The organism is Planotetraspora silvatica (assembly GCF_016863315.1).
GTDB classification, from domain to species: Bacteria; Actinomycetota; Actinomycetes; order Streptosporangiales; family Streptosporangiaceae; genus Planotetraspora; species Planotetraspora silvatica.
Window position 1 is genome coordinate 57,434 of the sequence record NZ_BOOQ01000021.1, and the last position, 57,496, is coordinate 114,929.

At 70.4% G+C, this 57,496-nt stretch carries 49 protein-coding genes and 1 tRNA gene (2 of these 50 cut by a window edge); 28 read left to right on the forward strand and 22 right to left on the reverse strand.

Annotation, left to right across the window (positions count from 1 at the left end; translation table 11 throughout):
* Together Psi02_RS16100 and Psi02_RS16105 are read right to left on the reverse strand one after the other, a co-directional pair.
* On the reverse strand, positions 1-1,141 hold the 5' portion of the coding sequence (locus tag Psi02_RS16100; protein WP_203974901.1) for an SDR family oxidoreductase. Its footprint begins 320 nt before the window's first position; only the first 1,141 of its 1,461 coding nucleotides appear in the window; it begins with the start codon at positions 1,139-1,141; its stop codon lies off the left edge, out of view.
* 23 nt (positions 1,142-1,164) lie between these two features.
* Positions 1,165-1,235 (reverse strand) — tRNA-Ser (locus Psi02_RS16105).
* Between the two features lie 229 nt (positions 1,236-1,464).
* On the opposite strand from Psi02_RS16105, the gene Psi02_RS16110 reads away from it, so the two are divergent.
* Positions 1,465-2,424, forward strand: coding sequence for a 1-phosphofructokinase family hexose kinase (locus Psi02_RS16110; RefSeq protein ID WP_203974902.1), 960 nt, complete (start codon positions 1,465-1,467; stop codon positions 2,422-2,424).
* A 37-nt stretch (positions 2,425-2,461) separates the two neighbouring features.
* A complete protein-coding gene (locus Psi02_RS16115; protein ID WP_203974903.1) occupies positions 2,462-3,283 on the forward strand; it encodes a class II fructose-bisphosphate aldolase in 822 nt (273 codons plus the stop codon).
* A gap of 600 nt (positions 3,284-3,883) precedes the next feature.
* Here Psi02_RS16115 and Psi02_RS16120 read toward each other — a convergent pair.
* The 6 genes from Psi02_RS16120 to Psi02_RS16145 are packed head-to-tail and all read right to left on the reverse strand — an operon-like array spanning position 3,884 to position 10,341.
* A complete protein-coding gene (locus tag Psi02_RS16120; protein ID WP_203974904.1) occupies positions 3,884-5,134 on the reverse strand; it encodes a Gfo/Idh/MocA family protein in 1,251 nt (416 codons plus the stop codon).
* A 19-nt stretch (positions 5,135-5,153) separates the two neighbouring features.
* Positions 5,154-5,966 (reverse strand): carbohydrate ABC transporter permease, encoded by an 813-nt coding sequence (locus Psi02_RS16125; RefSeq protein WP_203974905.1) that lies wholly within the window; start codon positions 5,964-5,966, stop codon positions 5,154-5,156.
* Entirely contained in the window at positions 5,963-6,880 is a 918-nt protein-coding gene (locus Psi02_RS16130; RefSeq protein ID WP_203974906.1) for a carbohydrate ABC transporter permease, read from the reverse strand. Before Psi02_RS16130 ends, Psi02_RS16125 begins: the two co-directional genes overlap by 4 nt.
* Position 6,881: 1 nt before the next feature.
* Complete coding sequence (locus Psi02_RS16135; protein WP_203974907.1) at positions 6,882-8,162, reverse strand: ABC transporter substrate-binding protein; 1,281 nt, start codon at positions 8,160-8,162, stop codon at positions 6,882-6,884.
* On the reverse strand, positions 8,159-9,442 hold the full coding sequence (locus Psi02_RS16140; RefSeq protein ID WP_203974909.1) for an alpha-glucosidase/alpha-galactosidase: 1,284 nt from the start codon (positions 9,440-9,442) through the stop codon (positions 8,159-8,161). Before Psi02_RS16140 ends, Psi02_RS16135 begins: the two co-directional genes overlap by 4 nt.
* Positions 9,443-9,492: 50 nt before the next feature.
* Positions 9,493-10,341 (reverse strand): endo alpha-1,4 polygalactosaminidase, encoded by an 849-nt coding sequence (locus Psi02_RS16145; protein WP_203974911.1) that lies wholly within the window; start codon positions 10,339-10,341, stop codon positions 9,493-9,495.
* Positions 10,342-10,578: 237 nt separating this feature from the next.
* Between Psi02_RS16145 and Psi02_RS16150 the strand changes: the two genes are divergently transcribed.
* Positions 10,579-11,679: a carbohydrate kinase family protein gene (locus tag Psi02_RS16150; protein ID WP_203974913.1), complete on the forward strand. Its 1,101-nt coding sequence runs from the start codon at positions 10,579-10,581 to the stop codon at positions 11,677-11,679.
* Between the two features lie 509 nt (positions 11,680-12,188).
* Here the strand turns inward: Psi02_RS16150 and Psi02_RS16155 are convergent.
* From Psi02_RS16155 to Psi02_RS16165, 3 genes are all read right to left on the reverse strand, one after another.
* A complete protein-coding gene (locus Psi02_RS16155; RefSeq protein ID WP_203974914.1) occupies positions 12,189-12,770 on the reverse strand; it encodes a dihydrofolate reductase family protein in 582 nt (193 codons plus the stop codon).
* Positions 12,771-12,836: 66 nt separating this feature from the next.
* Positions 12,837-13,676 carry a helix-turn-helix domain-containing protein gene (locus Psi02_RS16160; protein ID WP_203974916.1) on the reverse strand — a complete coding sequence of 280 codons (840 nt, stop codon included), beginning with the start codon at positions 13,674-13,676 and terminating at the stop codon, positions 12,837-12,839.
* A gap of 272 nt (positions 13,677-13,948) precedes the next feature.
* A complete protein-coding gene (locus Psi02_RS16165) occupies positions 13,949-14,299 on the reverse strand; it encodes a hypothetical protein (RefSeq protein WP_203974919.1) in 351 nt (116 codons plus the stop codon).
* 497 nt (positions 14,300-14,796) lie between these two features.
* Here Psi02_RS16165 and Psi02_RS16170 point away from each other — a divergent pair, with 497 nt between their 5' ends.
* Together Psi02_RS16170 and Psi02_RS16175 are read left to right on the forward strand one after the other, a co-directional pair.
* Positions 14,797-15,126, forward strand: a complete 330-nt coding sequence (locus Psi02_RS16170) for a PadR family transcriptional regulator (protein WP_203974921.1) — start codon at positions 14,797-14,799, stop codon at positions 15,124-15,126.
* Positions 15,127-15,174: 48 nt separating this feature from the next.
* A complete protein-coding gene (locus tag Psi02_RS16175) occupies positions 15,175-16,431 on the forward strand; it encodes a hypothetical protein (protein ID WP_203974923.1) in 1,257 nt (418 codons plus the stop codon).
* 171 nt (positions 16,432-16,602) lie between these two features.
* Here the strand turns inward: Psi02_RS16175 and Psi02_RS16180 are convergent, their stop codons facing one another.
* Entirely contained in the window at positions 16,603-17,292 is a 690-nt protein-coding gene (locus tag Psi02_RS16180; RefSeq protein WP_203974925.1) for an SDR family oxidoreductase, read from the reverse strand.
* Between the two features lie 173 nt (positions 17,293-17,465).
* Here Psi02_RS16180 and Psi02_RS16185 point away from each other — a divergent pair, with 173 nt between their 5' ends.
* Positions 17,466-17,930, forward strand: coding sequence for a winged helix-turn-helix transcriptional regulator (locus Psi02_RS16185; RefSeq protein ID WP_203974927.1), 465 nt, complete (start codon positions 17,466-17,468; stop codon positions 17,928-17,930).
* A gap of 13 nt (positions 17,931-17,943) precedes the next feature.
* Here the strand turns inward: Psi02_RS16185 and Psi02_RS16190 are convergent, their stop codons facing one another.
* The 3 genes from Psi02_RS16190 to Psi02_RS16200 form a co-directional block, all read right to left on the reverse strand.
* Positions 17,944-18,492, reverse strand: a complete 549-nt coding sequence (locus tag Psi02_RS16190; protein ID WP_203974928.1) for a YceI family protein — start codon at positions 18,490-18,492, stop codon at positions 17,944-17,946.
* A gap of 156 nt (positions 18,493-18,648) precedes the next feature.
* A complete protein-coding gene (gene hypF / locus Psi02_RS16195; RefSeq protein WP_203974929.1) occupies positions 18,649-20,952 on the reverse strand; it encodes a carbamoyltransferase HypF in 2,304 nt (767 codons plus the stop codon).
* Positions 20,942-21,883: an NmrA family NAD(P)-binding protein gene (locus Psi02_RS16200; protein WP_203974930.1), complete on the reverse strand. Its 942-nt coding sequence runs from the start codon at positions 21,881-21,883 to the stop codon at positions 20,942-20,944. The genes hypF and Psi02_RS16200 overlap by 11 nt, the downstream gene beginning before the upstream one ends.
* Positions 21,884-22,258: 375 nt before the next feature.
* Between Psi02_RS16200 and Psi02_RS16205 the strand changes: the two genes are divergently transcribed.
* From Psi02_RS16205 to Psi02_RS16235, 7 genes are all read left to right on the forward strand, one after another.
* Positions 22,259-22,762, forward strand: coding sequence for a DUF5709 domain-containing protein (locus tag Psi02_RS16205; RefSeq protein WP_203974931.1), 504 nt, complete (start codon positions 22,259-22,261; stop codon positions 22,760-22,762).
* Between the two features lie 165 nt (positions 22,763-22,927).
* Complete coding sequence (locus Psi02_RS16210) at positions 22,928-24,358, forward strand: alkaline phosphatase PhoX (protein WP_239094931.1); 1,431 nt, start codon at positions 22,928-22,930, stop codon at positions 24,356-24,358.
* Positions 24,359-24,617: 259 nt separating this feature from the next.
* On the forward strand, positions 24,618-25,211 hold the full coding sequence (sigK, locus tag Psi02_RS16215; protein ID WP_203974932.1) for an ECF RNA polymerase sigma factor SigK: 594 nt from the start codon (positions 24,618-24,620) through the stop codon (positions 25,209-25,211).
* Positions 25,208-25,999: an anti-sigma factor gene (locus tag Psi02_RS16220; RefSeq protein WP_203974933.1), complete on the forward strand. Its 792-nt coding sequence runs from the start codon at positions 25,208-25,210 to the stop codon at positions 25,997-25,999. Before sigK ends, Psi02_RS16220 begins: the two co-directional genes overlap by 4 nt.
* Before the next feature lie 53 nt (positions 26,000-26,052).
* Positions 26,053-27,678: a molybdopterin-dependent oxidoreductase gene (locus tag Psi02_RS16225; protein WP_239094932.1), complete on the forward strand. Its 1,626-nt coding sequence runs from the start codon at positions 26,053-26,055 to the stop codon at positions 27,676-27,678.
* Positions 27,679-27,722: 44 nt separating this feature from the next.
* Entirely contained in the window at positions 27,723-28,340 is a 618-nt protein-coding gene (locus Psi02_RS16230; protein ID WP_203974934.1) for a fasciclin domain-containing protein, read from the forward strand.
* A 336-nt stretch (positions 28,341-28,676) separates the two neighbouring features.
* Positions 28,677-28,934, forward strand: coding sequence for a hypothetical protein (locus Psi02_RS16235; protein WP_203974935.1), 258 nt, complete (start codon positions 28,677-28,679; stop codon positions 28,932-28,934).
* 4 nt (positions 28,935-28,938) lie between these two features.
* Here the strand turns inward: Psi02_RS16235 and Psi02_RS16240 are convergent, their stop codons facing one another.
* Positions 28,939-30,102, reverse strand: coding sequence for a lactate 2-monooxygenase (locus tag Psi02_RS16240; RefSeq protein ID WP_203974936.1), 1,164 nt, complete (start codon positions 30,100-30,102; stop codon positions 28,939-28,941).
* 364 nt (positions 30,103-30,466) lie between these two features.
* Here Psi02_RS16240 and Psi02_RS16245 point away from each other — a divergent pair, with 364 nt between their 5' ends.
* The 4 genes from Psi02_RS16245 (at position 30,467) to Psi02_RS16260 (ending at position 36,973) form a co-directional block, all read left to right on the forward strand.
* Positions 30,467-30,874 (forward strand): hypothetical protein, encoded by a 408-nt coding sequence (locus Psi02_RS16245; protein WP_203974938.1) that lies wholly within the window; start codon positions 30,467-30,469, stop codon positions 30,872-30,874.
* Between the two features lie 117 nt (positions 30,875-30,991).
* Complete coding sequence (locus Psi02_RS16250) at positions 30,992-33,697, forward strand: ATP-binding protein (protein ID WP_203974940.1); 2,706 nt, start codon at positions 30,992-30,994, stop codon at positions 33,695-33,697.
* Positions 33,698-33,994: 297 nt separating this feature from the next.
* Positions 33,995-34,399, forward strand: coding sequence for a spore-associated protein A (locus Psi02_RS16255; RefSeq protein ID WP_203974941.1), 405 nt, complete (start codon positions 33,995-33,997; stop codon positions 34,397-34,399).
* Positions 34,400-34,561: 162 nt separating this feature from the next.
* Positions 34,562-36,973, forward strand: coding sequence for an RICIN domain-containing protein (locus tag Psi02_RS16260; RefSeq protein ID WP_203974942.1), 2,412 nt, complete (start codon positions 34,562-34,564; stop codon positions 36,971-36,973).
* Between the two features lie 156 nt (positions 36,974-37,129).
* Here the strand turns inward: Psi02_RS16260 and Psi02_RS16265 are convergent, their stop codons facing one another.
* The 4 genes from Psi02_RS16265 to Psi02_RS16280 form a co-directional block, all read right to left on the reverse strand.
* Positions 37,130-38,137 carry a zinc-dependent alcohol dehydrogenase family protein gene (locus Psi02_RS16265; RefSeq protein WP_203974943.1) on the reverse strand — a complete coding sequence of 336 codons (1,008 nt, stop codon included), beginning with the start codon at positions 38,135-38,137 and terminating at the stop codon, positions 37,130-37,132.
* Between the two features lie 149 nt (positions 38,138-38,286).
* Positions 38,287-38,637, reverse strand: coding sequence for an ArsR/SmtB family transcription factor (locus Psi02_RS16270; RefSeq protein WP_239094933.1), 351 nt, complete (start codon positions 38,635-38,637; stop codon positions 38,287-38,289).
* A gap of 148 nt (positions 38,638-38,785) precedes the next feature.
* Positions 38,786-39,661: a COG4705 family protein gene (locus tag Psi02_RS16275; protein WP_203974945.1), complete on the reverse strand. Its 876-nt coding sequence runs from the start codon at positions 39,659-39,661 to the stop codon at positions 38,786-38,788.
* A gap of 529 nt (positions 39,662-40,190) precedes the next feature.
* Positions 40,191-42,548 carry an RICIN domain-containing protein gene (locus tag Psi02_RS16280; protein ID WP_203974946.1) on the reverse strand — a complete coding sequence of 786 codons (2,358 nt, stop codon included), beginning with the start codon at positions 42,546-42,548 and terminating at the stop codon, positions 40,191-40,193.
* Between the two features lie 534 nt (positions 42,549-43,082).
* Between Psi02_RS16280 and Psi02_RS16285 the strand changes: the two genes are divergently transcribed.
* Together Psi02_RS16285 and Psi02_RS16290 are read left to right on the forward strand one after the other, a co-directional pair.
* Positions 43,083-43,244 (forward strand): hypothetical protein, encoded by a 162-nt coding sequence (locus Psi02_RS16285; protein ID WP_203974947.1) that lies wholly within the window; start codon positions 43,083-43,085, stop codon positions 43,242-43,244.
* 18 nt (positions 43,245-43,262) lie between these two features.
* Positions 43,263-43,616 carry a ricin-type beta-trefoil lectin domain protein gene (locus Psi02_RS16290; protein WP_203974949.1) on the forward strand — a complete coding sequence of 118 codons (354 nt, stop codon included), beginning with the start codon at positions 43,263-43,265 and terminating at the stop codon, positions 43,614-43,616.
* A gap of 122 nt (positions 43,617-43,738) precedes the next feature.
* Here the strand turns inward: Psi02_RS16290 and Psi02_RS16295 are convergent, their stop codons facing one another.
* On the reverse strand, positions 43,739-44,974 hold the full coding sequence (locus tag Psi02_RS16295) for an RCC1-like domain-containing protein (protein ID WP_203974951.1): 1,236 nt from the start codon (positions 44,972-44,974) through the stop codon (positions 43,739-43,741).
* A gap of 336 nt (positions 44,975-45,310) precedes the next feature.
* Between Psi02_RS16295 and Psi02_RS16300 the strand changes: the two genes are divergently transcribed.
* Positions 45,311-46,735 carry an MFS transporter gene (locus Psi02_RS16300; RefSeq protein ID WP_203974953.1) on the forward strand — a complete coding sequence of 475 codons (1,425 nt, stop codon included), beginning with the start codon at positions 45,311-45,313 and terminating at the stop codon, positions 46,733-46,735.
* 16 nt (positions 46,736-46,751) lie between these two features.
* On the opposite strand, the gene Psi02_RS16305 is transcribed toward Psi02_RS16300, so the two are convergent.
* Positions 46,752-47,066 carry a hypothetical protein gene (locus Psi02_RS16305; protein WP_203974955.1) on the reverse strand — a complete coding sequence of 105 codons (315 nt, stop codon included), beginning with the start codon at positions 47,064-47,066 and terminating at the stop codon, positions 46,752-46,754.
* 253 nt (positions 47,067-47,319) lie between these two features.
* Between Psi02_RS16305 and Psi02_RS16310 the strand changes: the two genes are divergently transcribed.
* The 8 genes from Psi02_RS16310 to Psi02_RS16345 all read left to right on the forward strand — a co-directional run.
* Positions 47,320-48,576, forward strand: coding sequence for an epoxide hydrolase family protein (locus Psi02_RS16310; protein ID WP_203974957.1), 1,257 nt, complete (start codon positions 47,320-47,322; stop codon positions 48,574-48,576).
* A 166-nt stretch (positions 48,577-48,742) separates the two neighbouring features.
* The gene (locus Psi02_RS16315; protein WP_203974959.1) at positions 48,743-49,879 is read left to right on the forward strand and encodes an alpha/beta hydrolase; all 1,137 of its coding nucleotides are present in this window, start codon (positions 48,743-48,745) and stop codon (positions 49,877-49,879) included.
* Between the two features lie 95 nt (positions 49,880-49,974).
* Positions 49,975-50,589, forward strand: coding sequence for a helix-turn-helix transcriptional regulator (locus Psi02_RS16320; protein ID WP_203974960.1), 615 nt, complete (start codon positions 49,975-49,977; stop codon positions 50,587-50,589).
* Entirely contained in the window at positions 50,586-51,203 is a 618-nt protein-coding gene (locus Psi02_RS16325) for a Pvc16 family protein (RefSeq protein WP_203974961.1), read from the forward strand. The genes Psi02_RS16320 and Psi02_RS16325 overlap by 4 nt, the downstream gene beginning before the upstream one ends.
* Entirely contained in the window at positions 51,200-53,275 is a 2,076-nt protein-coding gene (locus tag Psi02_RS16330; protein ID WP_203974962.1) for an ATP-binding protein, read from the forward strand. Before Psi02_RS16325 ends, Psi02_RS16330 begins: the two co-directional genes overlap by 4 nt.
* A complete protein-coding gene (locus Psi02_RS16335) occupies positions 53,272-55,146 on the forward strand; it encodes a zinc ribbon domain-containing protein (protein ID WP_203974963.1) in 1,875 nt (624 codons plus the stop codon). The genes Psi02_RS16330 and Psi02_RS16335 overlap by 4 nt, the downstream gene beginning before the upstream one ends.
* Complete coding sequence (locus Psi02_RS16340; RefSeq protein WP_203974964.1) at positions 55,143-56,165, forward strand: zinc ribbon domain-containing protein; 1,023 nt, start codon at positions 55,143-55,145, stop codon at positions 56,163-56,165. Before Psi02_RS16335 ends, Psi02_RS16340 begins: the two co-directional genes overlap by 4 nt.
* Positions 56,162-57,496 carry the 5' portion of a hypothetical protein gene (locus tag Psi02_RS16345; protein WP_203974965.1) on the forward strand. It continues 138 nt past the right edge of the window, so only the first 1,335 of its 1,473 coding nucleotides appear in the window; its start codon is at positions 56,162-56,164; its stop codon lies beyond the right edge, outside the window. Before Psi02_RS16340 ends, Psi02_RS16345 begins: the two co-directional genes overlap by 4 nt.

Sequence of the window (57,496 nt, forward strand, 5' to 3'; positions counted from 1 at the left end):
TGGCCGAGACCTGCACCACGTAGCGATCGGGGAACGGCGACGCCTCCATGAGCCCGCGCAGCCGGGAGGTGAGGAGGAAGGGCCCGAAGGCGTTCACCGTCTGCACCTCCAGCCACTCCACGGGATCGACCTCGTGCAGGCGCAGATTCCAGCTGTTGCGCGCGCGCAGGTCCAGCGGCTGGCCCGTCTCGTCCGTACGGCCGGCCGGGAAGAGCGACTCCATCCCGTCCTCCCCCGCCGCGAGCGTACGGCCGGCGGAGCCGAGGGCGGCGACCTCCACCGCCTCGCGGAAGGCGACCGCGGCCGGCCTCGCCGGAGTCGTGATCCGGACCCGTGCCGCCGTCCCTGTCAGAGGCTCGTTCTCCGCCGAGCGCACCTGATGGTGATACGCCTGGGGCCGTCTGATCGTCTGTGCCGCGTTGTTGACCAGGATGTCGAGGTGCTCGAAACGGTCGTGCACGGATTCGAGCAGCCCGGCCAAGCCCGCGAAGTCGAGCAGGTCGACGCCGTGAACATGTAAGCGGTCCAGCCACTCCGCGGAGTCGGGCACCGCCGCGAAACGACGGGCGGCGTCGCGGGGGAAGCGAGAGGTGACCAGGACCTCGGCGCCGTCACGCAACATCTTCAGCACCAGATGGAAGCCGATCTTGATGCGGCCGCCGGTGACGAGCGCCCGCCGCCCGTGCAGATCGCATCGCGCGTGACGGCGGCTCAGGCTCTCGGCCGCACAGTCCGGGCACATGAGGTGGTAGACGGGATGCACGTGGCCGTACATCGTCTTGCACACGTAGCACCGGTGGGCGCCGACCAGCGGCCGCAGGACCGTCGGCACCGGGCCGGCGGTCCCGGCGCCGGCCAGGTGTCCTGCGGCCGGCCGCGTCGGCTCGGGACCGGGGTCCTGCTCCTGGTAACGCTCCGAGGCCGCCATGGCCTCACGGTCGCGGCGCCTGCGGTCCGCGCGTCTGGCCGCCTTCCGCGCCTTCCTGCCCGCCCGGTAGACCTGCGCCACGGCCTCGTGCACGGCCGCCCACCGCGGGTCCGCGGGGTCCGTCGCGCGCGCCCGGTCGAGCACCCGCAGGCAGGTCTCGATGTCCGGCTGGGCGAGGGCGTCCGCGACCACGTCCGGGGGGTTCGACGCCATCGGCTCTCCTCACGAATGAGCGGCAAGGCCGGCCGGATTCGAACCGGCGTCCTCCCTTGAGCAAAGGGCACGACGACCTCTGCGCTACAGCCTTGCCTTCGGTCACCTTAGCGATATTTCCGACACTTGATCACGGGCCCGCACGGAGCGGCCGGCACGAAACGATCACCGAAGGGGCGGCGCTGTGACGCACATCACGCACGGCTCCTCACTGCACAAATATGCTCATTAATGCTATGAAAGATGCATAAACGAACCATCCTCCGTCGGGAGGCCGCAGTGATCTCCCCCACTGGCGCCTGCGACCAGGCAGAACTCGCGGCATGATCCTCACCGTCACGCTCAACCTGGCTCTCGACGTGACCTACGCGGTCGGCGATGTCGACTGGAACGGCATGAACCGCGTCAGCGCGGTCCATCGCCGCGCGGGCGGCAAGGGCGTGAACGTCGCCCGCGTGCTCACTTCTCTCGGCCACGAGGTCCTCGCCACGGGCCTCGCCGGAGGCCGTACCGGCGACGCCGTCCTGGCCGACCTCACCCTCGCGGGCGTCGCCGCGGACTTCACCCCCATCGCCGCCGAGTCACGGACCACCCTCGTGGTCTCCGACCCCGGCGCGTCCGCGTCCGGTACGGCCACAGCCCCCCGGAACGCGCTGTTCAACGAGCCGGGCCCGGTGGTGACCGACGAGGACCTCGCCCGTTTCACCCGCCACTTCGCCGGCCTCGTCGGCCGGGCGGACGCCGTCGTGATCTCCGGGAGCCTGCCTCCCGGCGTTCCCGCGGACTTCTACGCCGGACTCGCGGCGATGGCCGCGGAGCGAGGCGTGCCCGCGATCGTGGACGCCGACGGCGCTCCTCTCCGTCACGCCCTGCGCGGCCGTCCCTCGATCGTCAAACCCAACGCGGAGGAACTCGCGCGGGCCATGCCCCGCGGGGGGGCATCGCACCCGTCTCCCGACACGGCCCGGGCGGAAACGTTGCGGAGAGCGGGAGCGGAGTCCGTGGTGGTCTCGCTCGGAGCAGGCGGGGCGCTCGCGGTGACGCCCGGCGGGTCCTGGCGGGCCCACATGCCGCGCGAGATCTCCGGAAACCCGACCGGCGCGGGAGACGCCCTGGTGGCGGGGCTCGCCCTCGGCCTCGTGGAAGCCACCCCATGGCCGGACCGGCTGCGCCGCGCCACCGCGCTGGGGGCCGCCGCCGTCGCCGCTCCCCTCGCCGGCGACTTCGACCCCGGGGTCTACCGGACCCTCCACCCCGCGATCAGCATCGAGCCCGTCGCCTGACCCCCCACCCGAAGAACCACAGAAACGGAGGCCGTCCATGCCCCTCGTCGGCATCGGCGACATCACCCGTAACGCTCCGGCGGGCGTCGGCGCCTTCAACGTCATCCTGCTGGAGCACGCCGAGGCGATCGTCGCGGGAGCGGAGGCCGCGGACACCCCCGTGGTCCTGCAGATCAGCGAGAACGCGGTCCGCTATCACGGGGCGCTGGCCCCGATCGCGGTGGCCTCGCTGGCCGTCGCCGGCGCCGCGGCCGTGCCCGTCGCCGTGCATCTCGACCACGCCACCGACCGCGCCCTGGTCGAGGAGGCCGTCACGCTCGGGCTCGGCTCGGTCATGTTCGACGCCTCCGCACTCGACGACGAAGCCAACGTGGCGGCCACCGCGGACGTCGTCGCCTGGTGCCACGAGCGCGGCGTGTGGGTGGAGGCCGAGCTCGGCGAGGTCGGCGGGAAGGACGGTGTGCACGCGCCGGGCGCCCGCACCAAACCACACGAGGCCGCCGACTACGTGGCGCGTACGGGTGTCGACGCCCTGGCGGTGGCCGTCGGCAGCTCCCACGCGATGACCACCAAGGACGCCGTGCTCGACCTCGACCTCATCGCGGAGCTCCACGCCGCGGTGCCGGTCCCTCTCGTGCTGCACGGCTCCTCCGGGGTGCCCGACGACACCCTCCGCGCTGCCGTACGGCACGGCATGAAGAAGATCAACATCGCCACGCATCTCAACAAGGCCTTCACCGAGGCCGTCCGCGGCCACCTCGACCTACACCCGTCGGCGGTCGACTCCCGGGCGTACGTCAAGGTCGGCCGCGACGCCGTCGCCCGCGAGGTGGCCCATCTCCTCAACGTCCTGTCATGACCCCCCACAGAACCCCGCCGTGATCATGCACCGATTCGTACGCGGCCACGCCGACCTGCGCGAACCTCCGCCGTGATCATGCATGGATTCGTGCGCGGCCACGGTGACCTGCGCATACGGTCCGCGTGATCATGCGCAGATTCGTTGACGGGCGCTCTGACCTGCGCAAATCTCTGGCGTGATCATGCGCAAGATGCGGGCCCAATTGACTTGTGCGCAACGTGCGCAAGAGCGCTGCGGCCATGGCCACAGCGACCGCGGGCAGCCTTCTGCGGGCAGGTTACTTCGGGTTCTCTGTTCGATGGGCGATGCGTCCGCGAAAACTATTCGGGCGATGTATCGAGCAAGGGCCGGGTCCGCGCACGGCCGTACACGAATGTGTGCATGATCACACGGACCGTATGCGCAGGCCAACACGGCCGCGCACGAACCCGTGCATGATCACGACAAAGGTTCGCGCAGGCCAGCACAGCCGTACACGAACCCGTGCATGATCACGCGGACCGTATGCGCAGGCCAGCATGGCCGCGCACGAACCTGTGCATGATCACGACAAAGGTTCGCGCAGGTCGGCATGGCCGCGCACGAACCCGTGCATGATCACGGCGGGGGTAGGGGGACGACGGTGGCGGTTCGGCGGGCTTGTTCTGCGGCCCATACGACGCGGTGGGAGGCGAGGCTCGTGGCGGCGTCCGTCCAGACCAGCGAGGCGTCGCCCACGGCCACCGCCCGGAGGAAGGCGTCCACGAGGGCTCCGTCTCCCCCACCATGGCCGTCCGCGGTCGAGGCTCCGCTCTCCGCGCTGGTGTCGACGACCTCCTCCCGGCCTGTACGGAAGTCAATGACCTTCAGCAGGGTCCCGTCGCCCTCCAGGTAGCCGTGTGTGCCGAAGATCCTGGTCCTGCGCTGCTCCTGCGGTGTGAACGCCGTCATGGTGAAGGAGACGGTGCCGCCCCCGGCGAACTCCCAGGAGACCACCTGATGGTCGACGGCGGAGTTGTCGCAGGCGTAGACGCACCGGCCGTAGGGTCCCTCGCGCAGGGCCTGCCGTACGCCCTCCTCGGTGTGGTCGGAGGTGACCACGCTCAACGGCCAGAACGTGCGGTCCGGATCCTTCAGGCAGTCGAGGTAGAGCCGGGGCGCCGAGTAGGGGCAGGTGGCCTCGACCGCGCAGTCGAGACACCGGTCCGCCGCGCCCTCCGGCCGGTTGGCCGCGGTGAAGTGTTTCAGCGACCCGAACGACGAGACGCGTTCGACCGGCCGGCCGGTGATGTGGAGCAGCCAGTCGATGTCGTGGCACGACTTCGCGAGCAACATGGGCGCGTCCTGCTCACGCCGCCAGTTGCCGCGCACGAACGAGTGGGCCTGGTGCCACCAGCCGACCGGCTCGAGGTGCTGCACGCTCACGATCTCGCCGATCCGCCCGGACGCGAGAAGCGAGGTGAGCACGCGGGTGTAGACGGTGTAGCGGAGCACATGGCAGACCGTGAGGATCACTCCGGCCGCCTCCACCGCGTCCACGATGCGCCGTGCGTCGGCCTCCGAGGTGGCCATCGGCTTCTCCAGCAGCAGGTGGTGTCCCGTGCGGGCGAACGCCACGGCCTGGTCGGCGTGCTGCCCGTCCGGGCTGGCGATGACGGCGGCGTCCGCCGACCGCTGGGCGGCCAGGGCCGTCCAGTCCGCGTGGACGTGTTCCGGCGCCAGCCCGTGCTCGGCGGCGAAGGCCGCCCGGCGCTTCGGATCGGGATCGGCGACGGCGACCACGCGGGCGCCCGCGGCCGCCGCGTGGCGGGCGTAGACCGTGCCCCGCATGCCCGCTCCGACGACGACCAGTGTGACCGGCCGGCTCATGTTCGATCCTCTCCGCGGGTCATCCCTTGAGCCCGCTGAACGACATGGTCGCGATGAAGTGCCGCTGGGCCACGAGGAACGCCGCGATCAGCGGGAAGGTCGCCAGCACGTTGCCGGCCATCAGCGCCGACCACTGGGTGTGCCGGGCTCCCGCGAACGTCGTGAGACCCACCTGCAGGGTGTAGGTCTCCTCGGAGTTGATGGCGATCAGCGGCCAGATCAGGTCGTTCCACGCGCCGAGGAACGTGAAGACGGCCAGGGTCGCGAGCGCGGGACGGGCGAGCGGCAACACCACGCGGAAGAACACGCCGAGGCGGTTGCAGCCGTCGATCCGGGCGGCCTCCTCCAGTTCGCGCGGCAGGCTGAGGAAGAACTGCCTCATCAGGAAGACCCCGAAGGCCGTCGCCAGCCAGGGCAGGAACGCCGCGGCCAGCGTGTCGATCAGGCCGAGGCTCTTGAAGACGAGGAACGTCGGGATCATCAGCACCTGGGTCGGCACCATGACGGTCGCCATGATGGCCACGAAGGCGACGCCCCTGCCGCGGAAGCGCAGCCGGGCGAAGCCGTACCCGGCGAGGGAGCACAACACCAGGTGGGCGACGACGGCGACGGCGGTGACGAGCAGCGTGTTGCCGAACCACCGCGGGTAGCTGTCCTCGGTGAGGACCTTGAGGTACCCGCCGAAGTCGATGTGGCTGGGCCACAGGTGCGGCGGGAACGCGTTGATCTCGGCGTCGGGCATGAACGACGTGATGAGCATCCACACCAGCGGCGCCGCGAACAACAACGACAGCGGCATGAGGACCAGGTGGTAGGGCCACTGACGCTTCATGAGGGTGCCTCCCCTCGCCGGGCGTACCAGAGCGCGCCCCCGGACACGACCAGGGTGACCACGAACAGCGCGTAGGCCACGGCCGCCCCGTATCCGGCGTGGAACAGCTGGAAGGCCTGCTGGTACAGGTAGAACACGATCACGGTGGTGGAGTCGAGGGGCTGCCCCTTGGTGGTCGTGTACACCAGGTCGAACAGTTGCAGCGCGTCGATCGTCTGCCAGATCACCAGGAAGACGGTGGCGGGCCTGAGCTGGGGCAGGGTCACCGCCCGGAAGACCCGGAACGCGCCCGCGCCGTCGACCCGCGCCGCTTCGAGCAGTTCGCGCGGGATGTCCTGCAACGCGGCCAGGTAGACCACGATGGGCAGGCCCACCGAGCCCCACAACGACACCATGACCAGGGTGAGCAACGCCTGCGAGGGGTCCTGCAGGAATCCCTGCCGGGCGATGCCCGCGCCCGCGAGCAGGTCGTTCACGATGCCGAACTGCGGATCGAGGATGAAGTTGGCGAGGATGCCCGTGGCGGCCGCCGAGACGACGTACGGCACGAACAGGCAGGTCCGGTAGAACGCGCGGAACCGGATCGGCCGGTTGAGCGCGAGCGCGATCGGCAGCCCGATGATGAGCGATCCCGGGACGTACAGGACGGAGTACAGCAGGGTGTGCAGGGTCGCCGCCCGCAGATCCGGGTCGTCGAGCAGGTCGCGGTAGTTCTGCAGCCCCACGAACGAGCCGGGCGCCAGCAGGTTGTCGTCCCGCAGCGAGAGGATCAGCGCCCAGACCGCCGGGAAGATCGACAGGCCGACGATGACGAGCGTCGCCGGCCCGACGAAGCCCCACCCGGTCAGGTGGGGCATCAGCCGTACCCGGGGCCTGGCCCGCCGCCCGCGCATCGTGAGCGCGTCGGCGGCCATGTCAGCCCTTCGCCAGGATCTTGTCGGCCTCCGCGGCCGCGCCGGAGAGCGCCTGCTGTGCCGTCGCCTGGCCGAGGAGAACCTGGTCGATCGCATCGCCGACCTTCGCCGAGATGTCGGGATACCCCGCGATCGACGGGCGGGCCTGCATCGCGTTGTCCTGGTTGGCCAGGAACGCGTCCGCCCCGGTGAACTGCTCCGCGAACTTCTTGTAGGCGGGCAGCTTCGAGGTGGCCTGGCGGATGGGCAGGTTGCCCGATCCGAGCGACCAGCGGGCGTCCTGTTCCGGCTTGGTCAGCCAGGCGAGGAAGTCCTTGGCCGCCTGGGCCCGCTTGGAGCCGTTGTCGAACACCACCCAGTTGTCCGGGCCGGAGATCGTCTGGTGGTTGCCGCCATAACCCGGGAGCGGCACCACGCCGTAGTCGACGTCGTGGTCGGCGAGGTCGCGCATCGCCCATGGGCCCGCCATCTCCATGCCGACCTTGCCGCTGTAGAAGAGCGGCAGGAACTTCTCGCCGTTCTGGTCCAGGTAGACCGACTTGTCGTCGACCGCCATGGCCCGCCAGAGGTCGAGGCTCTGCACGGCCTGCGGCGACGCGAAGGCGGCGGTCTTGCCGTCGGAGTTCAGGATCGACCCGCCCTGCTGCCAGACCATGGGCCAGAAGCGCCAGACGGTGTCCTCGTCACCGGTGACCACGTACGACGTGCCGAAGACGCCCTTGCCGGGATCGGTCAGCTTCTTCGCCGCCGTGCGGAAGTCGTCCCAGGTCCAGTCCTTCGTCGGGTACGGCACGCCCGCGGCGTCGAAGAGCTTCTTGTTGTAGATCAGTCCCAGGTTGTCGACGACGGACGGGACGCCGATGACCTTGCCGTCGACCGTGGCGGCCTCACGCGCGGCGGGCCAGAAGTCGTCCCAGCCGAACGACGGGTCCTTCACCATCGAGGACAGGTCGACGACCTTGGGGGTGTCGGCGAGGGTCGAGGACCAGGAGCCGTACATGTACGCGACGTCAGGCGGTTCGCCGCCGGCCAGCGCGGCCTGGACCTTCTGCAGCATCTCGTCCACGTTGGTCGTGCCGACCTCGGGGTCGACCACCACCCCCGGGTGCGACTTGTTGTACTCGTCGGCGAGGTCCTTGAGGGTCTGGCCCTCGGCCTCGGTCTGGCCGTGCCACCACACGACCTTGACCTTGCCGCCGTCATCGCCGGACTGGCCGCCGCACGCGGTCGCGAAGCCGAGCGCGGGGACGATGGCAAGGACGATGGCGAGCTTGCGGATCATGGCTTCATCTCCTCTCGGAGCGACTCGGGCAGCAGGTCGGAGTGCGCGCGCACCATCTCGTCGCACAGCTCCCAGATCTGCTCCAGGGTGAGGGTCGCCGCGGTGTTCGGGTCCACCATCGCGGCGTGGCGGATGTGCTCGGGCCTGCCGTCGACGGCGGCCCGGACGGTGAGTTCGCCGACGGTGGCGAAGGAGCGGTTCAGCGCCGCGCACTGCGGCGGGAGGTCTCCGACGGCCATCGGATGCACGCCCAGCCGGTCCACCAGGCAGGGGACCTCCACGGCGTAGCCGGCGGGCAGGTTGGAGATCAGCCCGTGGTTCGGCAGGTTGCCGTAGACCACACGTGGCCGGCCGGTCACCATGGCGTGGATGATCTGCGGGGCGTACTCCATCGTGGCGTCGGGCGGCTCGAACTCCCCCGCGCGGGCGCGCTCGTACGTGGCCACGTTGTCCGCGCTGATCTGGACGTACTCTCCGACGTTCAGCCGGAACCGCTCGATCTCCTCGTCGTGGCGCAGGAACCAGGGGAGGTATTCGGAGGAGTGCTCGCTGGACTCGGTCGGGTAGTAGCCGAGCCGCCGGTACATCTCCACCCGGACGCGCCGCCGCAGTTCGGGGTCCTTCTCGATGGCCGCGTCCAGACGCGGGTAGAGGTCCTCCCCGTTCGCCGAGAAACGCAACACCCACGACTGGTGGTTGACGCCGGCGCACAGGTAGTCGATCTCGTCGTACGGCACGCCGACCAGGTCGGCCAGGCCGTCCATCGTCCAGTGGACCGAATGGCACAGGCCGACCACCCGGGGCAGCTTGCGCGCCAGGTAGGTGATGTTCATGGCCATCGGGTTGGTGTAGTTGAGCAGCCACGCGCCGGGACAGACGTCGGTGATGTCGGCCGCCAGCGCGTCCAGGAAGGGGAAGGTGCGCAGTGCCCGGAAGATCCCGCCCACGCCCAGTGTGTCGCCGATCGTCTGGCGCAGGCCGTACCGTGCGGGGATCTCGAAGTCGGTCACGGTGGCGGCGTGCATGCCCACCTGGACCATGTTGATCACGAAGTCGGCTCCGGCGAGCGCCTCGCGCCGGTCGCGGTGAGTGGTGATGACCAGACCGGTACGGCTCTCGCCGGCGATCCTGCGCGCTCCGGTCTCCGCGACCGCGAGCCGTTCCGCTGAGATGTCGTGGAGGGCGATCTCACTTTCCGCGAGCTCCGGGAAGCTCGCCAGGTCGGCCAGCAGGCCCTGGGTGAACACGACGCTGCCGGCGCCGATGAAAACAATCTTCAATGGGTCGCTCCTAGCGGGTGGGCCCTGATGAGGGCCCACCCCGGGGTGGTTCAGACGCCGCGGCAGGCCACGCGGTAGGCGTCCAGTTCCAGATGTTTCTTCAATGAGTTGAAGTTCTGCGCGTTGGCCTTCGCGCAGAACTTGGACGTGGCGAGGTCGTACTCGACCTGCATGACGGCCTTGCCCGCGGCGACGAACTGGTCGTAGCCGTAGCCGCCGTTGTCCGCGGTCGTGCACTCCTTGTATGTGAAGCACTCCTCGTTCAGCGCCCAGTCGAAGTACGGCAACAGCTGCGGGATCTGGGCGTTGTCGTTCTTCAGGGCCACGGAGAGGCCTCTGTTGTGGGCCTCGTTCGCCAGCCACGAGTTGTAGGCGAGCTGGTCGGCCTTCGTGAGGGGGAAGCCCGTCTTGTTGGTGTAGCCGTCGACGTTGTCCGGTTCGACCGCGTCGAAGCCCTTCGCCTTGCACATGTCGAGCCGGGCCCGCATGATCGCGCCGAGGGGCCCGCCGTACTGGCGGATGTCCAGCCAGCGCTCTCCCGCCCAGCCGTCGAGGTTCTTGCCCAGCACCGCGGCCGGGAACTGGGCGGCGTCGGGGCGCCAGTCCTCATAGGAACCGGCGCTGATGTAGCAGACGACCTTGCGGCCCTGCCTCGTCCCGTGCAGATCGGAGACCAGGCCGACGGGAGCATCAAATCCATCGATGTCGTACATATCGACATTTAGATAGGGACTCGTCGGCAGTGACGACAGTTGCCACTGCCAACTGGTCCGCAGGGCGGGATGCCAGCAGCTGGGGCAGGCGACGGGGGCCGGCAGAGCGGCGCCCTGCGCGGGGCTCGCGGTGACGATCAGGCTGACCGCGAAGATGGCGGTGAACAACGCCTTGAGATAGCGCATGTGCACTCCTCGCATGGACTGACGTTCAGGCAAGGGGCGTCATGCGTGCTGTTCCTCACTCTCCCTCACCGCTCGGCCCACGATGCGGTGGGAGTGACAAGACCCATAGTGATCAGCAGGACCATGTCAGCACGCCTCGTTCGGCTTCCTTCCTCGCGACTGGCTCAAGACTTGCGCGTATTAGCTCGATTCGCAATGCTTTCGAGCATTAATTCGCACGAAATGGAGTCCCGAGCGATGTTCGACCTCCTCGTGGTAGGCGACGCCAATCCCGACGTGATCCTCTCGAGCGCCCCCCGACGTCCCGCGTACGGCCAGCGCGAGGAACTCGTCGACACCGGCGTCCTCACCGTCGGCGGCTCCGGCGCGATCATGGCGTGCGGAGCGGCGCGACTCGGTCTGCGCACGGCGTTCGTGGGCCGGGTGGGCGACGACGAGGCGGGCCGCTTCATGTTGTCCTCGCTGGAGGCACGGGGCGTCGACGTGTCGGCCTGCGTCGTGGACCCCGCACTGCCGACGGCGCTGACGGTCGTGCTGGTCGACGGCGGAGGGGACCGGGCCATCCTCACCGCGCCGGGGTGCCTGCCGCATCTGTCCGGGGCGGACGTCCCCCGGGAACTCCTCGCGTCCTCCCGCCACGTGCACGCGGCGTCGTTCTTCCTCCAGCCTCGGCTGGCCGCGGACCTTCCGTCCCTCTTCTCCGTCGCGCGATCTCACGGGGCGACCACATCGCTCGACACCAACGACGACCCGTCGGGCCGGTGGGAGGGACTGGCGGAGGTCCTCGCGGAGACCGACGTGCTGCTGCCCAACGAGGCCGAAGTGCTGGCGATCGCCGGCCGGATCGCCGGGGGCTCGCCGTCCGCTCATGCGCCATCCGTTCAGGCACCGTCGACTCACGCGCCATCCGCTCATGCGCCATCCGCTCAGGCACCGTCGACTCATGCACCGTCGACCCGTGTGCCGTCGGCCCGCGTGCCCTCGACCCTCCCGTCCGGCGCCTCCGTGGCGCCCTCCGCCGTCGAGGCCGCCGCGCGTGATCTGGCCGCGCGGGGCATGCTCCCCGTCGTCAAGCTCGGACGGGACGGCGTGCTCGCGTGGACGGACGCGGGAGCCGTACGCGCTCCGGCCGTGGCGGTCACCCCGGTCGACACGGTCGGGGCCGGCGACAGTCTCGACGCCGGGTTCGTCGCGGCGCTGCTGCGGGGGCTGCCGCCGGCCACCGCGCTGCGGATCGCCGCGGCCTGTGGTTCGCTGTCGACGCGGGCGGCGGGCGGGACCTCGGCTCAGGCGACCTGGGAGGAGGCGGTGAGCGCCGCCTCCGTCTCCCTCCCGTGATCCCCGTGGACCGCGGCGCGGACAACGGCGCGGGCAGCGGCGGGGCGGTGTTCACCGACGACAGGCATCCGGCTGGCCTGGCCGGCTCGCCCGCTCATCTCACAAGAGGTCGTCGCTCGCGGATCCAGGGGCAAGGGGCCGCTTTTTCGTTTCTCATGGAATCTCGGACGGCTTCCATGAGAAACGAAAAGGCCGAGACTGCACGAGCGACCGGCCACGGCCGTTGGCCAGATCCGCCTCGGATGGTGCGGCGAAAGCGAACGGGGATGAACAGGCACTCGTTCGACTGCGCTGTCTCCTGAACACGGGCATGCCGGTCGACATGAGTCGGCCAAAGATACGACGGAAACCGGCAACCAGTGATCTTGAGTTGAACTTGCCGCAGGTGAGGTGCTGGGGCGGATCGGCGTCGGCTGCCCGACCAGGGACAGCGATGCGCAAACGCAGCCGGAGGCCCGATCTTGTGTCACCGTTCGCAGTGGACTTCTTCGCGTACCCGCTCAGATCAGTCAACGGCGTACCCGATAGCGCAGGTGAAGCACCCGGTTGCCCTGAATCACCACCTCAGGATCCTCCAACATGTGCTGCGCGTGGACCGACCCGAAGTAGCGCTTGCCGGACCCGAACACGACGGGCACGACGTCCATGCGCACCTCGTCGATCAGGCCCGCGGCCAGCACCTGGCCACCGACGTCGCCAGCGGCGACCTCGACCATGCGGTCACCCGCAAGTTCCTGCGCCTTGGCCACGGCTGCCTTGACGCCGTCGACGAAGTGAAACGGCGCCTCGGGGTCCCAGCCTTCGGGCTCCGGCCGGTGCGTCACGACGACCACGTGATCGATCCCGCCCGGAGGTTTCCCGTCCCAGCCGTCCGTCATGTCGAAGACGTGGCGGCCGACGATCGTGACTCCGATCTGGTCCCAGTACGGCCGGGTGTAGTCGTAGGACGTCTGCGACACCTTCAGCTCGCCGCTCTCGTCCAACGGGACGTCGCCGCTGGACAACCAGTCGAACAGCGGTCCGGGCTGGTCATTCTCGTCCGCGACGAAGCCGTCCACCGACACCGAGCTGTACATGACCACCTTGCCCACGGGGCTCTCCTCTGCTTTGGGTGCCCCCAAATTAGCGTGTCGTGAGCTGTCGCTTCTTGTAAGAAATCAATCGGCCGGCAGCGGCCAGCCGTCCAGCACGTGGCCGGGATGTTCGCGCAGGAACCGCCGCCGGACTTCGACGTACCGGGTCGGCGTGAGCCCGGTGAACGCCCGGAACTCGTGGCCGAAGTGGGCCTGGTCGAAGTAGCCTGCGCCACCGGCGAGGTCGCCCCAGTCGATCGGTCCGGCGGGGTTGATCGCGAACACGGTGGCGGTGAAGCGGTAGGTGCGCGCCAGCCGCTTCGGCGTGACGCCGATGAGCTCCTTGAACCGCTGTGCCAGATGAGTGCTGCTGACACCGGCTGCCACGCTCAGGTCGCCGATCGCCACCGCCCCGCTGGCCGCCGCGATGACGCTGCTCGTATGGCGGACCAGCCCCAGACCGGCGGTCTCGCACAGCCGTCGCATCAGCTCCTCCTCGAGCAGCGTCAGCATCTCGTACGGCCCGTCCGCCGTAGCCAGCCGGTCTCGCAGCTCGGCAATGGCGGGTCGGCCCCAAACCTGCTCCACCGTCACCGGCCGGTCACACAGCTCGGCCGCGGGCATCGGCAGGAACGGCGCCAGCCCCCACGGCTTGAAGTGCACGCCGACTGACCGGGTCCCCGGCGGATAGCCGAACTCGAAGGCGCGGGTGGGCATGGTGACCACGCAGCCGTCGGCATACTCGGCCGTCTCGATGTCGGTGCCGGCGCGGATGCGGAACGGCGCCCCGAGGTTGACGATGAGCAACGCCGACGGACTCGGCGGCAGCATCAGACGGGCGTACGGCGGCGCACCCTCCAGGTAGTAAAGGTCGTCGATCAGCCCGTCCAGCGGCGGTCGCGGCACTCTGGACACGTACTCCACGCCCACAGCATCGCCGCCACCGTGTTCGCGATCAACCCCGCCACCCGACCTCCTGGAACGCCTTGTAGATCTGGTTCTTGCGCGAGTTCGACGACAATCGGCGCATCGGCGTCACCGAAGACACTTTGCATGGTGAAGAGCCGCGTTACATCAGCGGCTTTTCTGCGCTTCCTGAGGGAGTCCCACCGGCCCGCTGGGGGCGGTGCCGGCCGTCCCGGCGTGCACGCGTCGAGGCCCCGCGCCGGATAGGGCGCGGGGCCTCGGCGAGGGCTTTAGTCCTCGGCCTCCGCCTCCGACTTGGAGTCGCTGTCCTGCCTCTGCCACGGGGTGGCCTCGTTGTCATTGCGCTGGAACGGCGACACGACCAGGGTGAAGTCGCGCATCAGGTGCTGGCTCTGGTGCTCGTGCTGGCGCGCCTGCTGCCACTGCCTGTTGTGGTTGCGGTTGTGGTTGCTGTTCCGGTTGCTCCGGCCCCAGCCGCCGCCGCAGCCGCCACCGCCGCAGCCCATGACCGTGGCGGCGCTCGCGGTGCTGGTGGTGACCGCTGCACCGAGGGCGACCGCCCCGCCGGTCAGCGCGGTGCTGATGGCGAGAGCGCCGACGAGGCTCTTGAAGTTGGGCATTTAATTTCTCCCTTGAAAGGACTGTCGCCCTATATGCTCTGACTTTTTCCAAACACTGTGGAAAATGTCTTTCCGTCGACCTTTGATAGGCCGTGCCTGCAATGCGTTATTTTCCGCACCATCCAGCCGACAAACGGCGAGCATCGCCTTTTATACAGCACTTATCAATCTATTGACGATGTTGACCCTATAAATATTGTTTTGATCTGAAATGTCATTTATATCCGATTTCGAATGCCCCTTATGGGTGCTATGACCGCTTTCAAGTCGAGCAATCACCGCCGTGATCCTTAGAGGTCATCCATTGCGTGAGTCGGCGGCAGCAAAGGCGGGCGGCAACGGCGCCGAAGTGGTCGGCTCGACGTACGCGTCGATGTGGTCACCGGCAGCCGGGGAACCTGGTCACGGCTTGACTGCGGCAGCCCGCCGGAGTCGCCGGTGCCGCGCCGCGCGGGAGGGTCTTGCGCACTAACTCTATCTAGGTAGATATTGGAGTCATGGCACGCGCACGACGCCCCTCCCCGCAGACCGCGGCCGTGCTCACCACCCTCGCCGAGACGGGCGCGGACTGGAGCCACGGCTACGACCTGTGCCGCGCCCTCGGCCTGAAGGCAGGCACGGTCTACCCGATCCTCATCCGCCTCTTCGAGCGCGGGCTGGTGGAGACCTCCTGGGAGACCGACCCGCCACGCGGGCGGCCGGCCCGGCACCTGTACCGGCTCACCACCGCGGGCGCCGAGCTCGCGCGCTCCGTCGCCGTGCCGGCGCCTGCCGGTGACGGTGCACCCGCCCCCGGCGCGGCCCGGCTCGCGCCCAGGACCACCTGACCAGCGACCGCTCGACCCCCGGCCCGCCCTGTCGTTCGGAGGCCCTCGATGCTCGATTTCCTCCTCTTCCTGGGGGTGCTCGCGCCCGCGCCCCTGCTTGCGATCGTCGTGCTCGCGGCCCGGCTGCGTGGCGCCGTACGCCGGGACGGTGTGGGCACATTCGCCGCCCGCATCCGCGCAGCATGGCGGGACGGCACCCGACGCCCCGTGTGGCCGGCACTGATCGGTGTCGCCGCCGGTGCGGCGCTCCTCACCGTCGGCCTGGGGCGCGCGTACCTGGCCACGGTCACGAACGGCCCGCGCTGGGGCTTCGACGTGGTGCTGCTGTCCATCGTGCTCGGACTGCTCGCGGCGGCCGGGTGCGGCGCGTTCGCCGGTCTGGCCGCCGCCGCGGTCGCCCGCACCCGCGGATTCGGAGCCGGGACCATCGCCGGGCTGCTCGCCCTCGTCGCCGTCGCCGCGGGCACCGTGTCCGTGCACCTGCCGCTGCGCGCCGCCTACCTGGCGGTGCCCGGCGATTTTCCCGTCGTCGCGAACCTCGCCGGCGGCGACCTGCTCATACCGTTCGAGGTGTTCCTCGCCGCGCTGATCTGGGCCCTGCCGTGGCCCGTCCTCGGAGCCGCGCTCGGCGCCCGCGCCGAGATCGCGGGCCGCCGGCACGCGGTACGCGACGTCTGGCAACTCCTGCTCGACCTGGCCACCGCCGACCTGCCCGGCAACCGGTCCGCGTGGGGTGCCGCGCTGCGGTCCGAGCTCGCGGCGATCGACCCGCCGGCCGAGCGCCGCAGGTTCGCCTTCGGAGGCGCGTGGGCCGCGCTGCGGTCCGGGCGGCCGCACGGCGCGCGGATGCAGGCGGGAGGGGTGGCACTCCTCGTGGCAGGTGGGTCGTTCGCCGCCTCACGCTGGTCGCTCGCGCATGACCAGGGCGGCATACCCGGCTTCTGGGTGCCCGCCCCGAGCGCATTGCTGCTCGCCGTCGCGCTCGCCACGGCCTGGCGCGACCGATCCTTCGGGTCGGGGCTGCGCGCCGGAGTGCTAGGAGGGATCGGGGCCCTGGTGGCCATACTCGCCGTCGGCATCCCCGAGGCCGTGGTCTGGATGCGCGAGCGGGCCGGTTACCTGAGCACCGGCGACGCCGTCCCGCCGACGTGGCAGGCGGCAGTCCTCGACGTGCTGCGCCCCGAGTTCGTCGTCGTCATGATCGTGTTCTGGGCCGTGGGTGTGGTCGGCGGCTCGGCGCTCGGCTCGGCGCTCGGGCGCCGGCGCTCCGACGAACCTGACGACCTCCCCGCGGCCGCCCGCTGATGCCGGTCCACAGCCCCGACTCCTGCGGCGGGTTCACCGCCTGCTGGCGCGCGGTCCACAGCCCCGACTCCTGCGGCGGGTTCACCGCCTGGTGGCGCGCGGTCCGCGGACGCGGCCACCTCTGGCGGATCGATGCGCGGGCAGACCGGCCCGCGCATCGCCGTACAGGTGTCAGACCGAGGCCGCCAGGGGTGCGGACAGGTTCTGCTTGGCGAGGCGGCTGCCTTCGTCGGCGATGATCTCCGGCGTCCCGGCGGCGATCCCGTCGAGGGCGGCCGACGCGACGACCGCCGGGTCGATCTTGTGGTCCGGGTCGACGTAGGAGGCCATGTCGGTGTCCATGTAACCGACGTGCAGGGCGGCGACGTGGATGCCCTTGGGGGTCAGTTGCCGCCGGACCACATTGGTCATCGCCCACGCCGCGGCCTTCGCCGCTGAGTAGGCGCCGTAGTCCACCGGATGGACCCAAGAGAGCACGGACAACACGTTGAGGATCGCGCCGCCGCCGTTGGACTCGATGATCGGCGCGAACGCCCGCGTCACGGCGAGGGTTCCGAAGTAGTGGGTCTCCATCTCAAGACGGATCGTGTCGAAATCACCGTCGATCAATGGTGTGTGAGTGGAGATGCCCGCGTTGTTGATCAGCAGGGTCGCGTCAGTGGCGATCCGTGCCGCCTCCGCCACGGATTCCGGGTCGGTGAGATCCAGCCGCAGCGGCACCGCGCCCGGCACGTCCACCGTCTCGGGCCTGCGAGCGGCGGCGTACACCTTCGCGCCGCGTTCGATCAGCTGCGCGACGAACTGACGGCCGAGCCCGCGGTTGCCGCCGGTCACGATCGCCACAGAGTTCTCGATCTTCATGGTGCTCCCTTTCGCAATGGGACCTGAGATCGCCGGCCGACGGTCAGCGACCGGCCGTACGCATCGGACTTCCGAGGTGACCGGTCATCTCAGACGGTACGGCCGCCTAGGTCTTGAAATCCAAGCTAGCCATCCTTGCTTGGATAAAGCAAGTTAGGAGGTAGATTGGTCGCGTGAGAAGGACCACCCGTGACGCCCTGCTGGACTCCTCGTGCTCGATCCAGCGCAGCCTGGAGGTCGTCGGAGATCCCTGGACGATTCTCATCCTGCGTGAGGCGTTCATGGGGGTCACGAGATTCGGCGACTTCGGTACCGCCCTCGGCATCTCCACCGATCTGCTCTCCGACCGGCTGACGACTCTGGTCGAGGCCGGTGTCATGGAGAAGCGCCCCTACAACGAGCCCGGCAAGCGCTCGCGGCACAGCTACCACCTCACCTCCACGGGCAAGGAACTGCGTCTCGTGCTCGGCGCGCTTCAGCAGTGGGGTGATCGGCACCGTCTCGGCGACGACCCTCCTTCGTCGGAACGTCGCAGCCGCACCACCGACGGGCGCCTCTCGGTGGCCTTCGTCGACGAGTCGGGCAGCGCGGTGGCACTGGACGACGTCGACTTCGTTCCCGTGACCGATCCGCACTGACCGGGTCTTTCGCTCACCCCAGGTCGAGCTCGACCTCCACGCCCACGGGGTCCGCCAGCCGCAGCGCGCCGAAGAACGCGCTGTACGGCTTGATGCCGTGGTCGGACTGCACGACCGTGCCCGTCCCCCGGAGACGGCCCTCCTCCGTCCGGGTGACCTGAAGCCGGAACGGGCGTTCCACACCGCGAACGGACAGCGTGCCCTCGACGACGCCCTCGTCAGGGCCGGTGGCGGTGATCCCGCTGGAGACGAATCTCACCTCAGGATGCCGGTCGGCGTCCAGCAGCTTCCCGGCGGTCTGCGTGATCTCCCGCCTGTCCCTGTCCATGAGGGGGACGGCGCCGCCCGTGCCTTCCACGACTCGCAGGGACCCCATCTCGGCTGTGACGGTCACGGTGCTCGCGGCGAGGTCGTCCTCCGCCACGAAGACCTCGCCCGCCCACCGCCTCACCTCGATGGTGAGATCGTGGCCCATGCGTCCGGCGAGGCCCTGCCGTGAGGTCTTCACGACCAGCGTGCCGCAATCGGGGCCGATCCGATGGTGTTGTCCTGGTACCGACATACACGCACCGTAGGACCGCGGACACGCGACGCAAAGGATCCGCGCCGTGTCCCGGCCCCACCGTCACCCGGGCCACCATCGCCCGGGCCCACCGTCACCTGGGCCAAGCCCGCCGTCAGCCCTCCCCCGGACACACCGTCCGGGCCAAGCCCGCCGTCAGCCGTCGCCGGTCGCCGGAAGGCGATCCCTCGCCGCGGCGACGGCCGCCTGCCCGACGCTGATCCCGCCGTCGTTCGGCGGCACCCGGACGTGCGTGAGCACCCGGAAGCCGCTCGCGTTCAGCCCGCCGACGGTCCGCCCGAGCAGCAGCAGGTTCTGGAAGACCCCTCCGGACAGCGCCACGGCCGAGACGCCGGAAGAGTCGCGCAGGATCTCGCAGGTCCGCACGATGACATCGGCCGTACCGTTGTGGAACCTGGCGGCGACGACCCCGGGCTCCACGCCCGCGAGCACATCCTCCGCCGCCGCTCTGACCAGGTCCGCACCGGCCACCAGGAGCGGGCGTCCGCCTGAGATCGCCGCGCGGTAGGCGCCGCGCTCGGCGGGGTCGGCGCGCTGCTCCAGGTCGACCGCCGCCTGGCCCTCGTAGGTGATCGTGTCGCGCAGGCCGAGCACGGCGGACACCGCGTCGAACAGCCGCCCCGCGCTGGAGGTCGCCGGAGAGTTCAGGCCGGCCCTGCCGATCGTGAGGACGTCCGCCCACGTCGCCTGGTTGCGGCGGACCACGTCCAGCCCCTGGGGCGGCCGGCCGCCGTACGCCGCGTCGAGGTAGGCGGCCGCCATCCGCCACGGCTGCCGGATCGCCGCCGTGCCGCCCGGCATGGGGACCGGGGCAAGGTGGCCGAGCCGTTCGAAGGAGACCAGGTCGGCGAGGAGGAACTCGCCACCCCAGATCGTGCCGTCGGCGCCGTAGCCGAGCCCGTCGAAGGCCACGCCGAGCACCGGCCCCGCCTCGCCGTTGTCGGCGAGGCAGGACGCGATGTGCGCGTGGTGGTGCTGCACGCCGGTCAGTTCGACACCGGTCATCGCCAGGGCGTGCTTGGTCGACAGGTATTCGGGATGCAGATCGTGCGCCACGAGTTCGGGCCGGACGTCGAAGAGTTTCGTGAAGTGGTCGATGCCGGTGACGAACGACCGCATCGTCTCGTAGTTCTCCAGATCGCCGATGTGGTGCGAGACGAACGCGTGCCGTCCCTTGACGAGGCAGAACGTGTTCTTGAGCTCGGCGCCGCACGCGAGTATCGGCCGGCGCGCCGGTGGGCCGAGCCGTACGGGATCGGGCACGTGGCCCCGGGAGCGGCGCAGCACCGACTCCCCGCCGAGGAACGGGCGCACGACGGAGTCGTCGGTGCGGATGTGAATGGGCCGGTCGTGGACGAGGAAGGCGTCCGCGATGCCCGAGAGCCGTCCCAGCGCGTCGGCGTCGTCGTAGGCGATCGGCTCGTCGGACACGTTTCCGCTGGTCAAAACGATCGGGACGGCCAGCTCCGCCAGCAGCAGAAGGTGGACGGGCGTGTACGGAAGCATGAGGCCGAGCCGGCGGTTCCCCGGAGCCACAGAGGGCGCCACGGACGGCGCGTCCCTTCGCGGGAGCAGCACGATGGGCCGGGCCCGACCGGTGAGCGAGGCGGCGGCGGTCTCGTCGACCTCGCACAGCGCGGCGGCCGTCTCGACGTCGGGGACCATCACCGCGAACGGCTTGTCCTCACGATGCTTGCGGGCACGCAACGTCGACGCGGCGGCCTCGTCGTCGGCTCTGACCGCCAGGTGGTAGCCGCCGAGGCCTTTGATCGCCAGGACCCCGCTCCCCCGCAACAACGCCGCGGCCTCCCGCACGGGGTCGCCGGGGAGTTCGGCCCCGTGCGCGTCCACCAGCCGGAGCCGGGGACCGCAGTCCCAGCAGGAGATCGGCTGCGCGTGGAACCGCCGGTCGGCCGGATCGCCGTACTCGGCCGCGCAGGCCGGGCACATCGGGAAGGCCGCCATCGTCGTGTTCGGGCGGTCGTACGGCACGTCACGCACGATCGTGAACCGCGGCCCGCAGTTGGTGCAGTTGATGAACGGGTAGCCGAACCGGCGGTCGGCGGGATCGGCCAGTTCGGCCAGGCAGTCGCCGCAGGTCGCGCCATCCGGGGAGACGAGGGCCCGGCGCGGTCCGGAGCCGTCGCTGTCCACGATCGTGAACCCGCCGGCGCCGCCGGGCTCGCCGGCTCTGACAGTGACCCGCTCGATCTCGGCCAGCGGAGGGGCGTCACGTTCGAGCGCGGCGAGGAACGCGTGAACATCGGCGGAGGCCCCCTCGATCTCCACGAACACGCCGCCTGCGTCGTTCCCCACTCTGCCTGCGAGGCCGAGCCGGGTGGCCAGGCCGTACACGAAGGGCCGGAAGCCGACCCCCTGGACGACGCCCTCCACCCGAACGTCGCGGCGTATCCGCCCGTCGAGTGGCTCAGTGTGCATTCGGCGGGTCTTCCGGTCCGGCGAACAGGTACGCGTGTTCCGCGACGAACCGTTCGACGCTCTGCGCCGGAGCCCCGGTGATCTCCTCGACGGTGCGCGTCGAACGGTCGTACCGGTTGTGCCGGGTCAGCCGGGCCATCGTGATGATGTGCTGGCACACGTGGGGCGGCAGTTCGGGGTGGGCGGCGAGCCGCCGGGCCCACACGTCAGGCGGCACGTCCACATAGGTGACGGGCCTGCCGAGCGCGCGGGAGTACTCGGCGGCGACGCCGTTCATGTCCTGCGACCGGGGTCCCGTCAGCTCGAGCACCTGACCGATGTGGCGGGCCGGGTCGTCCAGGACGGCGAGCACCACCCGGGCGACGTCGGCCGCGGCGACCGGCGACGTTCGGCCGTCGCCGAAGGGCAGCGGCAGCGTCCCCGCCTCCGCGACCGGCCGTGCGACCAGGGTGGTGAAGAGCGGGTTGTCCAGGAAGGCCGTGGGGCGTACGTGCACGACCGGGAGACCGGACCAGTCCAGCACCTGCTCCGACAACCAGTGCAGCCGTTGCTGGCTCGACTCCTCGGTGCTCACCGCGGTCATCTGGGACACGGTCATCTGCGAGATGTTGACCAGCGCTTCGAGACCGCCGGCCGCGCGGGCCACCGTGGCGACGGTCGCCGTCGCCTCCAGGTAGGAGGACGACACGCTCAGGCTGAAGAACATCCGCTCGACGCCGTCGAGCGCCTCGGCCACGGCGTCCGGCCGCGTGAGGTCGCCCGCGACCACCTGCGCGCCCAGGGAGCGCAGATGGGCGGCGCGCTCGTCGTCGCGATGCACCATCGCGCGCACCGGGACGCCCCGCTCGCGCAGCGACTCGACGACCATGCGGCCGACGCCTCCGACACCGCCGCCCGCGCCGGTCACCAGGATGCGCGGCTTCGCCTCCATCGGTCTGCACCCCCTCCGTAGGACCTGCCCTGACCTGCGGCGCAATCCTACGAGTGGCCTCACTCTCCGAGGCGGTACGGCACGGCACGCACAGGTCCCGGTTCCCCCACAGCTCGGCGAAGCACGGGAGCGACCTGGAGCGGCGAGGCCCGCGCCCTCTCGCCGCCGCGTACCCGCTGATCCGGCCGTGCCGTACGGCCAGGTGGAACCGGGGCGGGCACCTGCCGGTCGGCCGGGACGAAGACGGCACTATCTTTCGAGACGGAAGGAAAGCGTGTCGTACCGGGTTAAGTCCGGCGGCACGCAGGCGACCGGACATGATCGGCCGCCACACACCAGGGTCATACCGATCATCACCGCGGAGGGGGCTTTTCCATGGCCGACCAAGACGACGACTTCGACGGCGATTTCCAGGAGGACGTTCTTGAGGACGACGGAGTCCTGGAGCCTTCGGACTCCCTGCTGACCGACGACCTCGGCGACGATCCGCTCGACACCGGGCTGACGGCGGCCGAGCGCTGGTCGGCCGGTCAGAGGTACGGCACGACGGCGGCCGAGGCCGAGGAGGGCGAGTCGCTCGACCAGTTGCTGGACGAGGAGGAGCCCGAGCTCGACCCGGCCCTGCTCGCCGGACGCTGGGACGAGGAGGAGCCGCGCAGCGGCCGGCTGATCGGCGAGGAAGGCGACCGTTCCGGGGCGCTCCTGGGCCGTGACATCGGCATCGACGCCGGCGCGTCGAGCGCCGAGGAGGCCGCCGTGCATCTCACGGACGAGGACACGGACCGGGACGCCGAGCTCGACGACCCCCTGGACGAGGATCTTGACGAGGCCCTGGCCAACCTCGCGGCCGACGAGGCCCGCGACGCCGGCGACGAGTGACCGGGGCGGCCGTGTGACGCGGCCGCCCCGGCGCCCGGGGAGCCGATCGTTGGCCCCCCGTTCACCTTTGCGTACGGAACAAGGAAGTAACTGTTAAGTCAGGCGGAATTGGGTTTCATCATCTGCACTCCAAATCTGAACTTTTACGTCCAGAAAGGTGCACTTGTGACCTCTCCCATTTCACGTCGAAACCTTCTCCGTTCCGGTGCGGTCGGCGGTCTGGGCATCGCCATCGGCGGCAGCATCGAAGCGATCGCCGGCCCTGCGGCGGCGCAGGCCGCCCAGTCCGGTGTGGGCCGGACGGCCGGCTACGGGCCCGTCGTTCTGGACCCGAAGGGCCTCCTCTCCCTCCCCCGCGGCTTCTCCTACAAGATCGTCGCCGAGGCCGGCAAGACCCTCCTCGAGACGGGCCAGCCCACGCCCAGCGACGCCGACGGCACCGGCTGCTTCCGCGGACCCAAGGGCTTCGTGCTGGTCAACAACCACGAGATCGGCGGGGGCGAGCCGTACGGCGTGCCGCCTCTCGCGGGGCTGACCTACGACCCGGGCGCCCAGGGCGGCACCACCAACATCGAGGTCGACAGGCACGGCAACCGCGTCCGCGAGTACGTAAGCGTGGCGGGCACCCACAACAACTGCGCGGGCGGCATCACGCCGTGGGGCACCTGGCTCACCTGTGAGGAGACCGAGCAGCGCGCCGGTGGCGTCTTCCAGAAGGACCACGGGTACGTCTTCGAGGTCGACCCCTTCGACCGGAAGGCCAACCAGAACCCGGTCCCGCTGAAGTTCCTCGGCCGGTACGCCCACGAGGCGGTCGCGGTCGACCCCCACACCTCGGCCATCTACCTCACCGAGGACGCCGGCAGCCCGAACGGGCTGTACTTCCGCTGGCTCCCCCCGAAGCACTTCCACGGCCGCAAGGGCGAACTGCGGGAACTCGCGCTCGGCAAGGGCGGCGACAGCGCGGGCACGCTGCAGGCCATGAAGTGCTCCAAGGGCGGCAAGCACATCGGCGACCTGTCGGAGGCCACCGTCCCGGGCACGCGCTACAAGGTCACCTGGGTCGACGTCCCCGACCGCGACGCCAAGACCGTCTCGGTGCGCAAGCAGTTCACCGACGACCAGATCACCCGGAGCCGCAAGCTCGAGGGCGCCTGGTGGGGCGACGGCGGCGCCTACTTCGTCGCCAGCTTCGCCCGGCACGACGACGGCAGCCGCAACGAGCACGACGGGCAGGTCTGGTTCTACGACCCCGACTCCGAGACGATCACGCTCAAGACGATCTTCGGCGTGAACCCGGACCCGGAGGCGGACACCGATTACGACGGACCGGACAACATCACCGTCTCGCCGTACGGCGGGGTCATTCTCGCCGAGGACGGCGAGGGCCTGTCCCACCTGGTCGGCGTCACCGAGCAGGGCAAGCCGTACGCGCTGGCGCGCAACGAGCTCAACGACAGCGAGTTCACCGGCCCCACCTTCAGCCATGACGCGCAGATCCTGTTCGCCAACATCCAGACGCCCGGCTACGTCTTCGCCATCACCGGGCCCTGGGGCCGCAAGGACGACCACGGCCACGGTCACGACCACCACTGAGCCGCGACGCTGGTCGCGGGGGCAGGACCGTCCCCGCGACCGCCCCAGGCAACTCCCCCTGCCTGCGGAACCGCGGGCACGACGCCGCCCTCCCCCTTCTGGGACGGGCGGTGTCGTGTCTCACCCGCCGTTCCGTCGTCCATCGTCGGCACGTCGCGAAATGGGACCAATCCGCCGGCCTTTCGGCTCCGAAGTCTGGGCGGCTGGTTCCGCCCGGTGATTTCATCGGGTGACTCGACGCTGCGATGGGAGGGCGCGCATGCGACCGGAGGACGAGTCGCCGCCGGAGGGGCGTCCGCATGCCGGCCCGCCCGGTCTGGACGAACTGCTGAGCCGGGTGGCGCGCGGAGACCGAGGTGCGTTCGAGCAGGTGTACGCGCTGGTCTCGGCCCCCGTCTACGGGGTGGTGCTGCGCGTCGTCCGTGATCGGGCCCAGAGCGAGGAAGTCACGCAGGAGGCCCTGGTGGAGGTGTGGCGCGCCGCCGCCCGCTACGACCGGGAGCGGGGCTCGGCGATGGCGTGGGTGATGACCATCGCCCATCGCCGCGCCATCGATCGTGTCCGGTCGGCCCAGGCCGGCGCCGACCGGGAGTCCCGTGCGGCGCGGATGGACGTGCACCGGCCGTTCGACGAGGTGGCCGAGTCGGTGGCCGCCCGGCTGGAGCAGGAACGGCTCCGGCGATGTCTGACGGGATTGACGGATCTTCAGCGAGAATCGGTTACTTTCGCCTACTACGGCGGATACTCCTATCGTGAGGTCGCCGAGCTGTTGAAGGTTCCGCTGGCGACGGTGAAGACACGGATGCGAGACGGGCTGATCCGCCTGCGCGACTGCCTGGGGGTGGAACGATGACCGGCCAGGGCGGTGGGCCCGACGTGCACGCGCTGGCAGGGGCCTACGCGCTGCACGCCATCGACGACGACGGCGAACTGCGCCGGTTCGAGAGACATCTGGCCCGGTGTGCCGAGTGCTCCCAGGAGGTGCGCGGACTCGCGGAGACGGCCGCGCGGCTGGGACAGGCCGCGGCCGTGGAGCCCTCTCCCGCGCTGCGTGACCGGATCATGGCGGAGATCGGCCAGGTCCGTCAGCTGCCTCCACTCGTCGCCCCGTCGCCGCGTTCCGCGCTCTCCGGCTCCCCGGCGCGGCCATGGCGGGGCCTCCTGGCCGGATGGCTCCGCTGGCGGCCCCGGCTCGCCGCCGCGATCGCCGCGACGGCGGTGGCGGCCGCGGTCGTGCTCGGCGTCGTGACGGTCCGGACCCAGACCGGCCTCGATCAGCTGCGAGCGGCCGACCGGGAGGTCACCGCCGTGCTCGCGGCACCGGACGCGCGGTCGACCACGGTCCCGGCGGGAGCCGCGGGCGGAACCGTGGTGGTCTCCCGCTCCCAGGGCAAGATGGTGTTCCTCGCCTCGGGGCTGGCCGCCCTGCCGGACAGCAGCACCTACCAGCTCTGGCAGATCGGCCCACGGGGAGCGCGTTCGGCCGGCCTGTTCCGCCAGGACGGCACCGGCTACATCTCGCCGGTGGTAGCCGCGACGGCGGACGGCGCCACCAAGGTCGGAGTGACCGTCGAACCCGCGGGCGGCTCGGAGCAGCCCACCACCCAGCCGCTCCTCCTGCTTAATCTGCCCACTGCCTGAAAACCGGATCGCTCCGGACCAATCCGAAGTCGCGGGGGCTCCGAAGCCCTGATGTGACAGTCGAAAAGCGGGCCCGCCCTCCGATCGCAGCAGCCGTCTCCGGCCTGCTGGCGGCGACGGCGGCGCTGGGCGCGGCGGAACTGGGCGCCGCGCTGCTCCGGCCGCAGGCGAGCCCCCTGCTCGCGGTGGGCTCGGCGTTCATCGACCTCACCCCCGCATGGCTCAAGGACTTCGCGATCCGCACGTTCGGAGCCAATGACAAGACCGTCCTGTTGCTCGGCCTGGTGACCGCGGTCGCCGCGTGCGCGGCCGCCGTCGGCGTCCTGTCGACCCGCCGGCCCCGCGTCGCGGCCGGCGGCCTGGCGGCGCTCGGGGCCGTCGCGACCGTGGCGGCGCTGTCGCGCCCCGACGCGGTGCCCACTGACGCGCTGCCATCGCTGGTGGCGGCCGTCACGGGTGCGCCGGCCCTTCTGGTGTTGCGCCGAGCCCGCGCACCGCGGGAGCCGCACCGAGCCCTCGAAACCGCGCCGCAGACGACGCACCGGAAAGCAGCCGCACCGGCGCCCGGGAAAGCAGCCGAACGGCTGCAGGAGACGGCGCCCGAGACGGTTCGTACCGACAGGCGGGCGCTGCTGCGAACGGGAGTCGCGGTGCTGGGCTTCGCCGCGATCAGCGGCGGGACCGCGCGTGCGGTGAACGCCGCCCGAGATGCCGCGGCCGGCGGCGCCGGTCTCACCCTGCCCCTGCCGTCCGATCCCGCACGGCCCCTGCTCCCGGGCGGCGATCTGCGCCTGCCCGGGCTGAGCTCCTTCACCACGCCGAACCGGAGCTTCTACCGGGTCGACACCGCCCTGGTGGTCCCGCGCGTGCCGTACCGGGACTGGCGGCTGCGCATCCACGGGCTGGTCGACCGGCCGGTCGAGCTGACCTTCGACCAGATCCTCTCCCGGCCGCTCGTCGAGCGGGACATCACGCTGACCTGTGTGTCGAACGAGGTCGGCGGCCCGTACGCCGGGCACGCGCGCTGGCTCGGCGTCGACCTGGCCGGGCTGCTGCGCGAGGCGGGAGTGCGGGCCGGGGCCGACCAGATCCTCTCTCGCTCCGCCGACGGGTGGACCGGCGGCACCGCGGTGGAAGCCGTCCTCGACGGCCGCGACGCGCTGCTCGCCATCGGCATGAACGGCGAGGTCCTCCCCGCCGCGCACGGCTTCCCCGCCCGCATGATCGTCCCGGGCCTGTACGGCTACGTCTCGGCGACCAAATGGGTGACCGAGCTCAAGCTCACCCGTTTCGCCGACGAGCAGGCCTACTGGACCCGCCGCGGATGGGCGGAGAACGCCCCGATCAAGACCGCCTCCCGCATCGAGGTCCCCAAGGCGTTCGCCCGCATCCCGGCAGGCCGTACCACCATCGCCGGGACCGCCTGGGCCCAGCACCGCGGGGTGGCCGCGGTCGAGGTCCGGGTGGATGAGGGGCCGTGGACGCAGGCCCTTCTCGCTCCGTCGCCGACGCCCGACACCTGGCGGCAGTGGCACCTGGACTGGCCGGCCACGCCCGGCGACCACCATCTGGAAGTCCGCGCCACCGACACCGCCGGCGAGGTCCAGCCGTCGCAGCGGACGCCGCCCTTTCCCGACGGCGCGACCGGCCGCCACTCGGTCCTCGTGACCGTCCGATGACCGTTCCCCATCATCAGTCCGACCCGACCCGAAGGAAGATCATCATGAGGAAGACCCTGCTCACCCTGCCCGTCCTCGCGGGAGCCCTCTGCCTGTCCGCGGCGTGCGGCGGCGGCACAGAGGCGACCCCGGCGTCCACCGCCGCCGCGCCGGCCACCCAGGCCCCCATGTCACCGGCGCCCGCCGTGGCCATGCCGTTCGGCACCGCCTGCTCGGCCGTGCCCGCCTCCGGCGAGGGGAGCTTCACCGGAATGGCCGACGACCCGGTGGCGACTGCCGCCTCCAACAACCCCGTCCTGTCCACCCTGGTCACGGCGGTGAAGAAGGCAGGGCTTGTCGACACGCTCAACTCCGCCGAGGACATCACCGTCTTCGCGCCGACCAACGACGCCTTCGCCAAGATCCCGAAGGACACGCTGGACAAGGTGCTGGCCGACAAGAAGACGCTCACGAGCATCCTCACCTACCACGTGGTCGCCGGTCGCAAGACTCCGGCCGACCTGGAGAACGGCTCGTTCACCACGCTGGAGGGCGCCAAGGTGACCACGACCGGCTCGGGTGAGAACTTCACGGCGGGTGGCGCCAACGTCGTCTGCGGCGACGTTCCGACCAGGAACGCGACCGTCTACATCATCGACACCGTCCTGATGCCGAAGAGCTGACCCTCTCCGGCTGACGCGGGGCCGCGGCACCGCCCTGAATTCCGGGAGGGCGGTGCCGCCCGCGTGTGCGCGGTCGGCGTGACGCCGTACGGCCGGACGGTCCCCGATCAGGTCACCACGCCTCAGGTCACCACCCGCCGAGGACGGCCGGGGCGATCACGCGGTGACGGCCGACCGGATGAGGGCGTGGAACATGTCAGCCCTCGCTCGCACATAAGGGGCAAAGTGCTCGTCAACTGGTGTTACCGGACACTCCCCGCCGGGCATCGCGGGCATACGACGTGATTCATCACCGCCATTCGACTCACGCTCGATATGTCGCCCTCGGAGGACGCCATGGCCCAGACATCGCACGTCATCACCAGTGCGCGCAGGAAACTGGACGAGCCGCACCGTGTCACCCTGCCGCTGGTCGGGACGGTGACCATGCCTCCGCCCGACCGCCTCGCCTTCTACGCGGTGCTGGGACTGCTCGGCGTCATGGAGATCGTCGAGTGGCCGATAGTGCTTCTCGTCGGGGCGGGCCATTTCCTCGCCCATCAGCGCCGGTACCCCGCGCTGATAGGGGTGGGCGAGGCCGCCGAGGCCGCGTAGCGGGTCACGGGCCGGCCAGCACCTCCGGAGTGATCTCCCCGAGGCTCGGGATGCCGCACACCATCATCGTGATGTCCAGATCGGCCAGCAGGCTGCGGATCACATGGCGGACTCCCGCCTCCCCCGCGAGCCCGAGTGCGTAGACGTAGGGACGGCCGAGCAGCACCGCCCTGGCGCCCAGGGCGAGCGCCTTGATCACATCCGACCCGGTGCGGATCCCGCTGTCGAACAGCACGCTGATCCGGTCCCCCACGGCCGCGGCCACCGCAGGCAGGGCGTCCAACGAGGCGATCGCCCCGTCGGCCTGCCGTCCGCCGTGGTTGGAGACGACGACGCCGTCCATCCCCGCGGCGGCGGCGCGGCGCGCGTCGTCGGCGTGCAGGATGCCCTTCAGGATGATCGGGCCGTCCCAGCGTTCCCGCAGGAACGGGAGGTCCTTCCAGCTCAATGACGCGTCGCCGAAGGTCGCCGTCCAGGCGAGGACGGCGTCGTGCAGGTCGTGGTCGCCGATCGGAGAGCCGACCGCCTTCTGGAACACCGGATCGGTGACGTAGTTGGCGAGGCCGATCCCTCGGAGGAAGGGCAGGAATGCCTGGTCCAGGTCACGCGGCCGCCAGGCGAGCGTGTGGCTGTCCAGCGTGACGACGAGGGCGCGATAGCCGGCCGCCCGCGCGCGGTCGAGGAAGCTTTCTGCCAGGTCGCGGTCCTTCGGCCAGTAGAGCTGGAACCACCGGGGGCCGCCCTCGCTCGCCTCCGCCACCTGCTCGATCGAGTGGGCGGCGGCCGTGCTCAGCACCATGGTCGTGCCGAGGCCTGCCGCGGCGCGGGCCACGGCGAGCTCCCCTTCGGGATTCATGATCGCCAGAACCCCGACCGGGGCGAGCAGAACCGGCGCGGGCATCCGCGCGCCGAACAACTCCAGCGACGTGTCCGGTTCCGCGACGCCGCTCAGCATCCTCGGGACGATGCGGTGCCGCTCGAAGGCCGCGCGGTTGGCACGCGCGGTGGATTCCGTGCCGGCGGCCCCGGCGACATAGGCGAACGCCCGGGGCTCGAGCCGCTCTCCCGCCGTCCGTTCCAGCGCGTCGAGGTCGGTCGGCAGGCCGGGCAGCACGCCTTCGAGCCCGCGGAAATAGATTTCGCGCTGATAATCGGCGAGCACAGCCATGATCGCTCCCCTTCCTGTGACGCGGCTCAGGCGGGTGTCCGGCCGTGCGGCCGCATCGGGCGATCAGCGAGTCTCCTGCGGGCGATCATCGACCGCCCCACCTCGCACCTTGCACTATGCAAGATCTCGATACCGTCGACACTACGCCTGCGATTTCCGCCCGGGTGAGGCAGCTTGGCTCTCTCCCCCGTGGTGGCCCCGCGGGGATCCGATTTCCTCGTCCGGGACTCCCAGCGGAGGACCGTAGTCTCACCGGTATGAATCTTGGACGGTTGAGCAGCGCGGGCCTGATGCCGCCCGGTGGCGCGAGGGCACGGGAGTCCGCGAGGTCCCGGCGCCGGGCACGCTCGTCCGCCCAGACGCGATGAGCGACACCACGGACACGGCCCCTGAGCTGAGCCCGCGCCGGCCCTTCGCGCTTCGTCTCCCCCCGGCGCTGCTGGCCTGCGCGGCCGTGCCGGTAGGGATGATCACGCTGCCGTGGGCGGCGTTCATCGTGGTGATATCCGTGAGATCGCTGCTCGGCGGCTCCGATGGGACCTGGCTCGGGCTGGTGACGATGGGCGTCGCCCCCCTCGTCGGGTACCCGGCGGCGGCCGTGTTGTGGTCGCGCTCCCGCCGGGCCGCGACCCCGCGCCGAGCATGGATCCTCGCGCTGCTGGGCGTCGTCGTGATCGTCGCCGTTTCCTTCATGTCCGTTTACGCGCTCGGATACGGCTTCTACGACGAGTGGAAGGAGACCCAGCCCGGCGGCCGGGGCTATCACCCCTGACGAACCCGGGTGGGCCTTGCCGTACGAGGGCGCCCCTTCGAAGGGACGAGAATGTCCGCGGGGCGAGGTTGGCGACAACCGGTGCCTCCGTGATCGTCTCGCCGTAAGATCACAGGAGTGTTGCTGGGGAGAGACCCGGAGCTCGGGGTCATCGATCGGCTGGTTGACGATGTCCGGGCGAGCACGGGACGGGCCCTCGTGCTGAAGGGCGATCCGGGAATCGGCAAGTCGGCTCTGCTGGACCATGCGGTGATGCGAGCCGGGCGGGACATGCGTGTGCTCCGGGTGGCGGGTGTCGAGGGTGAGGCCGAGCTGCCCTACTCCGCCCTTCACCTTCTGCTGCGTTCCGTCGTCGACCGGATCGGCGTGCTGCCCGCTCCCCAGGCCGCCGCGCTCCGTGGCGCCTTCGGGATGGGGCCCGCCTCAGGCGCCGACCGCTTTCTGGTCGGGCTCGCCACCCTCACCCTGCTGTCCGAACTGGCCACGGAGCAGCCGCTGTTGTGCCTGGTCGACGATGGTCACTGGGTCGACACCGCATCCGCCGACGCTCTGCGTTTCGCGGGACGCCGCCTTGAGCACGACCCCGTCGGCCTGATGATGGCGGCCAGGGACGGCGGGCGACCGGCCGGCCACGCGTCGTCCTCCACGGACCTGCCGGTCATGTGGCTCGGCGGACTGCCGCACGACGCGGCGGCGGCCCTGCTCGCCCAGGAGGCTCCCGGTTTGTCGGCGCGGCTCCGAGACCGGGTGCTGGCCGCCGCGGGCGGCAATCCGCTCGCCCTGCGGGAACTGCCCAAGACGGTGGGAGACGAGGACTCGCCCACTGATCCACTGCCGATCACCGAACGCCTGCAACGCGCCTTCACCGGGCAGATCGACCGGTTGGCGGAGGCCACCAGGAATCTCCTCGTCATCGTCGCGGCGGAGGGCACCGGTGAGCTGGGCACGGTCATGCGGGCCGCCGACCAACTCGGGGTGCCGACGACGGCCCTGGCCGAAGCCGAGCAGGCCGGACTCGTCGTCGTCACCGCCGGCTCGGTGCGGTTCCGGCATCCGCTGGTCCGGACCGCGGCCTACCAGGGCGCCCTGTTCACCCAACGGCGTACCGTGCACCAGGCCCTTGCCGGCATCGTCGCCGGGAGCGATCCGCACCGATGGGCCTGGCATCTCGCCGCCGCGGCGTTCGGACCGGACGAGAGAGCCGCCGCCGCCCTGGAACGGACGGCGGAGAGCTCTGTGCAACGGGACGGCCAGGCCGCGGCCGTCGCGGCCTACGAGCGGGCGGCACAACTCAGCGAGGACGGTACGGCGCAGAGCCGGCGCCTGTCGGCCGCCGCCATGGCGGCGATCGAGGCCGGCCTGTTCCAGCGCGCCGAGGAGTTGTGCGACGCGGCCGCGCGGCTCACCGATGAACCGGTCGTCCTCGCCCGGCTGGCCAACGCCCGTGGCCGGCTGGAGTTCGAGCATGGCAGCCCGCGGGTCGCCGCGCGCCTCACGCTCGACGGAGCCGTCAAAATCGCCGTCGAGGCGCCGGCCGAGGCCGCCGGAATGCTGGTGCTGGCGACCTACTACGCCGGGCACGGCGTGGACCTCCCGCTGGCGGGTGAAGCGGTGGCGATCCTGGACACCCTCGATCTGCCGGCGGACCACGACTTCCAGCCGTACATGCGTCAGGCACGCGGCTTCTACAAGATCATCGCGGGTGATGTCGCCGACCCCGCCATGTTCTTCGCGCTCCGTCCCACCTCGGTCTGGGAGCGGACCTGGACGGCGCGCGTGCTCACCGTCGCCGGGCACGCGTCGGCGGCGCTGGAGATGTCCGCGGCCATGGTCGCCGAGACCCGGACGACCGGGCTCATCGGGCACCTCGCCAACGCGCTCTTTCACCAGGCCTGCGCTCAGGCGCTGCTCGGGCGGCATCAGGCCGCGGCCGAGTCGGCCGAACAGGCCCTCACGATCGCGGCCGACACGGGCCAGGGCTCGGTCGCGACCTATCTGCGCGGCCTGCTCGCCTGGCTGGCGGCGCTGGACGGGGACGACGAGCGATGCGTCGCCTACGCCGACGAGGCGATCCGCTATGCCGACGACCATCGCGCCCCGCCCAGCGCGGCGGACGCCACCTGGGCGCTGGCCCTGCTCGATCTCGGTCGCGGCCGCTACGAATCCGCGCTGAGCCGAATGGAGAACCGGTGGCGCTCCTGGCCGTACAGCACCGCATGGGCCCGGAGCACCGCCGACCATGTCGAGGCCGCGATCCGGGCCGGGAAGCCCGGCATCGCGGCCCGGCTCGTCGGCGAACTCGAAGCCGACATCGGGAAGCTTCTCGACCCGTGCGGCCCGTCCATCGTGGCCCGTTGCCGCGCCCTGGTCAGCCCGGCGGAGGAGGCCGAACACCACTTCAGGACGGCCCTGGGGCCGGGAGCGTGCGAGGACCGGCCGTTCGAGCGGGCGCGCACGCTGCTCGTCTACGGCGAGTGGCTCCGGCGTGAGCATCGCAAGACCGAGGCGCGGGTCCAGCTCCGGGCGGCTCTGGAGATCTTCCGGCGCACCGGGGCGGAGCTCTGGGCGAGCCGCGCCCAGGCCGAACTACGGGCCACCGGCGACCGCTCTGCCACCCGTGTCCCCGAATCCCGCCTGGTCGGCCGGCTGACCCCTCAGGAACTCCAGGTCGTACGGCTCGCCGCGACCGGTGCCACCAACCGTGACATCGGAGCGCAGATGTTCCTCAGTCCGCGCACGGTGGCCCAGCACCTCTACCGGGCGTTCCCCAAGCTCGGCATCACCACCCGCACCGAACTCGCCGCCCTCGACCTCGATCTCTGACCGAGTCCGGGCACGTGCCCGTGTGGAGGCGATGCCGGCGGATATACGCGGCCTGCCGGACATGGCACACGCTCTTCGGTCGCACGAACCTTTGCGGGGAACGAATTGAGTCATCTGACTTAGTTCTCCGATCGCGGTCGAATTCGAAATGGCGACCGGTTTAACCCGTCACGGACCGCCGGTGAACGGCCAGAGCCGCCCTCGTGGCGATTTTGAGCATTCCGTCGGATTCATTTGAAGATCGCGCCCTCATACCGTTGCCGATGGATAACGGCCAATTCGACGGGAAGGCCCCCCATGAAGAACATCTTGCAGCGGACCGCCGTGCTCGCGGGTGCCGCGGCCCTGGCCGGCACGGTGATGGCGGCTCCGGCCTCCGCCGCCACCCCCGCCAGCATCTGCGGCTCCGGTTACTACGTGCTCGACTCGCACGCCGTCGGCGCCTACGCGACGGTCTACGTGCTGTACAAGAGCGGCGGCGACAACTGCGCCGTCACCCTCCTGAAGAAGCCGGACGGCAAGAAGCACCAGCTCGGCGTCTACCTTCGGTACCAGGGTGGCACGATGCAGAAGGACGTGGACATGTACAGCACCTACGCCGGCCCTGTGTATGTGCACGCCCCGTCGAAGTGCATCGAGTGGAGCGGCCTGTCCGGCATCGACGACGGCACCTACGTCAGCCCTTGGGAGTTCTGCGACTGACCCGTCGCCCAGGTGCGTGGACCCCGCTCCCCGGCCAATGGGGCGCGGGGTCTTTCCGATCACTGATTTCCGTACGGCAGGCCTGAACATAAGGGGAAGCCCTTGTACGGCATACGACGAAAAGGTAAGAAACGACTCAGACTACTGGCCGCATCGTTGGGCATGGCAACGCTCGCGAGCATGCTGATCGGCCTGCCCGCCCAGGTCGCGCGGGCGGACCCGGCCGGAGCGCCGACGTACCGGGCGCTGGCCGGCGGCGGCTCGGCGACGACCCAAGGCCTGATGGACGCGCTGGCGAATGTGATCACGGTGAACGGGCAGAAAGTGCTGGCCTCCTACTCCGCGGCCACCCCCCCGCTGAACTCGGCCACGATCACCACCAAGGACCCCGCGACCAATCCGGGCTGCACGCTGACCCGCCCGGCGGACGACGCGAGCGCACAGGGCGCCCTGCGGTACTCGATGGGGGCCGGCGACGGGTGTCTCGACTTCGCCCGGCTGGCTGGCGAGCCGATCCAGCAGTCGATCAACCCGGTCACCGACGTCACGTACATGCCGTACGCGCTGGACGGGATCACGTACGCGACGAACCGGGGCAACGTCCTGAACGGCCCGAGCCTGGACTTCCTGCACGCGGTCTACACCTGCGCGGCCACCTCGACGCCGTTCCACCCCCTGCTGCCGGCCTCGGGGTCGCAGTTGCGCAGTGAGTGGCTGGCGGCCATCGACATCAGCGAGGAGGACGTGCGCGGCGGGAAGTACCCGTGCGTCAAGGACACCGACTCGGCCGGACGGCCGATCGGCGAGAACGACATCTCGCCGCTGAACACCGACCATGCCGCGATCTTGCCGGTGTCGATCGGGCAGTACGTGGCGCGCGGATGGAGCAACGTCCGGATCGGGAACATCCAGCTCGCGCCGGAGACCGACGGGCGGGGTCCGGTGGTGCCCAACACCGCCGCGTTCCCCGACGGCGTCGGCTACACCTCGTACACCCCGTTGACGGGCGAGCTGACCGCCCAGGAGTTGACGGACGTCTACCAGTGCCGGATGACGGAGATCGGCTCGGCTCCGGTGACGCCGGTGCTCCCGGCGGCGAGTTCGGTACGGTCGGCGTGGCTGGCGAGGGTCGGCATCACCGAAGCCGACATCACCGCGGGCAAGTACCCGTGCATCCGCACCAAAGGAAGCGACGGCGCCCCGATCCCGGTCAACGACGGCACCGTGGCGGCGAGGACGGAGATCCTGCCGTACTCCATCGCCGAGTACATCCGCCAGGCGGTCGGCTACAGCGGCGGCGTGACGACCGTGGACAAACGCAACGACCGCACACTGGGCGGCCTCATTCAGAGCGACGGGGTGGTGAAACGGCCGTTCGTGCTCAACACCGGCTACGGCCGTCCGCTGGTGCACCGGTTGTACAACGTGATCCCCGCGGAGAAGCAGCGGATCAGCCCGTGGCGGGAGGTCTTCACCGGAAGAACCTCGCTGATCTGCCAGAACACCGCGCTCATCGAGACCTACGGGTTCACCCCGCTGGCCCCGGAGGCCTGTGGCGGCGGCGATCGCCCGCTTACCGACCCGGCGCCGCCCAGCTACCGGATCCGGAATGTGAAGAGCGGCAAATGTCTGGCGATCGACGGCGGAAGCACCGCCAGCGCCGCGCAGGCCGTGCAGCGGACCTGCACCAGCGGCGGCACCGAACAGCGGTGGACCTGGTACGGGACGACGGGACGGCAGCTCAAGAACACCCGCAGCGGGCAGTGCCTGGCGATCGGCGGCGGCAACACCGCCAACGGCGCGCAGGCCATCCAATGGCCCTGCGGGACCGGGAACGAACAGCAATGGATCCTGCAAGCCGACCCGGCGGGCGCACAGAACCGCCTCAAGAACCTCAACAGCTCGCTGGTGTTGTCGGTCTCCGGTGGGGGCAGCACCGCGGACGGCGCCAAGGTGATCCAGTGGGCGGTCAACAACGGCCCCGAACAGGGCTGGACCCTGGAGACCGCCACCACCGCGGCACTCGATGAAGACACGACGGGCGCGCCGACCAGCGCGCTTGTCTCCGCCACGGCAGGCGTCGCACCGGCGAAGGCGGCGGCCGGCGAGTACGCCTCGGTGACCTACCCGGCGCGGATGGTCGACTTCCGCAACGGCAGGTGCAGAATGCAGGGCTGGTGGAGCCAGGCGAACCTCAGGCCCGGCACCGGGCCCATCGGTGGTGCCTTCCTGGACACCACCGCGTATGTCGTCGGCCCCAAGTGCGCGATCACGATGCAGCTGCAGGTCGTCAGCTACCAGTTGAGAATCGTGGAGTCATTCACCGCCGACTTCTACTACGACGCCAGTCAGCCCACCTGGAGCGGCCACAACGAGCGCTGGAAGTTCTGGGGCCCCATCCTCGGCGGGGCCTACGTGCCGAAAATCAACAACATGGTCTATCTCCTCAGCTACACCCTGAAGGACATGACCGACCCGAACGGTCTTCCCTCGATCGGTCAGGTCTGGGGACCGAAGGCGAACTGGTGCGACCACTGGCGCCCGCCGAGCAGCCCGCCTGGCTGCACCGCGTGACACCCACGGATCTCCCGCGCCCCGGCATCTCCCGCGCACCCCGCTCGGGACATGCCGGGGCGCACATCTCGTGCTCATGAGGCTCCCCACGATGGGACTCTCACCTCATCACCGGTGAGCGACACGACGTATCGCCGGCCGGACCACGTCTCCGGTTCACGACGTCACGTCGTCGTGGGCGACGGTGACGACGATCTTGCCGACCTGGCCGTTGGCCTCCACGTAGTGGTGGGCCGCGGCGATGTCCGCGAGGTCGAAGGTGCGGTCGATGACCGGGGTGAAGGATCCCGAGGCGAGGCCCGCGTTGACGAAGGCGACAGCGCGGCGCAGGCGCTCAGGATTCGTGGTTATCGCGTGCATGTTGTAGGTGCTGCTGGTCAGTTCCGGGTAGGCGTGCGCGTTGGGCAGCGGGGTGAGGCGAGGGTCGAGAGCGCCGTAGACGACCAGGCTGCCGCCGGGGGCGATGCCCTGGGCGATGGTCTCGACGCCGGGGCCGGCGATCGGGTCGAAGGCCAGGCGGACGCCTTCACCGCCGGTGATCTCCTTGACGCGGGCAGGGAGGTCCTCCGCGTCGGTGGCGATGACGTGGGCCGCGCCGGCGTCCAGGAGGCACTGCTTCTTGCCGATGCCGCGCGTGGTGGCGATGGGGATCGCGCCGATGTGGCGGGCGATCTGGATGGCGGCCAGTCCGACGCTGCTGGAGGCCGCGGTGATCAGGACATGGTCGCCGGGACGTACCTGGCCGGACTCGACGAGGGGGCCGTAGGCGGTGATGTAGGCCATCCACACGGCCGCGGCCTGCACGGGGTCGACATCTGCCGGACGGGGGACGACGGCGGCGGCGGGAACGATGACGTGGTCGCCGTAGGTGCCGTACTCGCTCTGCAGGAACGAGGGCACGACGGCGACCGGGTCGCCCTCGGCGAGGCCGCCCACTCCCTCGCCGACCGCCTCGACCACACCTGCGGCCTCGTAACCGAGTTTGGAGGGGAAGACCGGCCTGTCGAAGTAGACGCCCTCGCGGTACATGATCTCGGCCCGGTTCAGGCCGATCGCGTCGACGCGGATCCGCACCTCTCCCGCTCCCGGAGCGCCCACCTCCACGTCGCGGAGGGTCAGGACCTCGGGTCCGCCGAGCCGGTCGAACTGTACAAGTCTTGCCATGGCGCATCCGTCCTAGGGGCGGCAATCGGGGAAGTGCACCGATTGAGCTCGGTGCTCACATCCACCCTGGCCCAAAGTTCGATGGCCGTCAAATATTGAGCACCATCGAAAGATGTACTCGTCGGGCGAGCGGCGCCGACCGGGCGACCTCAGGCCACGCCCGCCTCGGACTCCGCGGCGGAGGCGTCCACCACGGCCGTCAGCAAGCCGGGGAACTGCTCTTCCATCTCATCCGCGCGCAGCGTGTTCAGCTTCGCCGTCCCCACGTAGTACTGCCGGATCACGCCGGCCTCGCGCAGCACGTTGAGGTGGTGGGTGAGCGTCGAGAGCGACACCGGCGCGTCGAAGGTGCCGCAACTCTTGTCCTCACCCGCCCCGGCCAGCTGGGACACCACCATGCGCCGGACCGGATCCACCAACGCCTCCAGGACCTGCTGCAGCGAAACCTCCGACAGATCGGGGTGTTCCACAGTCCGAGCGGCGGTGCGGGGGCGGGCCACGGTTGACTCCTTGAGACGGCATCGATCCGATCCGGCCATAGTACGACCGGCATCGAAACCGGACCTGCTCCAAGATCGATCTCACCGGTGCCGGCCGCACCGAGATGCACCCCCGGAAAGGGAACTCACCGGCGTGCGGCATGTGGGCTCAGGAGACGCTCGCCATGGCGAGGTTGTCGCGGCGTTCCTGGAGATGGGCCCACCCGATGAGGCCGAACAGGACGGCGAGGAGGACGGCGGAGGAGCCGACGGTTCCGAGGTCGAGACCGCCCTTGGCGGTCGGCTTGGTGAGGAGGTCACCCGCGGTGGCACCGAAGGGTCGGGTCAGGACGAAGGCGAGCCAGAACAGCAGCACGTTGGGCACGGCGGGGACGTACTTCAAGGCGAGAAGCAGCGCGAGCAGAGCGGTGATGAGCACCACGCCTCCGCTGTAGCCGAGGCCTGAGCTGTCGGACAGGAAGTCGCCCAGGGAGGTGCCGAGCGTGTTGGAGACGAGGATCGCCGACCAGAAGAGGGTTTCGCCGCGGAAGGTGTCGATGTCACGGATCGCGAAGGTCAGCCCGGTGAACTTCCAGACGACGAAGACGGCGACGAGGATCGAGATCAGGATCGCGGCGCCGGCGGGGTAGCCCAGGCCGAGGCCCTGCGGCCCCCAGCCCAGCGACGTCGCTCCATCGGGCAGGTATTCGGCGCCGGCGTCGCGGTTCATGAAGTCCGACATCGTCGTGCCGGCCATGCTGGTGGACAGGATTACCGTCCAGTAGAAGAACGGGTTGTACCGCTTGGAGGCGAGCTGGATCACCAGGGTGACGAGGAAGATCAGGAGCAGCGCGACCGTGGTGAGGAAGTATCCGATCTTCAGCGTCTGGGCGAACAGGTCGCCGGCGGTCTCGCCGAGCGTGGTGGCGGCGACCTTCATGATCCAGAAGGCCAGCGTGACCTCGGGCAGCTTCTTCATCACGTAGTCGCCGGGCCGCTGGATCCAGTGCATGTCCCTACTGGGCGCCTGGTCGTCGTTTCGCACGCTTGAGTCCCCTCACTTCCCGTGACCGATGCCTTGCGGAGATGCGGTACGACGCTCCGGAGCGCCTGACGCCCCAGACGGCGGGGCGACGGCCAGAGGGCGAGTGCGGGGCCCCGTTCAACACCTGCACGATCGCATCGCCCTCGCGTCGATTCAGCAGGGCGTCTCCAGCGGCGGATGCCGCCGGGCGGAGTCGACCGAAGCCGCGAGATCGTCAGCTCGCTCCATGCGCCACAACCGCGCCGCATCACCATCAGTAATCACTACATCACTAAAGGCTACTGATGTGCATCGGGCAGCGCGGGAGGATCGGGTAAGCAAAGACGGAACTTCACCTCAAGGACCGGGAAGCACCGAGCGCCGCGAACGCGGCCTCGTCCGCCAGTAGTCGGTCGGCGCACCCTGTCCGGCACCTCATACGTAGACGGCGGCACACCCGGTGCCGCCGTCTACGTCACTTATTTCGCGGGGTCACGCCACCCGATCTTCACCCGATCCTCGACCGGGCTGAGAATCCGGGCCCACCCACTCACGCGGAGCATCCCGGAGGGCTTCCGGGCGGGGGCCAGCCGGCGCACCAGTTGGCCTTCGGCCCCCAGACCTGGCCGGTCGAGAAGGAGACGTCGGTGGTGGTGAGGTCCTTGAGCTTGAAGTTCAGCAGATAGGGGACGTTGCCGACCTTGATGTCGTAGGACCCGCCCTGGATCGGGCCCCAGAACATCCAGCGCTCGTTCTTTCCCGGGCCGGTCGGCTTACTGGCGTCGAACCAATGGTCCGTGGACATGAGCCAATCGGCTCGCCGATCGTAGTTGACGCCGCGGAACTCCATCGTGACCAGGCATTTGGGGCCGTCGACGTACCCGTCGACGTAGAGGAAGGTGCCGCCGATCGGCGCGCTCGCGCCGCCCTTGCCGTAGGCGCCCATCCTCCACCAGCCCTGGAACCGGCACCTTCCGTGGCGGACGTCGACCATGCGCTCCGGATAGTGCGCGGCGACGAACTCGCTGGTCGTGGCGGCGCTGGTCAGACGGGTGGCGGCCGGACCGGTGCCGGTCGTGGCCGCGAGGGTCGTCGGCGCGCTCAGAACGTCCTCCCCCGGCGAGGCCGTCGTGGCCGTCTGGAGCGTCCAGCTCTGTTCGGAGGAGCCGTCCGCCGTCCACTGCACGACCCTGACCCCGTCCGCCGTGTCGCCGCCCGGGACCGTCAGCATCTTGCCGCTGCGGACGTTCTTGAAGCCGACCGCGGTGCTTCCCGCCCCCGCCGTCGACATCCACTGCTGCCCGGTATCGGAACCACACGGCGCCAGGACGGCCTGCGCGCCGGACAGGTCACCCGTAGTCGCAACACATTTGCCACTGTTCGCGCTCTTGAGCTGCAGTTTGTCCGTTCCCGCCCAGCTCCATCGCTGCGCGGCGGCGCTGCCGCAGGTCCGCTGAACGACCGGGTCTCCGTTGGAGGTTCCGGCTGCCTCCAGGCACTTGCCGCTCCTTGCGTTGCGGATCGTGTAGGAGGGCGGCGTCGGATCGGAGAGCATCTGTGCTCCGCCGCCACATGCCTCCGGCGCCAGCGGAACGAAGCCATAGGTCTCGATGAGCGCGGTGTTCTGGCAGATCAGCGACGTGTCGCCGGTGAAGACCTCCCGCCATGGCGTGGCCCGCTGCTTCTCCGCGGGGACGACGTTGTAGAGCCGGTGGAGCAACGGGCGTCCGAAGGACGAATTGAGCACGAACGGCCGCTTCACGACCCCGTCGCCCTGGACCAGCCCGCCCAGCACGAGCCCGTAACGCTTGTCCTTGACCACCTGGGACTCGTCAAGGACGACCGCCTGCCGCAGGTACTCGGAGATCGAGAACGGGACGATCTCGTGCTCCGCGATCCCGAACCCGTCGTCGACGGGAGGCGGCGAGTCGTCCGGCCGCCACAGCCGCAGGCACGGGTACTGGCCGGCCTCGATGTCGGCCTCGGACATCTCCATCGTCTGCAGCCACCAACTCCGGACCAGGCTCGGCCCCGGCAGCACCGGCGTCACCCATTTCCCGTCGATGTACGACGTCGAGCACTGGTAGATGCTCCGCAGCTCGTCGAGGCTCAGATCCCGCAATTGCCCGCGGTGAATGGCGTAGCCGACCCCGCCGGGGAACACCTCGGTGTCGGGCACCACGGGGCCTCGCCCATCCGACTCGGGAACCGACCGGATGTTCCCGATTCGCACGTTGGGCCATCCCTCGGCCACGTAGCGGCCGATCGACACCGGCATGATCGCGTCCGGGTCCGCCGCCACCGGCGCGACGTCGTTCTCCCGGATCGGCTGGCCGGCGTTCGTGTCCTTGACGCACGGGTACTTTCCGCCGCTCACGTCCTCCTCACGGATGCCCAGCGCGGCCAGCCACTCGCTGCGCAACTGAGATCCCGATGCCGGTAGCAGCGGGTGGAGCGTGATGCCGGGCGTCGATCCGCAGGTGTAGACACCGCGAAGATAGGTCAGGCTCGGTCCGTACAGGTTCTTCGACGTGTTCATCGCGAAGGTGATCCCGTCCACCGCGAACGGCAGGTAGGTCACGTCCTTGACCGGCGCGATCGACTGCTGGTGCGGCTCGCCCGCCAACCGGGCGAAGTCGAGGCAGCCGTCGCCCCACGCCACCGAATTCCCCAGGGCCATCTGGCCTGAGGCGTCGCCTGCCGGCCGGTTCACCGTGCAGTTCGCCTTGGTCGTGATCGTGCTCGTCAGCCCAGGCCGGGCCGCGTCGTAGGACGACAGCACCTTCTGGCCGTTCACCGTCACCTTTTCCGCGAGCGCGTTCATCAACGCGTCCGTGGTCGCGGAGCCACCTCCGGCGAGCGCCCGGTACGTGGGTGCTCCACTCGGATCCGCATGTGCGGTCTGCATGGGCATGGCGCTCATCAAGGTCGCGAGCAACGTCGCACCGAGCGACGCGGCCAGCAATCTATACCGGCCAGTTTTCCTGACTTTTCGCCTTAAGCCGTTCAAGCACTTTCCCTTTGTGTTCGCATGCGGACGGAGCGGGAAATCATCGGAGATGACCTTTGTCAAGGCGGTCGGACGTGGCTTGGTAATACGTGTGGGCGTGCCGCTCAAACCACTTCGGGCCGTCCCTCGCTCGAAATACGTTCACTGAGGAAATATTCGGAGTCTGCGAAACGGAAGATGATCACAAGGCGAACGGTCGATGCCACTTGCGGGACCGATTGAAGATCATGATGCGAAGCACCGCGACCAAAGCCACGGTTCCGCTGGACCAGGGGCCCGCATCGGAGGGATCGTCACGCCGGTCGGCAGCATGACAGCCGCCGGTCGTCAATCAGGTGTTCATGTTCGGCTCCCGAAACGACTCCCCATTGTTTGATCTTGAAAGTCAATCTGGCACCCCGATCGCCCTTATAGATCAAGGGGTCCCTCCGTATGCGTAAGCGCATCATCGCCGTTGCGGCACTGAGCCTGACCACGCTCCTGTCCACGGCCGTCTCCGCTCAGACGGCCTCGGCCGCCGACGTTCAGACGTCCTCGGCCACCAGTCAGCAGGCCGCCTCCGGTGTGATCTACTGGTCCTTCCAGAATGCCTAGACCGACAAGTGCCTGACAATGTGGTCCAGCGGTGTCATCCGCGCCGTCGACTGCGACGGCGGCACCGCCCAGCAGTGGTACTGGCTCAACAGCGCATGGAATGTGGACGAGCTGGGCGAGCCCTATAGGCGGCTGAAGAACAGGTGGACGGGAAAGTGCCTGGTCGCCGTCGCCGAGGATGAGGACGTCAAATCCGGCCCATGCGACGACTGGACCAGCAGGCACTGGAGACTCCTGTCAGGAATCACCCTCTCCCAATTCTCATCCGACATCGCGGACGGCTGGCTCATGAACAACGTCGGTACCGACCACGTGCACTTGGGCTATGGGACTGGTTATACGGAATGCTGGTACAAGATCAGGATGAATTAGCACGTGTGAGGGGCGCAACGGCGTAGTGGCCGCAGGTCACCCGGGCCGAGGCGGTGATCGGGACGGCACTCCTCCTCTCCCCGCACCACGCCTGCGCCCCACCGCCGTGGTGTCAGCGCCACCTATTGTGTTGTCGCCAGCGAGTGGTAGTCCCCGGCCGAGATCTGGGTCACCCAGCTCAGCCCAGGCACGGCGACCGGGGTGCGGCGGCCGGTGAAGGTGCCGTCGCCGAGTTGCCCGTAGTAGTTGTCTCCCCAGGCCGCCACGGTGCCGTCCCAGCGCACCGCGAGGCTGTGGGAAAGGCCACCGGCGATCCGCGTCACCCCGCTCAACCCCGACACCTGCACGGGGGTGGTGTGGTTGCCGGTGGTTCCGTCACCGATCTGCCCACTGGCGTTTCTTCCCCAGGCGAGCACTGTGCTGTTCGAACGCACCGCAAGATTGTGGTAGCCGCCGGCGGCGATCTGGGTCACCTCTGTCGTCCCGGCCACCTGTACGGGCGTGGTGCGGTTGGTGGTGGTGCCGTCACCGACCTGCCCGAATTCGTTGTTGCCCCAGGCCACCACGGTGCCGTCCGTGCGTAACGCGACACCGTGGTAGTAGCCGCTCGCGATTTGCGTCACCCCGCTCAGGCCACTGACCGCGAGAGGGGTGGCGCGGTTGGTGGTGGTGCCGTCGCCGAGCTCCCCGAAGAGGTTAGAGCCCCAGGTCCACACGGTGCCGTCCGCGCGTAACGCGACACTGTGGTACCCGCCGGTGGCGATCTGGGTCACCCCTGTAAGCCCGGCCACCTTCACCGGGGTGGCGCGGTTGGTGGTGCTGCCGTCACCGAGCTCCCCGTAGGCGTTGTTGCCCCAGGCCCACACCGTGCCGTCCGAACGCAACGCCAGGCTGTCGTTGTAGCCCGCGGCGACCTGCACGATTCCGCTCACGCCGGTCACCTGCACAGGTGACGAGCTGGCCGTCGTCGTCCCGTTTCCCAGCTCGCCCTTGCTGTTGTCTCCCCACGCCCACACGGTGCCGTCCGCGCGTAACGCGACACTGTGGTAGGCGCCGCCCGCGACCTGGGTCGCGTGACTCAGGGCGATCGGCCGCACAGATGCCGAGTTGGTCAGCGGCGTCCCGGTGCCCAGCTGCCCGAAGCCACCCTGTCCCCACGCGTAGGAGTTGCCGCCGGTGGCAGCCGCCGACCCGGTGGGACTCAGCGCCGCCACAGCGCCACCGGTCACGACGGCGAGCACCGCGGCGACCACCGCGGTCCGCACTCGGACGCCCGGCACCCACCTTCGCAGCCGTCCCGCTCCTGCCGGCCCGGTGTGAGGAGAGCCGGGCGAAGCCTCAGGCATCAGATCAGTCATGCGATGCGTCCTTTGCGATTGGAGCAGCCATGTCGTCGGCTGTGGTCGGTGCCTGCCGCCGCCGGCCCGGCCTTGCGCCGGACCGTTCCACGCCAGACGACAGCAGGGTGGGGCGGGCCGGTTGATGGTCACTTGACGGCGGATTGCAGTTACGTGAGGTGGTGTTGTGAACCAGGGGCAGTCACTCCAAGCGAATACTTAAGCAGGCACTTGACTATTGCTGGCACGTGAGCGAATAGTTAAGTACATGCCTAACCATTCAGAAGCGGGTGTCCGGACGCCGGAACCCGCGGGGACAGAGGGAATCCGCCGACCCGCACCGAGCAGGGGGCCGTCATGAGAAGGACCCGCCGGCACGTGCTCGCCCTGCTGGGAACGGCGTTTTTCATGACCATCCTGGACGGCACCAGCCTGCTGTCGGCCCTGCCCTCCATCGAGGGTGATCTGGGGCTGCGCGGCCCCGCGATTCAGTGGGCGGTGACGGCCTACGCGTTGGCCTTCAGCGGCCTGCTGTTACCGTCCGGCCGGGCCGCCGACGTGCTGGGACGCCGCAGGGTGTTCCTGGCCGGGATGGCGCTGCGGGTGCTGTCGTCGCTGCTGTGCGGGCTGGCGCCCTCCCTCGAAGTGCTGGTGGCCGCCCGCGCCCTGCAGGGCGTCTCGGCGGCGATCATCGCTCCCGCCGCACTGTCCATGGTGATGAACGCCTTCCCCGAGGGCCCGGAGCGCAACAGGGCGCTCGGCGTCTGGGGCGGGCTCGGCGGGTTCGGGGCGACCGCGGGGCTGCTGCTCGGCGGGCTGATCACCGACACACTCGGCTGGCAGTGGGTCTTCTGGGTCAACGTGCCCATCGGGACGACGGTCCTGCTGCTGGCGCCGGCGCTGCTCCACGAGAGTCGTGCACACACACGAGGGTTCGACCTCGCGGGCGCGCTGGCGATCACTCCGGCACTCGTCCTGCTGGTGTACGTCCTCAGCCGGGTGCCGAGCGACGGGTTCGACGGCAGGCTGCCGGCCGCGGCGGCGGTGCTCGTCGCGCTGTTCGTGACGATCGAACGGCGTTCCGCGGCTCCCCTGCTGCCGCTTCGCCTGCTGCGCTCGCGGGTGCTGGTCGGGGGGAACCTGCTGCTGCTGATCGCCGGGATGTCGGTCGACGGCATGCTGATCACTCTGACATCGCACGTCCAGCGAGTGCTGGGCTGGTCCGCCGTGCAGTTCGGGCTGGCGGCCGCGGCGATGACCGCGGCGTCGGTGGCGGTCGCGCTGTTCAGCCGGCACGTGACGACCTGGGGCATACGGCGGCTCGCCGCCTCCGGAACCGTGCTGCTGGGCACGGCCTGCCTGCTGCTGACCCGGTTCTCGACCGACTACTCGCTCGGCCTCCTGCTCCTCGCACTGCTGGTGTTCGGCGCCGGGATGGGCACGGCGGCCGTGTGCTCGCAGATCTCCGCGCTGACCGGAGTCACCCAGCGCGACTCGGGCCTGGCCGCCGGGCTCGCCGACACCTCCTTCGCCATCGGCACCGCGCTCGGCGTCGCCATCTGCTCCAGCGTCGCCACCGCGAGGGCGTCCGCGATCGGCGGGCCCGCGACGCTCGCCCTCAGCTCCGGGCACCGCACCGCGTTCGCGACTGCCGCCGTCTTCGCCGCAGCGGGCCTGGTCGTCGCTCTGACCATGCTGGGCAAGCGCCCGAGCCGTCCGGATTCCAGGAACCCCGAGTCCCGCGGGGCCGGCGGCCGACCGGCGAGCGCCACCACGCCTTGACGCCTCAGCCTGGACCTCATCGCGAGCGCGCGGCGGCGACCACGGCCAGCACACCCGCACCGAGGATCGGGAGACCGATCGACAGGATGCCGAGGATCCCCAACAGCATCAGCACCACGCCCGACACCGCCAGCGCCAATCCCCGCCGGGGCGCCGCGTGGGCCACGCCGTAGATCCCGAGAAGCGCGGCCACGGCCAGCCCGCCGAGGAACCAGGCCGCCGCGTGGCCGCCTTGCTGGCGTATGAGGACCACGTACAGGACCAGCATGGCCACGGCGATCAGAACCGCGATCGCTGCCAGAGGATCCCAGCCGTTACGCGATGAGATCATGATTCATCGTCGCAGAGCCCAGGGCGCCGATCGAGACTTTCCCGCGAAATGCCTACTCGTCCGCATGGTCGCGTTCGCCCGGTTCAAGCACCGGCCCGCCGTCGTGAGTGTGCCCGGAGGTCCGCACGGTGTGATCCACCGCCGAAGGAGAGCTATCTTGCTGGGGCAGGTCGGTCCGTGGTCGCGGCTTCGGCGGCGAATGCCGAGCGCCGTACGTGGCGTGCGGACCTCGGTGACGGTCGAGGAGACGACGATGAGCAACGAAACCACCCCGTCGCACGGTGCCGGGGCCCGGCCGTTCCCGTTGGAACCGACGCCGATCCACGTGCCCGACGACGTGCTCGCCGACCTCCGTCAGCGCCTGGAGCTGACTCGCTGGCCGGACGACGTGGGCAACGAGGATCGGCATTACGGCGTGAACCGCGCCTACCTGCAGGAACTCATCGACTACTGGCGCACCGGCTACGACTGGCGCAAGGCCGAGGCGGCGATCAACGCGTACGAGCACCACCACGTCGAGGTCGAGGGCGTGCCGGTGCACTTCATGCGCAAACCCGGAGTCGGCCCTGACCCGACACCGCTGATCCTCACGCACGGCTGGCCCTGGACGTTCTGGCACTGGTCCAAGGTCATCGACCCGCTGGCCGACCCGGGCGCGTACGGCGGCGATCCCGCCGAGGCGTTCGACGTGATCGTCCCCTCGTTTCCCGGCTTCGGGTTCTCCGCCCCGCTGCCGAACCACCCGGACATGAACTTCTGGAAGGTCGCCGACCTCTGGCACACCCTCATGACCCGCACGCTCGGCCACGAGAAGTACGCCGCCGCCGGCTGCGACGTCGGAGCCATGGTCACCGGCCAGCTCGGGCACAAGTACGCCGATGAGCTCTACGCCATCCACATCGGATCCGGCCAGAAGCTCACCCTGTTCAACGGCGACCGGGCCTGGGACCTGAGCGGCGGCCGGCCCATCCCCGAGGGTCTGCCCGCAGACGTCCACGCCCAGCTCGTCGCGTTCGAGAAGCGGTTCGCCGTCCATCTCGCCGCACACGTGCTCGGCCCGAGCACGCTCGCCTACGGGCTGTCCGACTCGCCCGCCGGAATGCTCGCCTGGATTCTGGACCGCTGGGTGAACTGGAGCGACAACGGCGGCGACATCGAGACCGTCTTCACCAAAGACGACCTGCTCACCCACGCCATGATCTTCTGGGTCACCAACACGATCGGCACCTCGATCCGCACCTACGCCAACAACAACCGCTACCCGTGGACCCCGTCCCACGACCGGCAGCCGGCCGTCGAGGCGCCCACCGGCATCACCTTCGTCGCCTACGAGAACCCGCCCGGCGTCAGCACCGACCGGCGCGTCCAGAGCTTCCTCGACGGTGACCGCGCCGCCTGGTACAACCACGTCAACCTCACCGCCCACGACCACGGCGGCCACTTCATCCCCTGGGAGATCCCCGACCTGTGGGTCGACGACCTCCGGCGAACCTTCCGCGGACGCCGTTAGGTCGCGTGCGCTCGACGGCGTGACCCCAGGCCCGAAGTCGCCTCGAACTCGGCGACGGCTTCGCCGGCCGGTCCGACCAAAGTCGTAGGCGGGCGGCACCTCGGTCGGACTCGGGATGACCGCGCGCCCGATGCGGCGGCAGGGCCGTGACGGTGATGCTGTCCCCATGACTCCCCCCCTCGGTTACCTGACGACAGTGGCCCTCACCGCGGTCGGTGTGCTGCTCGGCCTTCGCCCGGTGGGCAGGCCGTGGCCGCTCGCCTATCTGAGCTTCCGCATCGGCATCGTGATCGACGAGTTGCCCTTCGTCGTCCTCTACTGGCTCCTGGCCTCGACGGCGCTGGCTCTCGGCCAGGGCTCCATCGACCTACTGGGCGGGTGGCCGGCCGTCGTCGTGCTGGCCGGAATGGCGGTCGTCGTCCGGCAGGGGCTACGGACGGGCCCGGTCGTCGACCACGCCCTGGCCGAGGGCCTCGGCAGCGGGTGGCGCGCCGCCGCCGGCGTGAATCGGCGCCGCCGGCTCCCGCTCCTGCGCATCCTCTTCCTGCCGGTCGCGATACGCCCCCGCGACGTCGAGCGGCGGGCGGACATCAGCTACGGCGACGCGGGCCGGCGCAATCTCCTCGACGTCTACCGCCATCGCTCCCACCCCTCGGGCGGTCCCCTGCTGATCCACCTGCACGGGGGCGGGTTCGACAGCGGCAGGAAGAACACTCAGTCGCTTCCTCTGATCCACCGGCTCGCACGGCGAGGGTGGGTGTGCGTCAGCGCGAACTACCGCCTCAGGCCTGCGGCCCGGTTCCCCGAGCACCTGGTCGACCTCAAGAAGGTGATCGCCTGGGCGCGGGAACACGCGCACGAGTACGGCGCCGACCCGTCGATGATCTTCGTTTCGGGCAGCTCCGCGGGAGGTCACCTCGCCTCGATGGCCGCCCTCACCCCCAACGACCCCGCCTTCCAGCCGGGATTCGAGCACGCGGACACCTCGGTCACCGCCGTCGTCTCCCTGAACGGCTGGTACGGGAACTACTACGGCCAGGGCCCCGAATCCTCCCCCATGACCTACATCGGGCAGGACGCGCCGCCGTTCTTCATCGCACACGGCGACCGGGACTCGATCGCGCCCGTCGACGGCGCCCGGCTCTTCGCCGGGAAGCTGCGCGGCACCTCGTCCGCCCCGGTCGTCTACGCGGAGTTGCCCGGCGCGCAGCACGCGTTCGACCTGTTCCACTCCCCGCGTTTCGAAAGGGTCGTCGACGGGATCGAGGCCTTCGCCGCCTGGGTGCTCTCCCACCGGCGATAGGACGCCGCCTCTTCGGGTGCCCGGCCGTGCGCCCGAAGAGGCGGCGTTAGGTGCACGTTGACCGCACGTTAGGGCCCGCTTCGCATACTGACCGCGTGAATCGCATCGCGGTGTACGTGCAGGCCCACGACCCCATCCTCCGAGCCGGGGTGACCAGTCAGCTGCGCCAGCGCCCCGAGGTGCGGCTGGTGGACCAGGACGAGGCGCGGGTCGCCCTCGTCGTCGGCGACACCGTCGACGAGGAGCTGCTGCGATCGTTGAAGGCCCTGCGCTGCCGGGCCGACCTGCGCATCCTCGTGATCTCCCGGCACGTCGACGACGCCGGCCTGATCGCGGTGATGGAGATCGGGGTCGCCGGGCTGGTCCGCCGGGCGGAGGCCACGCCCGACCGGCTCCTGGCCATCGTCGAAGCGGCCTCCAAGGGAGAGGGATCCCTGCCGCCCGATCTGCTGGGCCGGCTGCTCTCCCAGGTGGGCAGCGTCCAGCGCGACGTGCTCGGCCCTCGCGGCCTGTCGTTCACCGGCCTCGCCGACCGGGAGGTGCAGGTGCTGCGCCTGGTCGCGGATGGTTACGACACCGCCGAGATAGCGGCGCGGCTCTGCTACTCCCAGCGCACCGTGAAGAGCGTCATGCACGACGTCACGACGCGGCTCAACCTGCGCAACCGCTCGCACGCGGTGGCCTACGCGCTGAGGAACGGCCTCCTGTGATCCACGAAATCGACGAGGCCCTGCGGAACCTGATCCGCGAGAACGCGCTAGCCGGCAGCGGAATCGAGGTGCTGCTGGAGGCGCCGACGAAGGAGTGGGCGGCCCGGCGGAACACCCCCACCGTCAACATGTACCTCTACGACATCCGCGAGGACCTGCGCAGGCGCGAACTGGGCCGGATCCCGGAGTACGACTCCGACGGCCGGATCGCGGCACGCCACCGGCCGCCTCGCCACATGAAGCTGTCCTACCTCGTCACCGCCTGGACGCAGCGGCCGGAGGACGAGCACCGGCTGCTCTCGTCGATGCTCGTCGTCCTGCTCGCCAACGAGATGATGCCGCCGTCGCGGCTCACCGGTTCCCTGGCCGAACTGGGGCTTCCCGTGCCGATGACCGTGGCGTCGCCGCCTCCGGAGGACCGCGCGTTCGCCGACGTCTGGACGGCGCTCGGCGGCGAGCTGAAGCCCTCCCTGGACGTGGTCGTCAGCGTGCCCGTTCCCGCCGTGCCGCCGGAGCCGGCCGCCCCGCTGGTGACGGAGGACCTGGTCGCCCGCGTCGTGACCAGGCAGACCCGCGTCGCGATGTCCCGCCAGGCGAAGGACCGGCGACCGTGACCGACCCCAGCGTGACGCACCTGTTCGGGCGGCTCGGTCTCGTCGAGCGGCGGGTCCGCGGCGCCGTCGCCGCCCTCCGCGCCCGTGATCCGATCCCGGACGACCCCTTCCGCGGCCTCTACCTCTCCGACCAGGCGATCGACGAGATCCTACGATCGCGACGGCTGCCCATCGGGGACGGCGATCCGGGTCTCGCCGAAGTGGAGGCCGCCGCGGACCAGGCGGAGGCCGCGGGCGGCCGGTCCCGGCTCCGCCACCTCACCGCCGCCGCCCGCCTGAGCCACCTCGATGTCGAACTGCTGCTCGCCGCCGTGCTGCCCGACGTGGACAGCCGCTACGAGCAGCTCTACGGCTATCTGAACGACGACGTCACGCGGCGGCGGGCCACGGCCGGGCTCGCCCTCCGACTCTGCGGCATGCAGGAGGCCTCGGCCCACGCGCGGGCCAGGCTGGACGCGCTGGCCGATCTCGGGCTCCTGGTCGTGGAGGAGCCCGAGCGGCCGCTGCTGTCCCGCACGCTCCGGGTGCCGGACCGGGTGGTCGCGCACCTGCTCGGCGACGACCGGCCCGACCCCGCGCTCGCGGCGGTTCTCACCCTCCCCGCGGCCGGCGCGACAGCCGACACGGCAGCCGGCAGAGCAGGCGAGACGGCAGCCGGGGGGCGGGCAACGGTGACGCTCCCCGGAGCCGAACGGCTGGCGCGAGCCGTACTGAACGGTGTCCGCCTCATCTACCTGCGGGAACGCGCCGGAGGAAGCGGGCACGCCCTCGCCGTGGCCGCGCTGTCCCGAGCGGGCGCCGGCGCGCTCTGCGCGGACGCCGCCCGGCTCACCCCCGACCTCGCGCGCTCCCTCTACCGGGAGGCGCTGCTCACCGGGCGCGGAATCGTCCTCGGTCCGATCTCCGGACCGCTTCCCGCGCCGCCGACCGCGGACGTCGTCGTCATCATGTACGGCACGGCCCCCTTCGACCCGCACTGGAGCTCCACTCCCCCGCTGCCGGCCGACGTCGAAGCCGTGCCCGGCGCGGTGCGGGCGGAGTTGTGGCGCGACGCGCTGAACGGCCGGCTCGCGCCGGGAGCCGACCCGGACGCGGCGACCGCCCATTTCACGCTGGGCCCCCAGCAGATCACCCGGGCGGCGACGGCGGCCACCCTCATCGCGCTCGCGGAGGAGAGCCCGCTGCGCGCCGACCATCTGCGGCTCGGCGCACGCGCCCAGAACGCGGGCGGCCTCGAACGGCTGGCCCGCAGAATCGAGCCGGCCGTGGGCTGGGACGATCTCGTCCTTCCCCCCGACGTCACGGCACAACTGCGGGAGCTCGCCGCACGGGCGATGCACCGGGACACGGTGCTCGGCGAATGGCGGATGCGGCCGGGAGGCGGGCGCGGCCGTGGCGTGACCGCCCTGTTCGCGGGCGACTCGGGCACGGGCAAGACCATGTCGGCGGAGGTCATCGCCGCGTCGCTCGGGCTCGACCTGTACACCGTGAACCTGGCGACCGTCGTCGACAAGTACGTCGGCGAGACCGAGAAGAACCTGGAGCGGATCTTCGCCGAGGCGTCCGGGGTCAACGGCGTCCTGCTGTTCGACGAGGCCGACGCGATCTTCGGCAGGCGTTCGGAGGTCCGCGACGCGCACGACAGGTACGCCAACATCGAGAGCGCGTACCTGTTGCAGCGCATGGAGACCTTCGACGGACTCGCGATCCTGGCCACCAACCTGCGCGCCAACCTCGACGAGGCCTTCACCCGGCGGCTCGACCAGGTGGTGGACTTCCCCGTGCCCTCCTCCGACCTGCGGCGCACGTTGTGGGACCGGTGCCTGGGGGCGCGGCTGCCACGCGACCCCGACGTGGACCTCGACTTCCTCGCGCGCTCCTTCGAACTCGCGGGCGGGCACATCCGGTCGGTCGCGATCACGGCCGCCTACCTGGCGGCGACGTCAGGTGAACCAGTGTGCATGGCGGACGTCGTCGGGGCCGTCGCCCGGGAGTACCGCAAACTCGGACGGCTCTGCCTGGAGCGGGAGTTCGGGTCCTATCTCTCCCTCGTCAGCCCGGAGCGTCAATGAACTGCATCAGTTGCGGCACCAGCAATCCACCCGGAGCCCGGTTCTGCGCGAACCCCGGCTGCGGGGCGTATCTCTCCTGGTCCGGGCAGGCCCCGGCCGAGGAGAGGCAACCGCAGACCTCGTTGCGGCCACAGGCGGGCGGCAAGACGGGAATGCGGATGGAACTCGACGTCACGGACCTGGCGGCCGAGCCCGGCACCGGCGCGCACGCACGGGCCACCGTGCACAACACCGGGACCCGGGTCGAGCGGTTCGCGCTGACCGTCACCGGCACCGCGGCCCGCTGGGCCGCGGTCGACCCCGGAGAGCTCACGGTCTACCCGGGCGACGCCGCCACCGCGACGGTCACGTTCACGCCGCCCCGCTCCCCCGCCGGACCGGCGGGCACCTGGGACTTCGTCGTGGCGGCGGCCTCCATGGTCAGCGGCGGCCTGCGCGACGACGTGCCCGGCAGGCTCACGATCGGGAGGTTCCACGCGCTGAAGGCCGTCCTGTCACCCGCAGCGTCCCGTGGCGGCGTCCGTACGCGGCACTCGCTGATGCTGGAGAACCAGGGCAACGCCCCGGAGGACCTGCGGCTCGGCGCCACCGACGCGGAGAACGAGTTACGCATCGGGCTGCCCGCCCAGGTGCGGCTCGACCCCGGCAGGGCGACGGTCCCCGTCGAGGTCGGGGCGGCGCCCGCGACGTTCGGCATGCCGAAACGGGTGCCGTTCACGGTCGTCGTCACCCCGGCGGGCGAACCACCCGTCACCGTGGAGGGCACCCGCATAGTCACCCCCCGCTTCGGCCGCTGGCCGCTGATCGTGGCGCCTGTGCTGGTCGTCGCCCTCGTCGCGGGCGTCCTCGCGCTGACCCGTTCCTCCACCGGCCCGCCCGCCACGGCGGGTGCGGGGAGCACGGCCGCCGCGGACGGCGGGGACGGCGGCTCGGACACGACCGCCACAGAGAAGGCCACGGAGGAAGGCACGAAGAAAGCGGAGAACTCGGCCGCACCGGGCGGCGGGGCGAAGCCCACCCCCAAGGCGACCGTGAAGAAGACGCAGAAGCCGGTGACCCCTCCGGCGTACGTCGCGGGCAAGGGCGAGCTCACGGGCGGCGTGGCCGAGGTCGCCGTACGGAACCTCGCCTCCGGCACGAGGATCTTCCTCACGCCGGATCTGACCGCCATCACGATGGCGGGCACGACCATTGGCGACGACCGTCCGCGCACCGGGGGCAACTTCCCCGCCGCGGCGCTGCGGGTGACCGGGCGGGAGAAGAGCTCGTTCCAGGTCGGGCCGGTCACCGGTGATTCGCCTGACGGCCTGCGTTTCAGCTATCTCGTGGTCGACCGGCAGCGGGGAACCCTCGGCGGCCTGCCGTACGAGGCGGGCAGTGCGCGCATCGGAACCGGCCAGCAACGGGTGCAGGTCTCCGGCATCGAGACCGCGACCCCGGACAGCGTGATCATCCTGACCGTGCGGGAGGGCGGCCAGGCCGTACGGATCGACGACAAGGAGCAGGGCGGCTTCATCGCGTCGACCCTCGACGCCTCGGCCGCGACGGCCGAGGTGGCCTTCGACTACCTCGTCGTGGACCCGGCCGGGGACGGGAAGGGGCAGGCGAAGGCCGCCGCCGGGCTCGCCAGGACCGTCCCGGGCAACGTCGGCGTCGCCGCTCCCCGGCTGGAGCACGACGTGATCGGCCCCCGATCGGCGGTCCTCCTCACGCCGGACGCCACGAGTTACCGGGACGACGCCGGCCTCTACGCCTCGGCGTTGACGGACGTCTGCGTGCTGAGCCAGGGCGACGGCTTCGCCGAGGTCGAGCCGTTCTACACCCGGCGACCATTCGTGAAGATCCCATATGACTGGCTGGTCGTGACATGACTTTGACATGCGCCAAGTGCGGCTTCCAGAACGTCGGCGGCGCCCAGTTCTGCGCGAACCAGACGTGCGGCGCCTACCTTCCGTGGGACCGTGCCCGGCAGCCGGAGACGGGCCGGGTACCCGTCGCCGAGCAGCGCGCGGGCCTGCGCGTCGATCTCGCGGAGGCGTCCCTGACGGTCGAGCCTGGTCAGACGATCGGGACCCAGGTGACGATCCACAACACCGGGACCCGCGTCGAGCAGTTCCAGCTGCGGCTGTTCGGGCCCGCCGCCGCGTGGGGGCAGGCCGACCCGGCCGAGCTCGCCGTCTATCCGGGCACCAAGGCCACCTGTGCGTTGCGCTTCACCCCGCCCCGCTCGTCGGCGGCCGGCGCCGGCCGGTGGGATTTCGGCGTCCTCGTCGAGTCGTCGGTCAACACCGGTCTGCACGCGGACGCGACCGGCTGGCTCACGGTCGGCACGTTCTCCGCGCTCACGGCCGAGCTGTGGCCGCAGGTCACGCGTGGCCGGGGAACGACGGAGCACTCCCTCATCCTCGACAACCAGGGCAACCTCTCCGAGGTGGTGAAGCTGAGCGCCACCGACGAGTCCGGCGAGCTCCGGCTCGACCTGCCCACATCGGTCTCCGCCGTTCCCGGCCGGACGACCGTGCCCATCAGGGTGACCGTGGTGAGCGGCCAGGACGACGGCCGGACCTACCGCTTCACCGTCACCGCGGCCGCGCGCGACCGCGCGCCGATCACCGTGAACGGCTCCCGCGCGGTCCCGGCTCCGCCGCCGCGGCCTAAGCCGGCGCCCGCGCCTCCGCCGCCGCCGCGGCCCGAGCCGCCGCCGGAACCGCCCCGGCCCCAGGTCGTGTACGTTCCGTCGGGAGTCCAGCGGCAGCGCAGGGCAGGCTGCCTCGGCGGGCTGGCCAGACTGGTGCTCTGGTGTGTCGTCATCGCCCTGCTGCTCGCGGCCGCATCCTGGGCGTACGACAACCAGGACCAGGTGCGATCGTGGCTGGAGGGGTTGCAATGAGCGTCACGTGTGCGGTCTGCGGCCAGGTCAACGCCGAAGGCACCCAGTTCTGCGTCAACCCCTCCTGCGGCGCGTACCTGCCGTGGGACCGGGCGGCGGCCCATGGCCCATCCGCCCAGGAGCCGCCGCCGGCGGACCCGCGGGGTTCGAGTGTTCCCCCTCACCCGCCGCAGCCGGAGGCGCAACCGCAGACCGCCCGGCACGAGCGGGTGGAACAGGAGCAGCGGTCGGGGGCGCGGATCGAGCTCGCGGACCCGGCGCTCACGGTCGACCCCGGGCAGATCGCGGAGACCCAGGCGACCATCCACAACACCGGGAACCGGGTGGAGCGGTTCCTGGTCCGCGTCTCCGGCCCCGCGGCGTCCTGGGCGAGCGTCGAGCCCGCCGACCTCACCGTCTATCCCGGCCGTCCGGGTGTCTGCACCGTGAGGTTCACGCCCTCCCGCCAGGCGGCCTCGTCCGCGGGCACGTGGAGCTTCGGTGTGCTCGCCGACTCGCAGGTCACCTCCGGTCTGCAGGCGAGCGCCGTCGGAGCCGTGCACCTGGGCGGTTACCGGTCGCTCACGCTGGCGCTCGAACCGGGCGCCGCCCGCGGCGGGAGCCGTACGACGCAGACACTGCTGATCGACAACCAGGGCAACGTTCCCGAGCGGTTACGACTCACCGCGTCCGACACCGACGGGCTGCTGACTTTCGAACTCCCGGCGGGCACGACCGTCGAGCCGGGCAGGTCGGCGGTCCCGTTCCAGGTGCACGCCCGGCAGGAATGGCTGGGCAAGCCGCAGCGGGTTCCGTTCCACGTCGTGGCCACGCCGGAGGAGGGTCAGCCGGTGAGCGCCAACGGCGTACGGATCGTCCAGCCGCGGCTGGGCGTGCTGCCGCTGGTCCTGGCCGGCGCCTTGGTGGCCGTCCTCGCCGGGGGTCTGGCGCTCAACCTGCGGCCGTCCTCGTCCGACTCGGGATCCGGCCCGCTCGTGGTGGCGGGATCGCCCACGCAGGAGGACGCCTCTCCGGCTCCGGGCGTCACGATGCGGCCTCCTGAACCACCCTCGCCGTCGCCTTCTCCCCCTCCTGCTCCGTCGCCGTCACCGTCACCTTCGCCGTCGCCGCGGGTGAAGACCCCCGCACCTCCTCCGGTGAACCCCGCGTCGCAACTGCTCGTCGAGTATCACCGGGCGGGCGGCTTCGCCGGGTTCGCCGATCGGATCACGGTGTTCGGGGACGGCCGCGCCACGGTCACCCGGGTGACGACCAACGTGGACACCACCCTCACGCCCGAGGAGTTGACCGGCCTCACCGAGAATCTCGAGCGACTGCAACTCGGCGAACCC

What these genes read in the sequence shown, in the direction of transcription:
- Psi02_RS16110 (WP_203974902.1), top strand. Translation starts at nt 1,465, where the DNA reads ATGATCCTCACCGTCACGCTCAACCTGGCTCTCGACGTGACCTACGCG.
- Psi02_RS16115 (WP_203974903.1), top strand. Translation starts at nt 2,462, where the DNA reads ATGCCCCTCGTCGGCATCGGCGACATCACCCGTAACGCTCCGGCGGGC.
- Psi02_RS16120 (WP_203974904.1), bottom strand. Translation starts at nt 5,134, where the DNA reads ATGAGCCGGCCGGTCACACTGGTCGTCGTCGGAGCGGGCATGCGGGGC.
- Psi02_RS16125 (WP_203974905.1), bottom strand. Translation starts at nt 5,966, where the DNA reads ATGAAGCGTCAGTGGCCCTACCACCTGGTCCTCATGCCGCTGTCGTTG.
- Psi02_RS16130 (WP_203974906.1), bottom strand. Translation starts at nt 6,880, where the DNA reads ATGGCCGCCGACGCGCTCACGATGCGCGGGCGGCGGGCCAGGCCCCGG.
- Psi02_RS16135 (WP_203974907.1), bottom strand. Translation starts at nt 8,162, where the DNA reads ATGATCCGCAAGCTCGCCATCGTCCTTGCCATCGTCCCCGCGCTCGGC.
- Psi02_RS16145 (WP_203974911.1), bottom strand. Translation starts at nt 10,341, where the DNA reads ATGCGCTATCTCAAGGCGTTGTTCACCGCCATCTTCGCGGTCAGCCTG.
- Psi02_RS16150 (WP_203974913.1), top strand. Translation starts at nt 10,579, where the DNA reads ATGTTCGACCTCCTCGTGGTAGGCGACGCCAATCCCGACGTGATCCTC.
- Psi02_RS16165 (WP_203974919.1), bottom strand. Translation starts at nt 14,299, where the DNA reads ATGCCCAACTTCAAGAGCCTCGTCGGCGCTCTCGCCATCAGCACCGCG.
- Psi02_RS16170 (WP_203974921.1), top strand. Translation starts at nt 14,797, where the DNA reads ATGGCACGCGCACGACGCCCCTCCCCGCAGACCGCGGCCGTGCTCACC.
- Psi02_RS16175 (WP_203974923.1), top strand. Translation starts at nt 15,175, where the DNA reads ATGCTCGATTTCCTCCTCTTCCTGGGGGTGCTCGCGCCCGCGCCCCTG.
- Psi02_RS16180 (WP_203974925.1), bottom strand. Translation starts at nt 17,292, where the DNA reads ATGAAGATCGAGAACTCTGTGGCGATCGTGACCGGCGGCAACCGCGGG.
- Psi02_RS16190 (WP_203974928.1), bottom strand. Translation starts at nt 18,492, where the DNA reads ATGTCGGTACCAGGACAACACCATCGGATCGGCCCCGATTGCGGCACG.
- hypF (WP_203974929.1), bottom strand. Translation starts at nt 20,952, where the DNA reads ATGCACACTGAGCCACTCGACGGGCGGATACGCCGCGACGTTCGGGTG.
- Psi02_RS16200 (WP_203974930.1), bottom strand. Translation starts at nt 21,883, where the DNA reads ATGGAGGCGAAGCCGCGCATCCTGGTGACCGGCGCGGGCGGCGGTGTC.
- Psi02_RS16205 (WP_203974931.1), top strand. Translation starts at nt 22,259, where the DNA reads ATGGCCGACCAAGACGACGACTTCGACGGCGATTTCCAGGAGGACGTT.
- sigK (WP_203974932.1), top strand. Translation starts at nt 24,618, where the DNA reads ATGCGACCGGAGGACGAGTCGCCGCCGGAGGGGCGTCCGCATGCCGGC.
- Psi02_RS16220 (WP_203974933.1), top strand. Translation starts at nt 25,208, where the DNA reads ATGACCGGCCAGGGCGGTGGGCCCGACGTGCACGCGCTGGCAGGGGCC.
- Psi02_RS16230 (WP_203974934.1), top strand. Translation starts at nt 27,723, where the DNA reads ATGAGGAAGACCCTGCTCACCCTGCCCGTCCTCGCGGGAGCCCTCTGC.
- Psi02_RS16235 (WP_203974935.1), top strand. Translation starts at nt 28,677, where the DNA reads ATGGCCCAGACATCGCACGTCATCACCAGTGCGCGCAGGAAACTGGAC.
- Psi02_RS16240 (WP_203974936.1), bottom strand. Translation starts at nt 30,102, where the DNA reads ATGGCTGTGCTCGCCGATTATCAGCGCGAAATCTATTTCCGCGGGCTC.
- Psi02_RS16245 (WP_203974938.1), top strand. Translation starts at nt 30,467, where the DNA reads ATGAGCGACACCACGGACACGGCCCCTGAGCTGAGCCCGCGCCGGCCC.
- Psi02_RS16255 (WP_203974941.1), top strand. Translation starts at nt 33,995, where the DNA reads ATGAAGAACATCTTGCAGCGGACCGCCGTGCTCGCGGGTGCCGCGGCC.
- Psi02_RS16260 (WP_203974942.1), top strand. Translation starts at nt 34,562, where the DNA reads ATGGCAACGCTCGCGAGCATGCTGATCGGCCTGCCCGCCCAGGTCGCG.
- Psi02_RS16265 (WP_203974943.1), bottom strand. Translation starts at nt 38,137, where the DNA reads ATGGCAAGACTTGTACAGTTCGACCGGCTCGGCGGACCCGAGGTCCTG.
- Psi02_RS16280 (WP_203974946.1), bottom strand. Translation starts at nt 42,548, where the DNA reads ATGCAGACCGCACATGCGGATCCGAGTGGAGCACCCACGTACCGGGCG.
- Psi02_RS16285 (WP_203974947.1), top strand. Translation starts at nt 43,083, where the DNA reads ATGCGTAAGCGCATCATCGCCGTTGCGGCACTGAGCCTGACCACGCTC.
- Psi02_RS16290 (WP_203974949.1), top strand. Translation starts at nt 43,263, where the DNA reads ATGTGGTCCAGCGGTGTCATCCGCGCCGTCGACTGCGACGGCGGCACC.
- Psi02_RS16295 (WP_203974951.1), bottom strand. Translation starts at nt 44,974, where the DNA reads ATGACTGATCTGATGCCTGAGGCTTCGCCCGGCTCTCCTCACACCGGG.
- Psi02_RS16300 (WP_203974953.1), top strand. Translation starts at nt 45,311, where the DNA reads ATGAGAAGGACCCGCCGGCACGTGCTCGCCCTGCTGGGAACGGCGTTT.
- Psi02_RS16305 (WP_203974955.1), bottom strand. Translation starts at nt 47,066, where the DNA reads ATGATCTCATCGCGTAACGGCTGGGATCCTCTGGCAGCGATCGCGGTT.
- Psi02_RS16310 (WP_203974957.1), top strand. Translation starts at nt 47,320, where the DNA reads ATGAGCAACGAAACCACCCCGTCGCACGGTGCCGGGGCCCGGCCGTTC.
- Psi02_RS16315 (WP_203974959.1), top strand. Translation starts at nt 48,743, where the DNA reads ATGACTCCCCCCCTCGGTTACCTGACGACAGTGGCCCTCACCGCGGTC.
- Psi02_RS16335 (WP_203974963.1), top strand. Translation starts at nt 53,272, where the DNA reads ATGAACTGCATCAGTTGCGGCACCAGCAATCCACCCGGAGCCCGGTTC.
- Psi02_RS16340 (WP_203974964.1), top strand. Translation starts at nt 55,143, where the DNA reads ATGACTTTGACATGCGCCAAGTGCGGCTTCCAGAACGTCGGCGGCGCC.